The sequence below is a fragment of the Pseudomonas entomophila genome (genome assembly GCF_013523125.1).
GTDB lineage: Bacteria > Pseudomonadota > Gammaproteobacteria > Pseudomonadales > Pseudomonadaceae > Aquipseudomonas > Aquipseudomonas entomophila_B.
In genome coordinates this window covers 1-56,895 of record NZ_JAAMQJ010000022.1, presented here as the reverse complement: position 1 = coordinate 56,895, position 56,895 = coordinate 1, and the positions used below count along the sequence as shown (strand labels likewise).

Sequence of the window (56,895 nt, the reverse complement as noted above, 5' to 3'; positions counted from 1 at the left end):
CGGCCCATTCGATCTGGTCGCCCACCACGGGCGCGCCCCCGACCTTCTGTCGGATGAACTGCGCCAAGGGCATCTGTGGATCCTGGGCGTCGAGTTGGAGGCCGTACAGCGCCGCCACGGCGGCCAGCTCGGCATCGCCTTCGAGCACGAAGTCGCCGAAGAAGCGCAGGTCCTGCCCACGTTGAGGGGGCTTGCTGAACAGCTTGCCCAGTGCCGGCAGGTGATGTTCATGACCGATCACGCACAGCAGGTCGTCGACCTGCAGCACCGTGCTGCCCGAGGGGTGCAGCAATTGCTCGCCACGGAACAGCGCCGCGATGCGGGTACCCTCAGGCATCTTCAGTTCGCGCAACGCCGCACCGATGCACCATTTTTCGGCACCCAGCCGGTAGACGAACAGTTCCCACTCGCTGGTGATGTTCACTTCCAGCGCCGAGCGCGAGATCGGCGCCGGGTCCGGCGGTACGGTCACCTTGAGCAGCTTGGCCATCCACGGCAGGCTGGTGCCCTGCACCAGCAACGACACCAGCACGATGAAGAAGGCCAGGTTGAAGAACAGCTGGGCATCCGGCAACCCGGCCATCAACGGGAAGACCGCCAGGATGATCGGCACCGCGCCCCGCAGCCCGACCCAGGAGATGAACCCTTTCTCGCGGCCATGGAAGGCCTTGAACGGCAGCAGCGCGACCGCCACCGAGAGCGGGCGGGCGAAGAGGATCATCCACAACGCCAGGCCCAGTGCCGGCAGGGCGATGGGCAACAGGTCGTGAGGCGTGACCAGCAGGCCGAGGACCAGGAACATGCCGATCTGCGCCAGCCAGGCCATGCCGTCGAGCATGTGCAGGATACCGTGGCGGCTGCGGATGGGGCGGTTGCCCAGCACCAGCCCGCACAGGTAGACGGCCAGGAAGCCGCTGCCGTGCAGGGCATTGGTCAGCGCGAACACGACCAGGCCGCCGGCGATCACCAGGATCGGATACAGGGCGCTGCCCAGGTGAATGCGGTTGACCAGTTGCAGCATCAGCCAGCCACCGCCCAGACCCAGCAGGCCGCCGATCCCGAATTCGCGGATCAGGTGCGTCAGCAGGCTCCAGTGCAGGCCGGTCTGGTGGCTGGCGATCATCTCGATCAGGGTCACGGTCAGGAATACCGCCATCGGGTCGTTGCTGCCCGATTCGATCTCCAGGGTCGCCGTGACCCGTTCGTTGAGGCCCTTGCCGCCGAGCAGCGAAAAGACCGCAGCGGCATCGGTGGAGCCGACGATGGCGCCGATCAGCAGGCCCTGGATCAGGCTGAGGTCGAACAGCCAGGCCGCCGCCATGCCGGTCAGGCCGGTGGTGATGAGCACCCCGACCGTGGCCAGCGACAACGCCGGCCACAAGGCCACGCGAAAGCTCGCCACCCGAGTACGCAGGCCGCCGTCGAGCAGGATCACCGCCAGCGCCAGGTTGCCCACCAGGTAGGCGGTCGAATAGTTGTTGAAGATGATGCCGCCACCGTCCACGCCGGCGACCATGCCGACCGCCAGGATGATCACCAGGATCGGGATGCCCAGTCGCGACGACAGGGAGCTGACCAGGATACTTGCACTCACCAGCAAAGCGCCGATCAAGAACAGGCTGTTGATGGTGCTCGCATCCAAATGCAGGTACTCCGTGCAGGTGTTGACGGGAAAGACCTGATTGACAAGCAGGTCGTGTACCAATCGATTCTAACCTGATGAATTGATGAGGTGTAAGGGGCGGGGGCAACGAGCTGCAGGGGGCAAGCTGCAAGAAAGGCAGGCGTCATCGCGTGTTGGCGAAGGCCGGGGTTGGCCGATCGGCCGTTGTCGCTGGTAAGCCAGCCTACAAGACTTCATGCAGGCTGCCGAAGTCTTGTAGAGGGGTGCGGCATCTGGCCGGCAAGACGGATCGAGGCGCCTGCTAGCGCCCTCGATCCACAGGCGTGCTCAGCCCTGCGCGACCTCGCGCATCGCCTTGCCCTTCACCGGTGCGCCGTCGGCCACGTAGTACTTGGCCGTGCTGCGGGGCAGCGGTGCGCGGTTGCGAATGCGGTCGGCGATCTTCTCGGCGATCATGATGGTGGTCGCGTTGAGGTTGCCGGTGATGATGATCGGCATGATCGAGGCATCCACCACGCGCAGGCCCTGCATGCCATGCACGCGGCCCTGGCCGTCGACCACGGCCATGTCGTCGTCGGCATCGCCCATCTTGCACGAGCAGGACGGGTGATAGGCGGTTTCGGCATGTTCGCGGATGAACTTGTCCAGTTCTTCGTCCGTCTGCACGTGCTCACCCGGGCTGATCTCGCGACCGCGGTACTGGTCGAGCGCCGGCTGGGCCATGATCTCGCGGGTCAGACGAATACCGTCGCGGAATTCCTGCCAGTCCTGCTCGGTGGCCATGTAGTTGAACAGGATGCTCGGGTGCTGGCGCGGGTCTTTGGACTTGACGTGCACGCGACCGCGGCTCGGCGAGCGCATCGAGCCCATGTGCGCCTGGAAGCCATGCTCCTGGACGCCCTTGCTGCCGTTGTAGTTGATGGCCACGGGCAGGAAGTGGTACTGGATGTTCGGCCATTCGAATTCAGGACGGCTGCGAATGAACCCGCCTGCCTCGAACTGGTTGCTGGCGCCGATGCCGGTGCCGTTGAACAGCCATTCGGCGCCAATGGCCGGCTGGTTCCACCACAGCAGCGACGGGTACAGCGACACCGGCTGGGTGCAGGCGTACTGCAGGTACAGCTCGAGGTGGTCCTGCAGGTTCTCGCCCACACCCGGCAGGTCGTGCACGACCGGGATGTCGAGGCTTTCGAGCAGTGCACGTGGACCGACGCCGGAGCGTTGCAGCAACTGCGGCGAAGCGATGGCGCCGGAGCTGACGATCACTTCCTTGCGGGCGCGGGCCTCGATGCGTTCTTCGCTGTCGCCGACCAGGTAGGACACACCGATGGCACGCTTGCCGTCGAACAGGACGCGGTCGCTCAACGCGTGCGTGACGATGGTCAGGTTCGGACGCTTCTTGGCCTGGTCCAGGTAACCGCGCGCGGTGCTGGAGCGGCGGCCGTTCTTGGTCACCGAACGGTCCATCGGCCCGAAACCTTCCTGCTGGTAGCCGTTGAGGTCGTCGGTACGGGGGTAGCCCGCCTGCACACCGGCTTCGACCATGGCGTTGAACAACGGGTTGTTGCCGGCCTTGGGCGTGGTCACGCTGAGCGGACCGTCGCCACCGTGGTAGTCGTTCGGGCCGATGTCGCGGGTCTCGGCCTTGCGGAAGTACGGCAGGCAGTCGAGGTAGGTCCAGTCTTCCAGGCCTGGCAGCTTGGCCCAGCCGTCGAAGTCCATGGCGTTGCCGCGGATGTAGCACATGCCGTTGATCAGCGACGAGCCACCCAGGCCCTTGCCGCGACCACACTCCATGCGGCGGTTGTCCATGTGCGGCTCGGGATCGGTCTCGTAGGCCCAGTTGTAGCGGCGACCCTGCAGCGGGAAGGCCAGGGCGGCCGGCATCTGTGTGCGGAAGTCGAAGCGGTAGTCCGGGCCGCCTGCCTCGAGCAGCAGCACGGTGGTACCGGCGTCTTCGGTCAAGCGCGTGGCGAGGGTGTTACCGGCCGAGCCGGCACCGACGATGATGTAATCATATTCCATGACGTTTCTCCGAAAGGGAGCGGCAAGTGTCCAGCGTCGAGCTGCAAGCAAGGCAGCTGCGCGACACTCGCGAATGAATGGGGCCGTCAGGGTCGGCGAGAAGGCCGCCAACCCTGGCTTGCAGCTTGTAGCTAGCCGCAGGCAGCGATCGCTCAGAACACCGACGCGTAGTCGCCCAGCTCGACCTGCACCGACTTGATGCGGGTGTACTGGGCCAGGGAGCTGATGCCGTTCTCGCGGCCGACACCGGACTGCTTGTAGCCACCGACCGGCATTTCGGCCGGCGATTCGCCCCAGGCGTTGATCCAGCAGATGCCCGCTTCGAGCTTGTGGATGATGCGGTGGGCGCGGCTCAGATCCTGGGTGCAGACACCGGCGGCCAGGCCGTAGTCGGTGTCGTTGGCGCGGCGGATGACTTCGTCTTCGGTCTCGTAGCTGAGGATGCTCATGACCGGGCCGAAGATCTCTTCCTGGACGATGGTCATGTCGTCGCGGCAGTCGGTGAACACGGTCGGCGCCACGAACGCGCCCTTGGCCAGGTCGCCCTCTTGCAGACGCTCGCCGCCGCACAGCAGGCGGGCCCCTTGCTCCTTGCCCTTGGCGATGTAGCCCAGCACGCTTTCCATGTGGGCGAAGCTGACCAGCGGGCCGAAGTTGGTGTTCTCGTCCTCCGGGTTGCCGACGCGGATCCGCGCCACGCGTTCGAGGATCTTGGCCTCGAAGGCCTCCTTGAGCGACGCCGGTACGAACACGCGGGTGCCGTTGGTGCAGACCTGACCGGAGCTGTAGAAGTTGGCCATCATCGCGATGTCGGCGGCGCGATCCAGGTCGGCGTCTGCACAGACGATCAGCGGCGACTTGCCGCCCAGTTCCATGGTGACTTCCTTGAGCGAGGAGCTCGAGGCGCTGGCCATGACCTTCTTGCCGGTGGTGGTGCCGCCGGTGAAGGAGATCTTCTCGATGCGCGGGTGCTCGGTCAGCAGGCCGCCCACGTCGCGACCGCTACCGGTCAGGACGTTGAACACGCCAGCCGGCAGGCCGGCTTCGGTATAGATCTCGGCCAGCTTGAGGGTGGTCAGCGAGGTGACTTCGCTCGGCTTGAAGATCATCGCGTTGCCGGCGGCCAGGGCCGGTGCGGACTTCCACAGGGCGATCTGGATCGGGTAGTTCCAGGCACCAATGCCGGCGGTCACGCCCAGCGGCTCGCGGCGGGTGTAGACGAACGAGCTGTCACGCAGGGGGATCTGCTCGCCTTCGATGGCCGGCACCAGGCCTGCGTAGTACTCGAGCACATCGGCGCCGGTGACGATGTCGACGTAGCGGGTTTCCGAGTAGGACTTGCCGGTGTCGAGGGTTTCCAGCAGGGCCAGCTCGTCGTTGCGCTCGCGCAGGAGGTCGACGGCCCGGCGCAGGATGCGCGAACGCTGCATGGCGGTCATTGCCGCCCAGACCTTCTGGCCGCGCTCGGCGCTTTCGACCGCACGCTCGACGTCAGCTTCGTTGGCCCGCTGCACGTGGGCGAGCACTTCGCCCGTGGCCGGGTTGATGGCTTCGAAGGTGGCATCGGTGCTGGCGTCGACGTAACCGCCGTCGATGTAGAGTTTTTGCGTTCCGAAACGGGCCATAGTGTCCTCGCAAGTGCAATGGGGTGATGACTAGCCGCGTCGCGCGCACGCCCATGTGGCGTTCACGTCGCGCGGTGCTCCAGCCGCTAGGGTCGTTTGCCCCGAGTCCTGCTGGGTAGCCAGTTGTAGATCCATGTATTGATAAGCGATGCGTACTGCCTGATCGGTGTCGAACGAGTCGCCCGACAGCGCACCGCGCAGCCACAAGCCGTCGATCAGCGCTGCCAGGCCGCGGGCTGCGACACGTGCCTGATCCAGGGGCAGCACACGGCGGAACTGGCAGCACAGGTTCGAGTACAAGCGGTGGTCGTTGACGCGCTGCAGCCGATGCAAGGTCGGCTGGTGCATGCTCGAGGCCCAGAAGGCCAGCCAGGTCTTCATGGCCGGTCCGTTGACCTGGCTGGCGTCGAAGTTGCCTTCGATGATCACCTTCAGGTGCGCGCGCGGGCTGTCGTCCGTCAGGGCCCGACGCCGCTGCGCGACGCCCTCGTTGAGCATGCTCAGGATGTGGCGCATGGTCGCTTCGATCAGGCCGTTCTTGTCCCGAAAGTAGTGACTGATGATGCCGTTCGACACGCCGGCCAGGCGGGCGATCAACGCAATGCTGGCATCTCCCATGCCGACCTGATCCACCGCCATCAAGGTGGCGTCGATCAATTGCTGACGACGAATGGATTGCATACCGACCTTGGGCATCTCGTACTTCTCCTCAGGCCTGCGAGCGGGCGGCAAGCCGCTATCTCGACGAAGACCAGTCTATTTTGTTTTGATTGAACGTTCAATCAATAAAGAATAAGCTCTGCGACAATTTGTGCCATTGACAGATGTCAATGACGTCCAAGACGGCCCAGATGAGTGCGATGAAAATCGTGCAAGCCTTGTGATACGTGGCGTTGACAGGCCCGAGCAGCAAGCGGAACAGCGCGTCCAGACGGTCATCGACCGCACGACAAACGTTCCGAGCGTACCGGGAAGGGTCAAGGCATCACGCGATACAGCGCAGACACTCGATTTTCGGATCCTGTTTATAACACGTGAAGCTGTGGGGCTATTGCACCTATGGCTCGACCCTGACTGTTAGCCTTCCCTTGCGCCTGCCCGGAGCTTTCGTGCCATGAGTTCTGCCTCCCTTACCAAACCCCCCGCCGAGCGGGTACGGGTAAACAGCGTGGTGTTCTACACCTCCGCGCTGCTGATCCTGTCACTGACCGTGCTGTTGATTGCCGTACCTGACACCGCAGGCCGCCTGCTGGGCGTGGCCCAGTCCTGGCTGACCCGCTCGTTCGGCTGGTACTACATGCTGGTGATCTGCGGTTACCTGATGTTCGTCGTCGCCCTGGCGTTTTCCGACTTTGGCAAGCTCAAGCTCGGTGGCAAGGACGACCACCCGGACTTCAGCTATGGCGCCTGGGCCGGCATGCTGTTTTCGTCAGGCATCGGTATCTCGCTGCTGTACTTCGGCGCCTCCGAGCCGCTGGACCATTACCTGAACCCGCCGGAGGGCACGCCGGGAAGCCTGGAGGCCGCACGTCAAGGGCTGCAACTGACGTTCCTGCACTGGGGGCTGCACGGCTGGGCCATCTATGCCCTGGTCGGTCTGGCCGTAGGCTACTTCGCCTATCGTCACAACCAGCCCCTGGCCTTGCGCTCGGCCTTGTTCCCGCTGTTCGGTGAACGCTGGGTCAAGGGCGGGGCAGGGCATGCCGTGGACATCTTCGGCATGTTCGTGACCTTGCTGGGCCTGGTGACCAACCTGGGCATCGGCTCGATGCAGGTGGCTTCGGGGCTGGAGTACCTGTTCGGCATGGACCACAGCAAGACCAACCTGCTGGTGGTCATCCTGGTCATGAGCGGCGTGGCGACCATCGCCGCGGTCTCCGGCGTGGAAAACGGCATCCGCCGCCTGTCCAACCTGAACATCGTGCTGTTCAGTGGCCTGCTGCTGTTCGTGCTGATGAGCGGCCAGACCCTGCACCTGCTCAACGGCTTCGTGCAGAACATCGGCGACTACCTCAATGGTTTCGTACTCAAGACCTTCGATCTCTATGCCTACCAGCCCGACGGCGCCCAGTCCGAGCGCTGGCTGGGCCTGTGGACCGTGTTCTACTGGGCTTGGTGGATCTCCTGGGGCCCGTTCGTGGGCATGTTCATCGCGCGGATCTCCAAAGGCCGTACCGTGCGCGAACTGGTCGCGGGCGTGTTGCTGATCCCGCTGGGCTTCACCCTGGCCTGGCTGTCGATCTTCGGCAACACCGCGCTGGATTTGGTGATCAACCAGGGGGCCGTTGAGCTGGGCAAGACGGCGGTCGAGCAGCCGTCGATGTCGATCTACCACCTGCTGGAATACTTCCCGGCCGCGCGCATCGTCGTGGGCGTGGCGGTGTTCGTCGGCTTCGTGCTGTTCCTCACCCCGGCCGACTCCGGCGCGGTGATGATGGCCAACCTGTCCTGCAAGGGCGGTCATGTCGACGAGGACGCGCCCAACTGGCTGCGGATCTTCTGGTCGGCGGTCATCACCCTGGTCACCATCGGCCTGCTGTTCGCCGGCAACTTCGAGGCGATGCAGACTATGGTGGTCCTGGCCGGCCTGCCGTTCTCGGTGGTCCTGGTGCTGTTCATGTTCGGTCTGTACAAGGCCATGAAGCAGGACGTGCAGATCGAGCAGGAGCGTGCCGAGCTGGCAGCCCGTGGCCGTCGCGGCTTCAGCGAACGGCTCACGCAGCTGGACTTGCAGCCGACGCAGGCGGTGGTGCAGCGTTTCATGGACAAGCATGTCAGCCCAGCGCTGAAAGAGGCCGCCGCGCAGCTGGGTGCTCTTGGCTACACGGTCGAAAGCCGGTTGGGTCAGTCCCGTGCCTTGATGGGGCTGCGGGTGATGATGGACGAGGGGAACCCGTTCGTGTACGAGGTGAGCCTGGACGGTTACCAGGCCCCCGTCGGCGACGTGCCGTTCGACGCGGAGCCGGAGGTGCGCCAGCGCTTCTACCGCGCCGAGGTCTACTTGCACGATGGCAGTCAGGAATACGACCTGATGGGCTTCAACAGCGAGCAGATCGTGCGCGATGTGCTGGATCAGTTCGAAAGTCACCGCCAGGTGCTGGGACGCGTGTACAGCTGACGCGTCCTGAAAGCCCGCTCGTCAGGGCGGGCTTTTCACGGTGCTGGGCCTGCACCGGCCGCCGCGCGCAGACTGTCTTATGTACCGCCGGCCGCCTCGGGTCGCTTCGTAGCGTGTAGCGCTTCTATAGACGGAGCCCTGCACATGACCTACCCAACGGATGTCGTACCCGATTACCGAAGCGCCGTGGCCGCCGAATTCGCGGCGCGCCCCACCTTGCGTCAGTTGCTCGCGCAGCAGGCACTGGCCGTGCTCAGCGAAGCGCACCCCATGGTGGCTGCGGCTGGCCTGCCGGATGCAGAGCCGCTCGTATTGCTGATTCCCTCGCTGTCCCAGGAATCCCGAGCGTCGTTGGTAGAGACCTTGCTCAACGCGTTGTCGCAAGGGATGTCACTGGAGCACTTGGGCGGGAAGGACGGTGAGTTTCGAGTGGTTTCAAGCCCCGAGCACCCTTTCCGCGGTGCCCAGGGACAGGCGTTCGACGACGCGACGTCCGTCAGCGTGCAGGTGAACACCCTCGATGAGGTTGTGCAGACGCTCATCGACACCTTCTGCCAAGCCCAACTGAAGTATTGGGCTGCACCAGGCCGCCTGGGGGTCAGTCGCGACCTCTGGTTGCAATTGACGCTCAAGTCGGCCCTGCTGAAGAACCTGCCCTTGCAGGATCTGGATACACGACAGACGGAGTGCCTGCTTGCTGTACTCCGGGGTGGTGCCAAGCGTCCGGCGGTCTTTGCCGTCGAAGCCGAACTCCAGAGCGAAGGAGCGTCCCAGCGCGTGATGGCGCCCAACCTGTTGATCAGCGGCGAGTACGACGACCGCCGGGTGCTGCTGTGGTGCGCCCCTTCCAGCACGGTGCAGGCGTTCGATTCGTTCGAAGCCTTCGCCCAGCGACTGTGCGATGAGCTGGCCGAGCGCTACCGGTTCGAAACGCTGACCTGGCATCGTTACGAGCTGGAAGGCGATGTCTTCGCCCAGCAGACCGCCCTCATGCTCGACAGTCTGTTGCAGGCGGTGCGCAGCGTCGCCTACTGGCAAGGCACCGACCCCAGCGCCCTGGAGGCGCACTTCTCACAACTGACCGATCCAGCGTCGTTGTTCATCGAGGGCTATCGGATCGAGCCCTCGCACACCCTGGCCCTGCCGCCGGGTCTCCGAGCGGTGACGGCTGCGGACGGGTTCATGTGCCAGGATGCGTTGTTCGAACTGGCGCTGGCACAGGCCGAATCAAGGGGCTGCACGTCCCGCGATCAGCTCCAGAGCCTGCACGCATACGCTCGACAGGCACTGCGCGAGGCGTTGCTGGAGGACTACCCCGATGAGGCCAACTATTTCCCGGACGACCTGCTCCTGACCCTGAGCCTTGCGCGTGGCACGCCAGGCGGTGCTGCCGCAGGGCCTGGCGACAGCCACGTCGACACGTTCGAAATGACCCTGACCGAGTATGCCATCGGTGACCGTGGAGAGGCCCGGGGCGCCACGTTGAGCGCGGTCGCTCACCGCGAAGGTCAATTGATCATGCCATGGCTGACGCTCGACTACCTCGAGTCCCTGGTCAGCCGAGTGGACATCGGCAGGGTCTACCCGGCCTACGTGGCACGCACCATGGACGCGCCCGATGGCAGGTCCGAACGCATCGAGTGCTTCGCCAGGGAATGGCGCAGTGCGCTGCTGTTCAGTGCCTTGGAGGGCAAACTGAAGGGAACGCTCGATGCGGTAGCCCTGCAGTGCGTGACCGACTACTGCCGTGGCTGGGTCGACCCTGAGCTGCCAAGGGCTGCGCTGATGCCACTGGCGTTCAAGTCGGATGCCGAGACGGACGACGTCGATGTGGTGCGTGGCATGTATGTGCTGTTCTGCGTCGAGCCCACCCGAGTGCTGCTGTACCGGCCGTTCTACAAGCATGCCTCGCTCATGGTCTTCGAGACGTTCGACGCACTCGTGTCCGCGATCGCGCGCGAGGGTGCCTTGCAGGCCAGCGTACTGGACTGGCTTCCTGACCAGGCGCGGCGTGTCTACGACGAAGGGGGATTCCTCGAGCCGCACCGGCTGACACCGATCCTCGACGAGGCTGGTTTCCTGTTGCCGGTGAAGCCTGCCGTGCTGCACAAGCAGCTGTGGACAGACGAGGTGGATGCACGGCTCTACGAAGCCAACCGCGATGTGCTGGTGATGCTGGCTGACCGCCAGTCATGGTCCAATGCGGAGAAGCACTGGGCCTCGCTGATCGAAGGGGCGTGGCTGCTGTTCGACGTGGTCAGCCTGGTGGTGCGCGGTCCGGCTGCGACCGTGGCCTGGCTGGTGCAAGGTGTGGCAGCGCTGAGCCAAGACCTGCCGGCGCTGACACAAGGCACCGCCGCGCAGCGCTCGGCAGCCGTGGTCGACCTGATCGTCAACCTGAGCACGGCCGTGGCCCACCTGAGACTTCCCCCTGACATGCCCGCCCCTCTGCCGCCTGTGGCATCGCTGAAGGTCGGTGCGCTGGCCAGGCCTGAGGTCAGCGTTCCACGCAGCGAGCCCCTCGTGCAGGCAGGACGTGTCGAGGCTTCGCAAGCGCTAGCCGACAGGCCCGAGACGAACCTGGATTTCTCTTGGCGTGGCGCTCAAGGCTTCAACGGCCTCACACACGTCCAGCGCGTGCGGCTCAGGGGCATGCGTTCGTCCATCGATCTGCGCGACGCACCCGAGCAGGCGGGTGTGCACACGGTTGGCGATCGACGCTACATCTCGATGAGAGGTGATGTGTACGAGGTCCTGGTGTCTCAGGCAGGCGTGCGCATCGTCGACGCCAACGGGGAGACAGGCCCCTGGCTGCAGCGGACCGCCGACGCCTGGCGCGTCGACTCGACATTGGCGCTGCGCGGCGGCATGCCCAAGAGCCGGGTCGAGCTCAGGCGGGAGCAGAATCGGGCTCGCCTGACGGCGCTTAAAGAGCAGGAAAGCGCCTTGACCGGGCAGCGCAATGCACAGGCCAGGGTGTTCGAAGCGCACCGGCACCAGTTGCTGGAGAAGGGCAGACGCATCGACGAACTGGAAGCGGTGGCGCATCCAGACACATTGCAGGCACGTGAACTGGCGTTGCTCAGGGACCTGCACCAGCGGATCCAGGAAACCCTGGTGTACGACATGGAGACGCTGATCGACCTCGACGTGCAGATGGATCGGTTGGTGGGCGAGATCTTCGCCCTCAGGCATGTCGACGCCACCCTGGAGGAGGCCATCACCCTACACCGCAGGACGGTGCGCCAAGAGTTGATCCGGGACTACAAGCTGCTCTACAACGAATTGGTGGATCTCATCAACACGGCGAGTGCGCAGGCACTGGGCGATGCCGTGGCGATCCTGCCCGAAGGCGAGGCCGAAATCGAACAGTACAATCGCTTCCACGCGACGTTGGAAAAGGTCGTGAAATGGGAATCGACCATGGTCAGCACCTCCACGGCGTTCGACCGTCTACTGGAAGAGACGCTCAATGATGCATCCATCAGCTTCAAGGACGTCAACACCGGCGCCAAACTGGACAAGGTCGCCTACCTGAACCAGGTCATCGAGCTACGCAAGGCCAATGCCGTGGACCTGGAAGTGCGTTTGCTGCTGGACCTGGGAGAATTGTGCCTCGATCGCCTGGCGGCAAGCGATGAATCGACGCTGAAGGCATTCCACGCCTATCTGGCGGGCGAGGCACTGCAAAGTGCCGGCGCTGCCCATGGCGAGCTGGCCAGCAGTGAACTGAGCGTGGAGGAGCGTATCAGCGTGCTCAGCAGTGCGCTGGAGGCTTATGAGGAAACGGCCGCCTCGGCGGATTACCTGAGCAGTATCTCGACCCCCGTGGTCCGCCTGGACACGCTCAAGCATTACCGCGACGTGCTGGACCGGCTCAAGGACATGGCCGAGCGTGAACTGGCGCAAGCCGTGCGCGAGAAAGAGCTTGCCATGCCACGCACTCGCCAGCCCGTGGTCTATGCCCGCCGAGTCGGCAAGCGCCGGGTGGTCAAGACCCAGCGTGGGCGTAGCGTCGTCGGGACCGAAGTCGAAATCGACGGTGTGCCCGTGGTTCAGCAGCGTGACGCGCGTACCGATCATGTCATCAAGACGTTCCGGCGCCAGGGGTCGCAGTGGCTGGAGGAGGTAAAGCCGGGTGCGGAGCCGACGTCCGACCTGCCTGAACCCGCTCAGGAGCCTGACGTCCTGCGCCAGCGCGGTAGAGCGCTGCTCGGTGAAGTCGAGTCGGTCGTCCGCCTGGCTCGCCAGTACGTCAGGTCGGATGAGCCGCACGGGTTGTCCTCGATCGTCGACCTGCATGTCGACAAGTTGCAGGACATTCAGGCCAGGCTGCCCCGCACCGACCAGGACGCGACCCTGCATTCGGAACTGAGCGACGGTATCGAACGCTTGCAGGACACGCGCCGCGATCTATTGGTCGGTCTCTATCTGGCCACCAGTCACCCCTCGGCCAGCAGCTTGCGCTTCCTGCTCGAAAACGACGTCGTGGGCATCGAGCGCGCCGGGCCCCGTAAACGGCTATCGGAGCATGACTATCTGGACGTGTACGAGATCCGACGTAAACCGGCCGCCGCTCAGGCAAAGGGCAGTGGTTTGTGGGAGGCGCATTTCCATTATCCGGAGGCGACCACGCCCAGGCGTGCGTTCAGCAAAGGCCACCTGAAGCTCTGGTCTCAGCGCAAGCTGGGCCGTGAAGCCCAGTTGCGCGCGGCGGCCACCGGCAAGGACTTGCTGGCCGTCTACCGGGGCGATCTCCGGCCCAGCGAAGTCGAAGGGCTGATACCCTTCGATTGACACGGGCGCCTCTGCATCAGCGACCTGGATAAAGACCCTGTCGGCCATGGGCCGGCATGGCCAGGTTGCTGCGCTGCGCGATCATCTGATGAAGGTCGATCCACGTCACACCCTGGCGCTCGAGCAAGGGCAGCTCTCGTTCCAGCACCTCGAGGGTCTGGGGGTAGGGGTGCCCGATCAGCACGGCGGAGCCTTGTCGGCGTGCCAGTGCGATGCCTTGATGCAACTGCGCCGCGATGGCCTCCGGCGTGCGTACGTCATCCAGGAACACATCGCGCGAGACGTGTGCCAGGTCGACGGCCTGTGCCTTGGCCGCCGCCACCGTGGCCGCGCTGGTGCGGCTGTCGACGAAGAACAGGCCACGGCGTTGCAGCTCGCCCATCAACCGGGCCATCGGCTCGGGCTGCGAGGTCATGCGACTGCCCATGTGGTTGTTGAGCCCGGCGGCGTAGGGCACCTTCTCCAGGGCCCGTGCCAGGCGCTCGGACAGCGCATCGGTCGCCATCCCTGGGTGCCAGGCATAGGGTCCGGTCGCCGGGTCCATGGGCATGTGCAGGATCACGGTCTTGCCGGCCGCATGAGCCTGGCGGGCGAAATCGGAGGCGTGCGGGGTGTCCGGCATGATCGCCAGGGTCACCGGCCCCGGCAGCGCCAGCACCCGGGCGTCACGCGCGACGTTCTGCCCGAGGTCATCGATGATCAGTGTCAGGTACGCCTTGTCCGGCGCTGCCTGGACGGCGGCGACCAGCAGCCAGCCCAGGACGAACACGAGCATACGCATGGGCGCAGTCAGGCGCCCTTGGTGATGTTCAGGCCCTTGAGCAGGCTCAAGGCCTGGCTCAGCTGGAAGTCGTCGTCTTGCGGACGTTCCTTGCGCGCGGCCCCCGATGGGCGATCGGCGCCACCGTTGCCATTGCCCAGATGGCCTTGCAGGTCGGCTTCCTTGAAGTTCTCGGTGTCAGCCTCGGCAGTGAGCTTGGCCTGGCGCACTTCGATGTCCGGCACGATGCCCTGGGCCTGGATCGAGCGCCCATTGGGCGTGAAGTACAGGGCCGTGGTGAGTTTCAGGGCGCGGTCGTTGTTCAGTGGCAGCACGGTCTGCACCGAGCCCTTGCCGAAGCTGTCGGTGCCCATCAGCACGGCGCGCTTGTGATCCTGCAGGGCGCCGGCGACGATCTCCGAGGCCGAGGCACTGCCGCCGTTGATCAGCACCACCAGCGGCACGCGCTCGCTGGCGTCGGCCGGGTCGGCCGAGAAGCGCAGCTCGGAGTTGGCGATCCGGCCCTTGGTGTAGACGATCAAGCCCTTGGTCAGGAAGTGATCCGCCACTTCGACCGCCGATTGCAGGACGCCACCTGGGTTGTTGCGCAGGTCCAGCACGATGCCGCGCAGCTTCTTGCCATTGTCCTTGCGCAGCTTGGCCAGGGCCTTGCCGACCTCTTCGCCGGTCTTGACCTGGAACTGCGTGATGCGGAGGTAGCCGTAGTCGCTCTCCATGAGCTGGCTCTTGACGCTCTTGACCTGGATCACGGCGCGCGCCAAGGTCACGTCGAACGGGTTGCTGCCGTTGCGGATCAAGGTCAGGGTGATCTTGTCGCCGATCTTGCCGCGCATCTTGTCGACCGCTTCGGTCATGGACTGACCACGCGTGGGCTGGCCGTTGATCTTGACGATCAGGTCCCCGGCCTGGATGCCGGCGCGCGAGGCGGGCGTGTCGTCGATCGGCGAGACGACCTTGATGAAGTTGTCCTCCATCCCGACTTCGATGCCCAGCCCTCCGAATTCGCCGCTGGTGCTTTCCTGCAGCTCCTGGAAGTCTTCCGGGCCGAGGTAGGCCGAGTGGGGATCGAGGTTGCTGAGCATGCCCTTGATGGCGTTTTCCAGCAGGGTCTTGTCATCCACCGGCTCGACGTAGGCTGCCTTGATCCGGTCCATTACCTCGGCGAACGTCCGCAGCTCGTCCAGCGGCAGGGGCCCCTGGGGCGTGGCTTCGGTGGTCGGCGCGGCAACGCGAGCCGCAGGCTCGGCGGCCAGCAACGCAGGCGCGCCGACAGCCAAGGCGACGGTCAGGGCCAACTGGGAAAGGCGAGGCGAATGCAGCATGTCGAACGAACTCCTGATCCTGGTAGCGCCCCCCTGGGGAGCATCGGCGCCGTCAACCGACATTGCGCCGCACGATGAACGAACCGCCGTTAGCCTCGACACCACTGGGTCGGGTCCGTTGGACGGCCTTGCTGACGGATCGCGAAGTACAAGCCCGCGCTTTCCTGCCCACCGCTGTCGCCGACGGTGGAAATGGCTTCACCTGCCTTGACGATGTCACCGGCGCTCTTGAGCAGGCTCTGGTTGTGACCATACAGGCTCAGGTAGCCGTTGCCGTGGTCGAGAATGACCAACAGCCCCGCGCCACGCAACCATTCGGCGAACACCACCCGGCCTCCATGCACGGCGCGGACTCGCGTGCCGACCGGGGCGCCGATCATCACGCCGTCCCACTTGGCCCGGACGTCGCCGCCGCGTGCATCGCCGAAACGTGCCAGCAGTCGACCATCGACGGGCCATGGAAGTTTTCCACGGGCGGCAGAAAAAGCCCCGCCGTAACTGGCGCCGCCACTGCTCACCACAGGACCGCTGGGCGGACGCGGCGTAGCAGGCGTCGGTGCCGTGTCCGGGGTGTCGCGTTGGGCCTGGGCCTGGGCGCGGGCCTGTGCTTCGCGCTGACGGCGTTCGGCCTCTTGTTGGGCGAGCAAGGCACGCTGGCGCGCCTCTTCGGCTTCGCGGGCCTGGCGCGCCAGGGTTTCTTCGATGGTCTTGAGCACCTTGCCCAGCTCGGCCTGATCCTGCTGGCGCGCCTGAAGCTTCTGGTCGCGGTCCTTCATGTCGGCGTTGAGCTTGGCCAGCACCTGGCGCCGCTCGCTGCGCACGGCTTCGAGCTCCTGGCGTCGACTGTCGAGGTTGCCGCGTTCGGCCAGCAGTTGCGCCTGTTGCCGGGCGATGTCCTGTTCGACGCCGGCCAGTTGCTTCAACGTCTGGTTGAAGGCATGCAGCTGCGCCAGGCGGGCCTTGCTCAGGTAATCGTAGTAGGTCAGCGTGCGGGCGAAGCGCTCGGGGTTCTGCTGGTTGAGCAGCAGCTTGAGGTATTCCTCACGGCCGTTCTGATAGGCCGAGCGCGCCTGGATGGCGATCAGGCGTTGCTGTTCGAGGCGGGCGGACTGGAGTTTTTTTTTCTCGAGGTCAAGGCGCTCCAGTTCGCCCTCGGTCTTTTTTAGCGACTCCTGCAGGGCCTCCACCTGCTTTTCCAGCGTGCCGATGTCGGTTTCGGTGGCCTTGAGGTCTTTCTGCACCCCGGACTTTTCTGCTTCCAGCTTACGCAGGACCTTCTGCAACTCGACGATATCCTGGCGTGTGGCGTCCAGCTGCTGCTGGGTCTGCGCGCGTTCGTCGGCGAAGGCCGGGCTCAGCAGGCAGGTCAGGGCTAAGGGGATGAGGGCGCGACGCATGGGGTGAGCTTACCGGGGATGGAGATCGACCTAGTATGCCCGCCATGGCGCACAAAAAAAATGCTTGCCGGGCGTCATGACACGGGGAATGCCGTCACCCACCGGCATCGGCGGCCCAGGCCGCCTCTGCTGGCAGGCGAAAGCCGCGCTTCAAGCGTCGATCAGGATCGACGTGCCGGTCATCTCGGCCGGCTGTTCCAGGCCAAGCAGCTTGAGCATGGTCGGCGCCACGTCTGCCAGGACGCCGCCCTCGCGCACCTTGAGGGGGCGCTTGCCGACGTAGATGAACGGCACCGGCTCGGTGGTGTGCGCGGTATGCGCCTGGCCCGTACTTTCGTCTTCCATCTGTTCGACGTTGCCATGGTCGGCAGTCACCAGCGCTTCGCCGCCGACCTTGTCCAGTGCCTCGACGATGCGCCCCACGCAGGTGTCGAGCGCCTCGACCGCCTTGACCGCCGCCGCGAACACGCCGGTATGCCCGACCATGTCGCCGTTGGCGTAGTTGACGATGATCACGTCGAAGCGCTGCTGCTCGATGGCTTCGACGATACGGTCGGTGACTTGCGGGGCATTCATTTCCGGTTGCAGGTCATAGGTGGCGACCTTCGGCGACGGGATCAGGATGCGCTCTTCGCCTTCGAACGGTTCCTCGCGGCCTCCGGAGAAGAAGAAGGTCACGTGGGCGTACTTTTCGGTCTCGGCGATGCGCAGTTGGGTCTTGCCGTGCTTGGCCAGGTACTCGCCCAGGACGTTGTCCAGGCTGGCCGGTGCGAAGGCGGCCGGTGCCGCGATCTTGGCCGAGTACTGGGTCAGGCCGATGTAGACCGCGAGCCTGGGCAGGCGTGCCCGTGGGAATTCGTTGAAATCCGGCTCGACGAAGGCGCGCGACAGCTCACGGGCGCGGTCGGCGCGGAAGTTCATGAAGATCACCGCGTCGCCATCCTCGACCGTGACCGCTTCGCCGATCCGGGTGGCCTTGACGAACTCGTCGCTCTCGTCCCGTGCGTAGGCCGCTTGCAGGCCGGCCAGCGCGGTGTCGGCGCTGTAGTCGGCGGCGCTGTCGACGATCAGGTTGTAGGCCGCGCTGACGCGGTCCCAGCGGTTGTCGCGGTCCATCGCGAAGTAGCGACCGATCAGGCTGGCGATGCGGCCCTTGCCCAGGCGGGTGAAGGTGGCGTCCATCAGCTCGATGGACGCCTGCGCGCTGCGTGGCGCGGTGTCGCGACCGTCGAGGAAGGCATGCAGGTAGATCGTCTCGGCGCCGCGCTGGGCGGCCAGCTCGACCATGGCGACCAGGTGGTCCTGGTGGCTGTGGACGCCGCCGTCCGACAACAGACCAAGCACATGGACCGCCTTGCCGGCGCTGACGGCCTTGTCGACGGCGCCGGTCAGCACCGGGTTCTCGAAGAATTCGCCGTCGCGGATCGCCTTGGTGACGCGGGTGAAGTCCTGGTACACGACGCGCCCGGCGCCCAGGTTCATGTGTCCGACTTCGGAGTTGCCCATCTGCCCGTCCGGCAGGCCGACGTCCATCCCGGAGCCCGAGATCAGCCCATGGGGCAGGGTGGCACGCAGGCGATCGTAGACCGGCGTGTTCGCGGCATGGATGGCGTTGTACTCGGGGCTCTCGCTGTGCCCGAAGCCATCCAGGATGATCAGGACCAAGGGTTTGGGCGTACTCGTCATCGGATCCCACTCACAATTGTCAAAGAGGATAAGGACACGCATTTTAGGGCAAATTCACCAGGGCTGACGAACATTCGTCCCGTGAGCCGCCGATCAGGTCGATCCGCCAGAGCATGACAAGATCTTTCCAGGCGCCCATCGGGCTTTGGTGGGTCAGGAGCGATGTGTATACTGGCCGGCATTTTCACTCGCCTGGAACACCCTTCGATGGTTGCCAACCTGATTCAATTCGCTACCAATCACCTGCTCTTGGTGGCGATCTTCGTCGTTCTGCTGGTCCTGCTGCTGGTCAACGAAATGCGTCGCGGCGGTCAGAGCCTGAGCAACGGTCAGCTGACCGCGCTGGTCAATGCCGACAAGGCCGTGGTCATCGACATCCGGCCGGCCAAGGAATACGCCGCAGGCCACATCGTCGGTGCCCTGAACATCCCCCAGGACAAGCTCCTCGGCCGCGTGGGCGAGCTGGAAAAGCACAAGGCCAAGACGCTGATCCTGGTCGACAGCATGGGCCAGCACGCCGGTACGCACTGCCGCGAACTGCTCAAGTCCGGCTTCACCGCCGCCAAGCTCAGTGGCGGCGTGTCCAGCTGGAAAGCCGACAACCTGCCTTTGGTGAAGTGATATGAAGCCCGTCCTCATCTACTCCAGCGATTACTGCCCCTACTGCATCCGCGCCAAGCAGCTGCTCACGCACAAAGGCGTCGACTTCGAGGAGATCAGGGTCGACGGCAAGCCACAGCTGCGTGCCGAAATGAGCCAGAAGGCCGGCCGCACGTCGGTGCCCCAGATCTGGATCGGTGACACCCACGTCGGCGGTTGCGACGAACTCCACGCCCTCGAGCGCGCCGGTCGGCTCGACGCGCTGCTCGAGGCGTGATGCCTCCACTGTTCCACCTCTTTCAGGATAAGGATCTGCCATGACTGACCAACAGACCACCGGCGCGGCGGAAGACACTTCCCCGCAATTCTCCATGCAGCGCATCTATGTGCGCGACCTGTCGTTCGAAGCCCCGAAAAGCCCGGCGATCTTCCGCCAGCAGTGGGAGCCGAGCGTCGCGCTGGACCTGAACACCAAGCAGAAGGCGTTGGAAGGCGACTTCCATGAAGTGGTGCTGACCCTGTCGGTCACCGTCAAGAACGGTGAAGAAGTCGCGTTCATCGCCGAAGTTCAGCAGGCCGGCATCTTCCTGATCAAGAACCTCGATGCGTCCTCGATGAGCCACACCCTGGGCGCGTTCTGCCCGAACATCCTGTTCCCCTACGCGCGCGAAACCCTCGACAGCCTGGTGACCCGTGGTTCGTTCCCGGCCCTGATGCTGTCGCCGGTCAACTTCGACGCCCTGTACGCGCAGGAAATGCAGCGCATGCAGGAAGCCGGCGAGGCGCCGACGCAGCAGTAAGCCAAGACCGTCGGCCCGCTGGCAACGCCTTGGGCCGACACCCTGCCATCGTTCTCGCATGCATCCACCTGGCCTGCAACAGGCCTTGGCAGGCGCTGGTTTGCCAGTGATACGCCAGGGTCAAGGCATGCGGCAAAGCGGCTACCGCTATCGCGGGCAAGCCCCCCACAGGTCGGCATGAACGACCCCGCACTTCAGCAAACTGCATGAACGACTCCGCATCTTGGCGACCCCGCGCGCCCTTGTGGGAGCTGGCTTGCCAGCGATAGGGCCCGTGACGTCACCGCTTCGAACGCCCGTTGCCACGGCGCCATCGAGCCCCGCTGCGTCTACCTGAAACCCTGTTGCCGCCATGCCTCATAGACCGCCACCGCCACCGTGTTGGACAGGTTCAGACTCCTGCACCCAGGCTGCATCGGCAGTCGCACCCGTTGTTCGGCGGGCAGGCTGTCGAGCACGTCGGCCGGCAGACCACGGCTTTCTGGCCCGAACAGGAAGGCGTCCCCCGGCCCATAGGCCACCTCGTGATAGGGATGCGACGCCTTGGTCGTGAAGGCGAACACCCGCGGTTGGCCCAGGCTTTCCAGGCACTGCGCCAGGCTCTCGTGACGCTTGAGCGTGGCATACTCGTGGTAGTCCAGCCCGGCGCGGCGCAGACGCTTGTCGTCCAGCTCGAAGCCGATCGGTTCGATCAGGTGCAGCGCACAGCCACTGTTGGCGCACAGGCGAATGATGTTGCCGGTATTCGGCGGAATTTCAGGTTGAAAAAGGATCACGTGAAACATGCACGGCTCCAAGCACGAAGATGGCGAGCATTCTACCTCCGAACCGGATCCGCGCTATAAGGCGTGGAAGCGCATGCTGCTGTCCTTGGCGTTGTTCGGGGTGCTGGTCGGCCTGATGATCGGTCGCTTGACTGCACCCCAGACGCCTGTGCTGGAGCAGGTCCAGGTGCTTGAGGGTGGCCTGGACCTGTGGTTCGACGAAGCGCCGAAGCTGCATGGCGAGCTAGTCGACGGCACCGTGGCCGTGCTCTTCGAAGCCACGGGCGCGCCGGCGCGTGGCCAGGTGCACTGGCAGGGCAAGCCGGTGGCCTGGCAACTGCGGGCACGCAAGGAGGGGTTGTTCCTGATCCTGGTGGCCGCTCGCCCCCTGCGCGGTGACTGGCACGGCGCAGAGGAGGCGGGGCGCTGGCGGGTACGGGTGACACTGCGGGAATAAAAGAGGGGATGTCTCGGCCTGCCTGTACCAAGGTCCCCAAAACTGGAAGTACCTGGACTATTGCAGATGCCGTGCCAATTTCAGAAACCCCCGTAAAACCGCTGGATCTGACCGTCTTCTGGAAAAAACAGCCCCTGAAATGCCTTGAGACGGTGCGAAGGGCACAAGCACGGTGCACGACGCGCTTTGCCCACCGTGTCCTGGCCGTGGTTACTCGCCGTCATCCTCGTCCGAACCGCCGACGTTCATTTCCAGCTCCTTGATCTTGCGCGTCAGCGTGTTGCGGCCCCAGCCCAGCAGCAGGGCGGCATCGCGTCGACGTCCGGCCGTGTGCTTGAGCGCAGTCTCGATCATGATCCGCTCGAAGCTCGGCACGGCGCTGTCCAGCAGGTTGGTCTGGCCCCGTGCCAGGGCCTGGTCGGCCCACTGGCGCAAGGCCTGCTCCCAGTTGGAGACCGGCACCGCGTCCTGCGGCAGATTCAACAGTTCGGGCGGCAGGTCGCCGATCAGCACCTCGCGGCTCGACGCCATCACAGTGATCCAGCGGCAGGTGTTCTCCAGTTGCCGAACGTTGCCCGGCCAGGGCAGGTTGCGCATGAATGCCTCGGTTTCCGGCTTGAGCAGCTTCGGCTCGACCGCCAACTCCTGTGCAGCCCGGCCCAGGAAGTGCCGGGCCAGGGTCGGGATGTCCTCGCGGCGGTCGGCCAGGCGCGGGATATGGATACGGATCACGTTCAGCCGGTGGAAGAGGTCTTCACGGAATTTGCCCGCCTGCACCAAGGTTTCCAGGTTCTGGTGGGTCGCGGCGATGATGCGCACGTCCACCTTGACCGGGATGTGTCCGCCTACCCGGTAGAACTCGCCGTCGGCCAGCACCCGCAGCAACCGCGTCTGGGTATCGGCCGGCATGTCGCCGATCTCGTCGAGGAACAGCGTGCCGCCGTCGGCCTGTTCGAAGCGTCCACGGCGCAGGTTGGCGGCTCCGGTGAACGCACCTTTCTCGTGGCCGAACAGCTCGGACTCCATCAGGTCCTTGGGGATGGCGGCCATGTTCAGGGCGATGAACGGTGCGGCCGCACGCGGGCTGTGCCGGTGCAGGGCATGGGCTACCAATTCCTTGCCGGTGCCGGATTCGCCGTTGATCAGCACGGTGATGTTGGAGTGGCTCAATCGGCCGATGGCGCGGAACACCTCCTGCATCGCCGGCGCCTCGCCGATGATCTCGGGCGTGCGGGCCAGGGCTGCTGGGGCGCTGAGGCCCTGTTGCTCTTGCGCATGCTGATTGGCGCGCTTGACCAGCGCCACCGCCTCGTCGATGTCGAACGGCTTGGGCAGGTACTCGAAGGCCCCCCCCTGATAGGACGCCACGGCGCTGTCCAGATCGGAATGCGCGGTCATGATGATCACCGGCAGGCGCGGATGCTGCTCGCGGATCTGGGCCAGCAGGTCCAGGCCGCTGGCGCCGGGCATGCGGATGTCGGAAATGATCACGTCCGGCTGCTGGCGGGCCAGGCGACCCATGACCCCGTCGGCGCTGTCGAAACTCTGGGTGTTCATGCCCTCCTGCTGCAGGGCTTTTTCCAGCACCCAGCGGATCGAGCGGTCGTCGTCGACGATCCAGACGGTTTCACTTCGGCTCATGAGACGGTGGCTCCTTGTTCCAAGGGCAGGAAGATCGAGAACGTGGTGTGGCCAGGATGGCTGTCGCACTCGATCAGGCCCTGATGCTGGCTGATGATGTTCTGGGTGATGGCCAGGCCCAGCCCGGTACCGTCCGGGCGTCCGCTGACCATGGGGTAGAAGAGCGTGTCCTGCAGTTCGGCGGGAATGCCGGGGCCGTTGTCGATGATCTCGACACGGGCCACCAGGCGGTGCCGGGTGTGGCCGATGGTGAACTGGCGCATGGCACGGCTGCGCAAGGTGATGCGGCCCAGGCGCAGTTCGTTCTGCGCACCGATCGCCTGCATGGCATTGCGCACGATGTTCAGCACCGCCTGGATCATCTGTTCGCGGTCGATCAGCACGTCCGGCAGGCTCGGGTCGTAGTCGCGCACCAGGGTGATGACGCCTTGGCTTTCAGCCTCCACCAGGCTGCAGACCCGCTCCAGCACCTCGTGGATGTTGGTCATGGCCAGGGAAGGCAGCTTGTTCGAGCCCAGCATGCGGTCGACCAGGTTGCGCAAGCGGTCGGCCTCCTCGATGATCACGTTGGTGTAGTCGCGCAGGTCGTCCCCGGACAACTGCCGGGCCAGCAATTGGGCCGCGCCACGGATGCCACCCAGCGGGTTCTTGATCTCGTGGGCCAGGCCGCGCACCAGCATCTTGGTGGTTTCCTGCTTGGACAGCTGGGCCTCTTCCTTGGTGATGCGCAGCAGGCGATCACGCGGGTGCACTTCCAGCAGCAGCAGCGTCTGGCCCTGGTTGAGGATGGGCGTGACGGCATAGTCGACGGTCAGGCTCTGGCCATTGAGCGAGGTCAGCTGTGCCTCGCGCTTGGTGAACGGATGCGCCTGCTCGACGGCCTGGCGCAGCGAGTTGAGCGCCTCGGTCGACTCGGTGAACAGCTCGCTGATGAACTGCCCGTGGCTGCGCTGGCCGCTGACGGCCAGCAGCATCTCGGCCGCCGGGTTCATGTACTCCAGGCGCAGGGCGCTGTCGAGCAGCAGGGTGGCCGTGGTGAGGTTGTCCAGGAGCAGACGGTGCAGGGCATCACTGATGGTCATGGCGCGTCTTCGACCTCTTCTGGCGCAGGTGCCTCGATAAGGATCGCAGGCGGGCGAATGGATGGACTCGCAGGTGCCTTTGAAAATGCAAGAACCAAACCAAGGCTCCGAAAAGAAGCGGCGCTCTGGGGAAAAGACCTATATTCGGGCGAGCCTTGCCAAGGACGCGTGCTTCTTTCTCGACAAATGACCCGTAAAAGGATGCGCTTGACCTCGTCTCCCGGTAAAGCGCACCAAACCAGGGCGTCGCCGTTATCGAGCCTCCTCGCAAAGTGGCAGGGTGGCCACGCCGAGCGCTGCCTGTCGAAGCAGGTCGTTCGAGCGGGAGATTGTCGCGTGATAGAGCCACGGTCCACAGGTGGGCACACCGGCCTGCTCGAAGAGGGCGAGGTTGCGCAGCAATTCGTGCTGCAGGGCGTCAAGCCGAGGCCGCAGCTCGGCGCGCAAGTCCTGGCGCGGAGTATCGGGCGCCTGTCCGCTGGCCTTCCAGCGATCCAGCAGGCTCCGCTGGATCAGCTTCCCGGCGCTCATCTGGTCGATGAAGAACGCTTCTGCCCGATCCGGATCCAGCCCATGCTTCGGCGCTTCGCGACGCACGTTGGCGATGATCTGCCGCTCGCGCTCGTCGTCCTGGACGGGCTGTCCAAGGTCCCACTTGTGCAGGGCGACGGCTTCGGCAATGTCCAGCCTGCGCTCGATGAGGTCCAGCAAGGGGGCCAGTCTCGGTTCGACAGGCGCGGCAGAGGCGAAACTGGCGAAGGCCGTCAGGATCAGCGGCAGGAACAGGGTAGGGCGCATGGGCAGGTCTCCAGGGGGCGAAGCATCGAGTGTGCTCATCGTGCCCAGGCGCTCAAGTCGGACGTTTCCCAAATAGCGATCGGAAAATGAAAAACGGCCTCCAAGGGAGGCCGTTTCGAATGCGCGACGTCAGGACGTCAATGCATCACAGGCTGTAGTACAGGTCGTACTCCAGTGGGTGCACGAAGGTACGCACCTTGATCTCTTCCTCGGACTTCAGCTCGATGTAGGCATCGATGAAGTCGTCGGAGAAGACGCCGCCCTTGGTCAGGAAGGCGCGGCCCTTGTCCAGCTCTTCCAGGGCTTCCTTCAGGCTGCCGCAGACCTGCGGGATCTGCTTGGCCTCTTCGGGCGGCAGGTCGTACAGGTTCTTGTCGGCGGCGTCGCCTGGGTGGATCTTGTTCTGGATACCGTCCAGGCCGGCCATCAGCAGCGCGGCGAAGCACAGGTACGGGTTGGCTGCCGGGTCCGGGAAGCGCGCTTCGATACGACGGGCTTTCGGGCTGGACACGTACGGGATACGGATCGAGGCCGAACGGTTGCGCGCCGAGTAGGCCAGCATGACCGGCGCTTCGAAACCAGGCACCAGACGCTTGTAGGAGTTGGTGGCCGGGTTGGTGAAGCCGTTCAGGGCCTTGCCGTGCTTGATGATGCCGCCGATGAAGTACAGGGCGGTGTCGGACAGGCCGGCATAGCCTTCACCGGAGAAGGTGTTCTTGCCGTCCTTGGAGATCGACATGTGCACGTGCATGCCCGAACCGTTGTCGCCGTACAGGGGCTTGGGCATGAAGGTCGCGGTACGGCCATAGGCGTCGGCGACGTTGTGCACGCAGTACTTGAGGGTCTGGACTTCGTCGGCCTTGGCCACCAGCGTGTTGAACTTCACGCCGATTTCGTTCTGACCGGCGGTCGCCACTTCGTGGTGGTGCACTTCGACGACCTGGCCCATCTCTTCCAGGGCGTTGCACATGGCGGTGCGGATTTCGTGGTCGTGGTCGACCGGCGGCAGCGGGAAGTAGCCCCCTTTCACGCCTGGGCGGTGACCCTTGTTGCCGCCTTCGACGGCCTGGTCGGTCATCCAGGAACCCTGCTCGGAGTAGATCTTGAACATCGAGCCGGAGATATCGGACTTGAACTTCACTTCGTCGAAGATGAAGAACTCAGGCTCGGGACCGACGAACACGGTGTCGCCGATGCCGGTGGACTTGAGGTATTCCTCGGCGCGACGGGCGATGGCGCGTGGGTCGCGGTCGTAGCCCTGCATGGTGGACGGCTCGATCACGTCGCAGACCAGGATCAGGGTCGGCTCTTCGGTGAACGGGTCCAGCACGGCGGTGCTGTCATCCGGCAGGAGGATCATGTCGGAGGCTTCGATGCCTTTCCAGCCCTCGATGGAGGAGCCGTCGAACATCTTGCCAGCTTCGAAGAAGTCGTCTTCCAGCGCATCGCGAGCTGGCATGGTGACGTGTTGCTGCTTGCCTTTGGTGTCCGTGAAACGCAGATCAATCCACTTGACGTCATGATCTTTGATGAGTTGAACCGACTTCGACATGTTGTCCTCCGGATGGTCTAGGACGCGGTAGGCCGCTGCCCTGGAAAAGGGTGTCGCTGGGCCCGCATAGTCGGCCAAGCTTACCTGCCTCACAAGGGAGCAAATTGCATGCCAGTGCCCGAAAATGGCCAGCCAGCGCCACCTGCATGCCTGAGCGCGGCATCTCGTCCTCGGGTGCGCGCCTATGCGCACCCTTTAGAGGCAGGTTTTCAAGCTGACGCACCAATTTAGAGCATGGCAACCGTTTGTACAAAAGTTGCTCAAACCCTCAGGCATTTCCGCTATAATTCGCGCCCCTCATTTTCGGCAGGCATGCGCGCACCGCTTTCATGAAACTTATCGTCAAAGTCTTCCCAGAGATCACCATCAAGAGCCGGCCGGTGCGCAAGCGCTTCATCCGTCAGCTCGGCAAGAACATCCGTACCGTGCTCAAGGACCTGGATCCGGCGCTGTCGGTCGATGGTGTCTGGGACAATCTCGAGGTCAACACCCAGGTCGAGGACGAGAAGCTCCAGCGCGAGATGGTCGAGCGCATGAGCTGCATGCCGGGTATCGCGCATTTCCTGCAGGTCGAGGAATACCCGCTGGGCGACTTCGACGACATCGTCGACAAGTGCCGCGCGCATTTCGGCCCGCTGCTGGCCGGCAAACGCTTCTCGGTGCGCTGCAAGCGCGCCGGTCACCATGACTTCACCTCGATGGACGTCGACCGCTACGTCGGCAGCCAGCTGCGCCAGCAGTGCGGCGCCGCCGGCATCGACCTCAAGCACCCCGAGGTGGAGGTGCGCCTGGAGATTCGTCACCAGCGCCTGTTCATCGTGCACACCCGTCACCCCGGCATCGGCGGCTACCCGCTGGGCGCGCTGGAGCAGACCCTGGTGCTGATGTCCGGCGGCTTCGACTCCACGGTCGCCGCCTACCAGATGATGCGCCGCGGCCTGATGACCCACTTCTGCTTCTTCAACCTGGGTGGGCGCGCCCACGAGCTGGGCGTGATGGAAGTCGCCCACTACCTGTGGAAGAAGTTCGGCAGCAGCCAGCGCGTGCTGTTCGTCAGCGTGCCGTTCGAGGAAGTGGTCGGCGAGATCCTCGGCAAGGTCGACGACAGCTACATGGGCGTGACCCTCAAGCGCATGATGCTGCGTGCCTCGGCCACCATCGCCGAGCGGCTGCAGATCGACGCGCTGGTCACCGGCGAGGCGATCTCCCAGGTGTCGAGCCAGACCCTGCCGAACCTCGCGATCATCGACCAGGCCACCGACAAGCTGGTGCTGCGCCCGCTGCTGGCCAGCCACAAGCAAGACATCATCGACACCGCCTACCAGATCGGTACCGCCGAGTTCGCCAAGCACATGCCTGAGTACTGCGGCGTGATCTCGGTGAACCCGACCACCTGCGCCAAGCCGCACCGCGTCGTGCGCGAGGAGCAGGAGTTCGACATGGCGGTGCTCGAACGCGCCCTGGAACGTGCCCGCTTCATCTCGATCGACAACGTCATCGACGAACTGGGCAAGGACGTGGCGGTCGAGGAGGTCGGCGAGGCCCTGCCCGGCCAGATCGTCATCGACATCCGCCACCCCGATGCCCAGGAAGACGCGCCGCTGGTGCTCGACGGCATCGAGGTCCAGGCCCTGCCGTTCTACGCGATCAACAACCGGTTCAAGCAGCTCGATGCCAACCGGCAGTACCTGCTTTATTGCGACAGAGGCGTCATGAGCCGCCTGCATGCGCATCACCTGCTCAGTGAGGGACATGCCAATGTGCGTGTTTATCGTCCGACATAAGACGCCGGGGCTGTATGGCGGCAGTATCCGCCATCGCCCTCCCGACCAACGGGCCTGCTGAGCACTGTTTGTTCTTATTGGCCGCCTACACTGGGCGGCGACCGAATCCTCTGATCGAGATACAGTTGTGATCGAAAATCTGCGTAACATCGCCATCATCGCCCACGTCGACCATGGCAAGACCACCCTCGTCGACAAGCTGCTGCGCCAGTCCGGTACCCTGGAGCGCGGCGAGCTCAACGACGAGCGCGTGATGGACTCCAACGACCAGGAAAAAGAGCGCGGCATCACCATCCTGGCGAAGAACACCGCCATCAACTGGAACGGCTACCACATCAACATCGTCGACACCCCCGGCCACGCCGACTTCGGTGGCGAGGTGGAGCGTGTGATGTCGATGGTCGACTCCGTGCTGCTGCTGGTCGACGCACAAGACGGCCCCATGCCGCAAACCCGCTTCGTGACCAAGAAGGCCTTCGAAGCCGGCCTCAAGCCGATCGTCGTGATCAACAAGGTCGACCGTCCGGGCGCGCGTCCTGACTGGGTGCTGGACCAGATCTTCGACCTGTTCGACAACCTCGGCGCCACCGACGAGCAACTGGACTTCCAGGTCGTCTACGCCTCGGCCCTGAACGGCATCGCCGGTCTGGACCACACCGCCATGGCCGAAGACATGACCCCGCTGTACCAAGCGGTCGTCGATCACGTGCCTGCCCCAGCGGTCGACCGTGACGGCCCGTTCCAGATGCAGATCTCCGCGCTGGACTACAACAGCTTCCTCGGTGTCATCGGCGTCGGCCGCATCGCCCGTGGTCGCATCAAGCCGAACACCCCGGTCGTTGCCATCGATGCCGACGGCAAGAAGCGTAACGGCCGTATCCTCAAGCTGATGGGCCACCACGGTCTGCACCGTGTGGACGTCGAAGAAGCCCAGGCCGGCGACATCGTCTGCATCAGCGGTTTCGACGAGCTGTTCATCTCCGACACCCTGTGCGACCCGACTGCCGTCGAAGCGATGAAGCCGCTGACCGTCGACGAGCCGACCGTTTCCATGACCTTCCAGGTCAACGATTCGCCGTTCTGCGGCAAGGAAGGCAAGTTCGTCACCAGCCGCAACATCAAGGACCGTCTGGACAAGGAACTGCTCTACAACGTTGCCCTGCGCGTCGAAGAGACCGATTCCCCAGACAAGTTCAAGGTCTCGGGCCGCGGCGAGCTGCACCTGTCGGTCCTGATCGAAACCATGCGTCGCGAAGGCTTCGAGCTGGCCCTGGGCCGTCCGGAAGTGATCATTCGTGAAGTCGACGGCGTCAAACAGGAGCCGTTCGAAAACGTCACCATCGACATCCCTGAGGAATCCCAGGGCAAGGTCATGGAAGAGATGGGTCTGCGTAAAGGCGACCTGACCAACATGGTCCCGGATGGCAAGGGCCGTGTGCGCCTGGAATACAACATCCCGGCACGTGGTCTGATCGGTTTCCGTAACCAGTTCCTGACCCTGACCAACGGTGCAGGCATCCTGACCTCGATCTTCGATCGCTACGACAACGTGAAGTCCGGCCACATGTCCGGTCGCCTCAACGGCGTTCTGGTCTCGGTCGAGACCGGCAAGGCCCTGACCTACTCGCTGGAAACCCTGCAAGCGCGCGGCAAGCTGTTCGTCGAGCACGGCCAGGAAATCTACGGCGGCCAGATCATCGGTCAGAACAGCCGCGACAACGACCTGGGCGTCAACCCGACCAAGGGCAAGAAGCTCGACAACATGCGTGCTTCGGGTAAAGACGAAGTCATCGCCCTGGTTCCGCCGGTTCGCTTCACCCTGGAGCAGGCGCTGGAGTACATCCAGGAAGACGAACTGTGTGAAGTCACGCCGAAGTCGATCCGTCTGCGCAAGAAGATCCTGGACGAAGGCGAGCGTACCCGCGCTGCCAAGAAAGCCAAGAACTGAGTGAGCTCAGGCTGAACTGAAACGCCCCCGGTCGAAAGGCTGGGGGCGTTTTTTTTTGGCTTCAAGCTTCAAGCTTCAAGCTTCAAGCAAAAGCAGGCAGGAATTGGCAGGAAGGCGATGCTCTTGTTTGCCACTTGCCACTTGCCACTTGCCACTTGCCACTTGCCACTTGCCACTTGCCACTTGCCACTTCAGGCTTTCTTCGGCTTGTACGCACAATACCCAGGCCGCGGCCCTACCCGCGGATGGTTGCGGCAGGTGTCCGGGCGCTTGTCATAGATGGTGCACAGCCGGCTTTTGCGGTCCAGGTACAGGCAGTCGTCGTTGCTCATGCGGGTCAGGGTGAAGATGCCGGACTTCTGGTTGAAGCGCTCGACGATGCCGTCCTTCTGCAAGCGCTTGGCCACGTTCTTCGGTGGCTCGTCCTTCTCGAATTCATCCACCACGCCAATGCGGATCAGGTCGCGGATCTTCACTTCCACGGGCAGCGTGCAGCAGGTCGAGTGGCAGCCGCCACACATGTGGCTGGCGTAACGTTGCCAAGTGTCCAGGCGGTCCACTTCGGCGGCGGCGATCAGGGTCGGTTTCATCGGAATCGAAAAGGTCAGGCGGGGTGGGCGCGCGATCATACCGAAATCGCTCAATAAGTGAACAACCTTTCGCCGGTTATCCAGGGTGCAACAAACTCGAACCGAGCCTGCCATCCTGTGTCGAAGCGTCTAGGCTCACTCTTTCCATGGCATGTTGACCGACTGGCTCGAGGACGAAGTATGTCTCAGGATCTCACTACGCGTGACGCGGAGGTGGCGGCATTCCGCGCCGCTGTACTGGACAAGTTGACCTATGCGGTCGGCAAGGACCCGGAGCATGCCTTCGAGCATGACTGGTTCGAGGCGGTCGCCCTGGCGGCCCGCGATCATATGGTCGACCACTGGATGGACCATACCCGTCAGGCCTACCGACGCAGCCAGAAGCGCGTGTATTACCTCTCCCTGGAGTTCCTGATCGGCCGGCTGCTGTACGACAGCCTCAACAACCTCGGCCTGCTCGACATCGCCCGTGAGGCGATGGACGGGCTGGACGTGGATCTGGAGCGCATTCGCCTGCTCGAGCCTGATGCGGCACTGGGCAATGGCGGCCTCGGCCGCCTGGCGGCCTGCTTCATGGAGAGCATGTCGACGCTGGGCATCGCTGCCCATGGTTATGGCATCCGCTACGAGCATGGCCTGTTCCGTCAGGCGGTGGTCGATGGCTGGCAACAGGAGCAGACCGAGAACTGGCTGGACTTCGGCAACCCGTGGGAGTTCGAGCGCGCCGAGGTGATCTATCCGATCAGCTTCGGTGGCAGCGTCGAGACCGTCACCGATGCCGACGGCCAGCAGCGGCAGATCTGGACACCGGGCGAGACGGTGCGGGCCGTGGCCTACGACACCCCCGTGGTCGGCTGGCGCGGTGCCAGCGTCAACACCCTGCGCCTGTGGCGCGCACGTGCGCTGGAGGAGCTGCACCTGGAGCGCTTCAACGCCGGGGACCACCTGGGCGCGGTGGCCGAGGTCGCGCGTGCCGAGAGCATCTCGCGCGTGCTGTATCCGGCCGACAGCACCGAAGCCGGCCAGGAGCTGCGCCTGCGTCAGGAGTATTTCTTCGTCTCGGCCTCGCTGCAGGACCTGCTGCGTCGTCACCTGACCATGCACGACTCCCTGCTGAACCTGCCCGATGCGGCCGCCATCCAGCTCAACGACACGCACCCGTCGATCGCGGTGGCCGAGCTGATGCGCCAGCTGGTCGACCTGCACGAGATCCCGTGGGACACCGCCTGGGACCTGACCGTCAACACCCTGGCCTACACCAACCACACCCTGCTGCCCGAGGCGCTGGAGACCTGGCAGGTGTCGCTGATGGAGCGCATGTTGCCGCGGCACATGCAGATCATCTACCTGATCAACGCCTATCACATCGATGCCGTGCGCGCCAAAGGACTGCACGATTTCGAGCTGCTGCGCGCCGTCTCGCTGATCGAGGAGGACAACGGCCGCCGGGTGCGCATGGGCAACCTGGCGTTCCTGGGGTCGCACAGCGTCAATGGCGTGTCGGCGCTGCACACCAAGCTGATGCGCGACACGGTGTTCGCCGACCTGCACCGGCTCTACCCGGAACGCATCAACAACAAGACCAACGGCGTGACCTTCCGCCGCTGGTTGTACCAGTCCAATCCCCGGCTGACCGACATGCTCGTGGAGGCGCTGGGGCCGGACTTCAAGGATGACCCGCAAGGGCGCCTGGCCGACCTGGCACCGTTCGCCGAAAAAACCGCCTTCCGCCGGCAGTTCGCCGAGCAGCGACTGCACAGCAAGCGCGCCCTGGCCAGCATCATCCAGGAGCGCGTCGGCGTCACCGTCAACCCGGAGGCGCTGTTCGACGTTCAGGTCAAGCGGATCCACGAGTACAAGCGGCAACTGCTCAACCTGCTGCACACCGTGGCGCTGTACCAGGCCATGCGTGCCGAGCCGGAGACCCACTGGGCGCCGCGGGTGAAGATCTTCGCCGGCAAGGCGGCGGCCAGCTACCACCAGGCCAAGCTGATCATCAAGCTGACCAACGACATCGCCCGGGTGGTCAACAACGACCCGACCGTGCGTGGTCTGCTGAAAGTGGTGTTCCTGCCCAACTACAACGTCAGCCTGGCCGAGAGCATCATTCCGGCCGCCGACCTGTCCGAGCAGATTTCCACCGCCGGCTACGAGGCCTCGGGGACCAGCAACATGAAGTTCGGCCTCAACGGGGCCCTGACCATTGGCACGCTGGATGGCGCCAACGTCGAGATGAGCGAGCAGGTCGGCCTGGACAATCTGTTCATCTTCGGCCTGACGGCCCAACAGGTGGAAGCGCGGCGCCGCAGTGGCGACTTCGGTGCCAGCCAGGCGATCGCGTCCTCGCGCCGGCTCAGTGATGTGCTCGACGCGATTCGCAGTGGCGTGTTCTCCCCGGACGATCCGTCTCGCTATACCGGGCTGGTCGATTCGCTGGTGGCCTACGATCGGTTCCTGGTGTGTGCCGACTTCGATGCCTACTGGGACGCCCAGCGCCAGGTCGAGGCGCTCTGGCATCAGCCTCAGGCGTGGTGGCGCAAGGCGGTGCTCAACACCACCCACATGGGCTGGTTCTCGTCCGACCGGACCATCCGCGAGTATGCCACCGAGATCTGGCGCGCACTGGACTGAGCACGGCAGAGGGAAAGGGCAGGGGGCATGGACAGTTGCCCCCGCGAATGCTGAACTACCCGGGCGGCGCGTCGTCAGATGCGCCAGACCCTGTTCCGACCCCCACCTGCGCCTTCGCCTGGGCGAGCGGGGCGGCGACAGCTCGCTAGCCTTCGACACTCCCTGTAGACTGCATGGGTTTATCGACCCCATTCCCTTCCGGAGCCACACATGTCCCGCGTTACCCTGAGTCGCTATCTGATTGAGCAGACCCGTAGCAACAATACCCCTGCCGATCTGCGTTTCCTGATCGAAGTGGTGGCGCGTGCGTGCAAGGAAATCAGCCACAACGTGTCCAAGGGCGCCTTGGGCGGTGTGCTGGGCAGCATGGGCACCGAAAACGTGCAGGGCGAAGTGCAGAAGAAGCTCGACGTGATCTCCAACGAGATCCTGCTCGAAGCCAACGAATGGGGTGGCCACCTGGCCGGCATGGCGTCCGAGGAGATGGACAACGCCTACCAGATCCCGGGCCGTTACCCGAAAGGCGCCTACCTGCTGGTCTTCGACCCGCTCGACGGCTCGTCGAACATCGACGTCAACGTCTCGGTCGGTACCATCTTCTCCGTGCTGCGCTGCCCGAACGAGTACCTGAGCCAGAACGAAACCCTGAACGAGCAGGCCTTCCTGCAGCCGGGGACCCAGCAAGTGGCGGCCGGCTATGCCATCTATGGTCCGCAGACCATGCTGGTGCTGACCCTGGGCAATGGCGTGATCGGTTTCACCCTGGACCGCGAGCTGGGCAGCTTCGTGCTGACCCACGAGAACATCCAGGTTCCGGAGAGCACCGCCGAATTCGCCATCAACATGTCCAACCAGCGCCACTGGGAAGCACCGGTACAGCGCTACGTGGGTGAGCTGCTGGCTGGCGAGACGGGCCCTCTGAAGAAGAACTACAACATGCGCTGGATCGCCTCGATGGTGGCCGACGTGCACCGCATCCTCACCCGTGGCGGCCTGTTCATGTACCCGCGCGACTCCCGTGACCCGTCCAAGCCGGGCAAGCTGCGCCTGATGTACGAGGCCAACCCGATGTCGTTCATCATCGAGCAGGCGGGCGGTGCGTCCACCACCGGCCTCGAGCGTATCCTCGACATCCAGCCGGAAAGCCTGCACCAGCGCGTTTCGGTGATCCTGGGTTCGAAGCAGGAAGTCGAACGCGTCACGGCCTATCACAAGGAGTAAGCCATGCTCGCACCTTGGCAGCCGTTGCTCGAGTGGTGGTTCGGCTGGGGCACCAGTGCCCAGGCCGTGGCCGACGAGAAAAGCACGCTGTGGTTCGGCAAACATCACGACGTCGAGACGCACGAGCGTTTCGGCGAATGGGTCGAACAGGCGTTGGACGGTGGTCTGGACGAATGGCAGCAGAGCCCGCAGGGCTGGCTGGGGCTGATCCTGCTGCTCGACCAGTTGCCGCGCATGATCTACCGCGACACGCCGCGTGCGTTCGAGGGTGATCGTCGCGCCCAGGTGGTGGCCATGCAGGGTTTGCAGCAGAACTGGGATTACCAGCTGTTGCCGATCCAGCGGGCGTTCGTGCTGCTGGTGCTGGAACACTCCGAGGTGCTCGACTGGCAGCAGTTGAGCGTGGAGCGCCACCAGACGCTGCTGAGCGAACAGCCTGACAGCCAGCGCCGGTTGTTCGAAGGGTTTCTCGACTATGCCGAGCAGCACCAGCGCATCATCGAACGCTTCGGCCGGTTCCCGCACCGCAACCTGGTGCTGGGGCGACCGAGCACCAGCGAAGAGATGGACTTCCTGCTGGAGCCGGGTTCTCGGTTCTAGTGGCCCGAGCGTCGGTGAGCGCCCGCTGACCGACACTCGAGGCGGTGCCTGTCCTGGCGCTATCGCTGGCAAGCCAGCTCCCACAGAGGCCATGTAGCCTGCCAGGAAACAGGATGGCTCAGCCCCCTGTGGGAGCGGGCTTGCCCGCGATGAACGCGGCAAGCACCGTGTGCAGTGCCAGATAGCCAGTACCATGCAGTGCCACGGGCCGCTTCGTCACCCCAGGTCTCTCGCAAAAATCACCCTCCTCGGGAACCAATGAGTCCTCTTCGTATCCAAGGGCCCTGCAGGTCGACCGCCTGTGTCTTTCCCAGGAGCCGCGTGCATGCCTTCCTTGCGTTCTTTCACCGTCTTGTCGCTGTGTGTCGTCCTGGCCGCCTGCAGCAAGCTCACCCAGGAAAACTACGCCAAGCTGGAAACGGGCATGACCCGTGTCCAGGTCGAGCAACTGCTTGGCAAGCCAACCGAGTGCTCCGGTGCCTTGGGCATCAGCAGCTGCACGTGGGGCGATGAGACACGCTTCGTCAGTGTCCAGTTCGCTTCGGACCGTGTGGTGATGTACGCAGGGCAGGGGCTCCAGTGAGTCGCCTGCGTGCCAGTGCGATCGCAGGCCTGCTCCTGCTGCTCGGTGCCTGCACCTCTTCCGTGGACAGCCTGGCGCCCCGCACGGCAGGCGACATCGATCTCAAGCGCTATCAAGGCAAATGGTTCGAGCTCGCGCACCTGCCGCTGCAGCTCGAAGAAGGCTGCGCCCAGGCCGAAACCCATTACAACGTGCGCGCCGATGGCTCGCTGGGCGTGCTCAGTCGCTGCCGTACGTTGGACGATCAGTGGCGCGGCACCCAGGGCAGCGCCTGGCGCCAGGTTCCCGGGCGTGCCGACCGGTTCTGGATCGCGTTCGACAGGGGCCTTGCCCAGTTGATCCCCAGCCTGGCGAAGCGCGAATACTGGGTGCTGTATGTCGACGAGCGTTACCAGCAGGCGATCGTCGGCAGCCCTGATCGCAGGTCGCTGTGGATCCTCTCGCGCACGCCGGTGCTGGCGGTGGTCGAGCGTGAACGGCTGCTGGCCAGGGCCCGTCAGCAAGGCTACGACACCACCCGCCTGGTCTGGCGCGTGGCCGACCGCGATATCGCCCGGCTCGACTGAGCGCTTCGGTTCACCGGCCTGGCCGAGCCCGCCAGGTCACTTCGCCTGCACGGCGCGCATGCTCAACGCGTGATTCGGGTTTATGATGGCGATGGCCATCCAAATCCTCACACGGAGTGCGTAATGCAGACCTTGTATCCGCAGATCAAACCCTACGCCCGGCATGACCTGGCCGTGGAAGCGCCGCATGTGCTGTATGTCGATGAAAGTGGCTCGCCGGAAGGTCTGCCGGTGGTCTTCATCCATGGCGGGCCTGGCGCGGGGTGCGATGCGCAGAGTCGCTGCTACTTCGATCCCAACGTCTACCGTATCGTCACCTTCGACCAGCGAGGTTGCGGGCGCTCTACGCCGCACGCCAGTCTGGAGAACAACACCACCTGGCACCTGGTCGAGGACCTCGAGCGCATTCGCCAGCACCTGGGCATCGACAAGTGGGTGCTGTTCGGCGGCTCGTGGGGCTCGACCCTGGCGCTGGCCTATGCCCAGACCCATCCGGACCGCGTGCATGGCCTGATCCTGCGCGGCATCTTCCTGTGCCGACCCCAGGAGATCCAGTGGTTCTACCAGGAGGGCGCCAGCCGCCTGTTCCCCGATTACTGGCAGGACTACATCGCGCCCATTCCGCCGGAGGAGCGTGGCGACCTGGTCGGCGCCTTCCACCGGCGCCTGACCGGCAACGATCAGATCGCCCAGATGCACGCGGCCAAGGCCTGGTCGATCTGGGAAGGGCGCACCGCTACCTTGCGGCCCAATCCGCTGGTGGTCGATCGCTTCTCCGAGCCGCAGCGCGCGCTGTCGATCGCCCGCATCGAAAGCCACTACTTCATGCATAACGCGTTCCTCGAGGACAACCAACTGATCCGCGACGTCCACAAGATCGCCCACCTGCCGGCGGTGATCGTGCATGGGCGCTATGACGTGATCTGTCCGCTGGATAATGCCTGGGAGCTGCACCAGGCCTGGCCCAACAGCGAGTTGAAGGTCATCCGTGACGCAGGTCACGCCGCCTCCGAACCCGGCATCACCGATGCCCTGGTCCGGGCCGCCGAACAGATGGCGCGTCGCCTGCTCGACCTGCCGCTGGACGAAGCATGAAGGCGCTGATCCAGCGGGTGCGTCAGGCCAGGGTCGAAGTGGCCGGGGAGGTAATCGGCGCGATCGATCAGGGGCTCCTGGCCCTGGTCGCGGTCGAGCCGGGCGATACGCGCGAGCATGCCGACAAGCTGTTGCACAAGCTGCTCAATTACCGCGTGTTCAGCGATGCCCAGGGCAAGATGAACCTGTCGCTCAAGGACTGTGCCGGCGGGCTGCTGCTGGTCTCGCAATTCACCCTTGCAGCGGACACCCGCAGCGGCATGCGTCCGAGCTTTTCCACCGCCGCGCCTCCGGCCCTGGGGGCCGAGTTGTTCGAGTACCTGCTGGCGCAGGCCAAGGCGGTGCACGAGCCGGTCGGCAGTGGTCGTTTCGGGGCCGACATGCAGGTTCACCTGGTCAACGACGGCCCCGTCACCTTCCTGTTACAAATATGAAGTCGATACATACCGCTGAGGCTTGGAAAACGCCTCTTTAGGCGTTAAATAGTTCGTCGCGCCTGATGCGTTGTCACTCGGGCTGCTGGATAATCGCGCGCTGCGTGGACCTGCGTTCGCAGGTCCGTTTCATTCTGACTCGGGTACCGTCCGCGACCGTATGGGGAATCATTCAGCCCTTTCGGGGTCGGAACAGTGCTCGCCAACCCGGCATTGATCGCTGGCAGTTGGTTTCATGATCCGTTTTCGGCGAGGGTTGCTCGTGATTGTAAGTCCCTGTAACGCACCAAGAACCCCTGGCAATCGTCTGCGCAAGGCCCTGATGGCGAGTATCGCCCTGGCAGGTCTGTTGGGCAGTACCCCGCTGTGGGCGTTCAATCTTGATGATGTCGCAGCCAAGGCCAAGGATCTGGCTGGTCAGAAGTTCGAGGCGCCCAAGAGCAATCTGCCCGCCGTGTTCCGCGACATGAAGTTCGCGGACTACCAGAAGATCCATTTCCGTCGCGAAAAAGCCGAATGGGCCGACGCCAAGACCCCGTTCAAGCTGTCCTTCTATCACCAGGGCATGCATTTCGACACGCCAGTGAAGATCAACGAAGTCACCGCGAGCAAGGTCGAGGAAATCAAGTACGACCCGAGTCGTTTCGACTTCGGCGACCTGCAGTTCGACGCCAAGGCCACCGATCAGCTGGGTTATGCGGGTTTCCGCGTGTTGTACCCGATCAACAAGGCCGACAAGCAAGACGAAATCATGACCTTGCTCGGTGCCAGCTACTTCCGCGTGGTCGGCAAAGGGCAGACCTATGGCCTGTCGGCGCGTGGTCTGGCCCTCGACACCGCCTTGCCGTCCGGCGAGGAATTCCCACGGTTCCGCGAGTTCTGGATCGAGCGCCCGAACCCGGGCGACAAGCACCTGATGATCTATGCACTGCTCGATTCGCCGCGCTCCACCGGTGCCTACAAGATGATCCTGCGGCCGGGTGACGACACCATCGTCGACGTCAAGTCGCGTGTCTACCTGCGTGACAAGGTCACCCGCCTGGGCGTCGCGCCGCTGACCAGCATGTTCCTGTTCGGCAGTAACCAGCCTTCCAAGGTGCTGAACTACCGCCCGGCCCTGCACGACTCCGAAGGCCTGTCGATCCAGGCCGGCAACGGCGAGTGGCTGTGGCGCCCGCTGAACAACCCCAAGCACCTGGCCGTGAGCAACTTCACCGTGGAGAACCCGCGCGGGTTCGGTCTGCTGCAGCGTCAGCGTGACTTCAGCCACTTCGAAGACCTCGACGACAACTACCAGACCCGTCCGAGCGCCTGGATCGAACCACGCGGCGACTGGGGCAAGGGCACCGTCGACCTGGTCGAGATCCCGACCGCCGACGAAACCAACGACAACATCGTGGCGTTCTGGAGCCCGCAGACCCTGCCGGAGCCAGGCCAGCCGATCGAGCATGACTACCGCCTGCACTGGACCCTCGACGAGGCCCAGTTCCACGCGCCCGAACTGGCCTGGGTCAAGCAGACCCTGCGCTCGACCGGCGACGTGAAGCAGTCCAATCTGATCCGCCAGCCCGATGGCAGCATCGCCTTCCTGGTCGACTTCGAAGGCCCGGTCCTGGCAGCGCTGCCGGAAGACGCGGCCCTGCGCAGCCAGGTCAGCGTCGGCGACAACGCCGAAGTGGTCGAGAACAACCTGCGTCACAATCCGCAGACCAAAGGCTGGCGCCTGACGCTGCGCCTGAAGATCAAGGACCCGACCAAGGCCACCGAGATGCGTGCGGCACTGCTGCGCGACGTGCCGGTCGAGGCCGCCAAGGACGTCCAGCCGGCCAAGGATGCCAAGCATGACAAGGCTGCGGCCAAGCATGCCAAGGCGGCCAAGCCTGCCGAGCAACCGGCCGCTGAAGCGGCGCCCACCGACGGGAAACCGGCCACCACCGAAACGGTGCTGACCGAGACCTGGAGCTACCAGTTGCCTGCCGATGAGTAATGTGAGCGCGACATCCCAATCCCTGGGCGAGTACCTCGCCCACCTGCCGCTGAGCGATGCGCAACGCGCCGAACTGGCCGAGTGCGCCTCGTTCGACGAACTGCACCAGCGCCTGGCGGGCATCACGCCGGGCCAAGCGGACGATGCTGCCCAGGGTTCGGTGGCGAGCCGTCTGACCCTGGGCACCGCGGCCGAGCTGGAGGACGCCGAGCTGCTGGGCGTCGACAGCCAAGGCCGTGTGAGCCTGAAGGTGGCGCCGCCGATCAAGCGCACCCACGTGTTGCCCGAGCAGTGGCGCACCAATGTGCTGGTGCGCATCTGGCGCCGGCTCACCGGCAAGTCGGTGGAGGCGAAACCGCCCAAGCGTGACCCGGAGCTGCCGGCCGCGCGCTGGCGCTGGGTCGGCTCGGTGCGCCGCTACATCCTGCTGGCGCTGATGATCGGTCAGACGCTGGTGGCCGGCTGGTACATGAAGGGCATCCTGCCTTACCAGGGCTGGTCGTTCGTCGACCTCGACGAGGTGGTCAACCAGCCGCTGTGGGACACCGTGGTCCAGGTCTGGCCGTACGCCTTGCAGACCAGCATCCTGATCCTGTTCGGGATCCTGTTCTGCTGGGTGTCGGCCGGCTTCTGGACGGCGCTGATGGGCTTCCTGGAATTGCTCACCGGGCGTGACAAGTACCGCATTTCGGGCAGCAGCGCCGGCAACGAGCCGATCGCCCCGACGGCGCGCACTGCGCTGGTGATGCCGATCTGCAACGAAGACGTGCCGCGCGTGTTCGCCGGTCTGCGGGCGACCTTCGAATCGGTGGCGCGTACGGGCGACCTGGACCGCTTCGACTTCTTCGTGCTCAGCGACACCAACGACCCTGACATCGCCGTGGCCGAACAGCAGGCCTGGCTCGACCTGTGCCGCGAGACCAAAGGCTTCGGGCGCATCTTCTATCGTCGCCGTCGGCGCCGGGTCAAGCGCAAGAGTGGCAACCTCGACGACTTCTGCCGTCGCTGGGGCGGCGAATACACGTACATGGTCGTGCTCGACGCCGACAGCGTCATGAGCGGCGACTGCCTGACCAGCCTGGTGCGCCTGATGGAGGCCAACCCGGACGCCGGCATCATCCAGACCGCCCCGAAAGCCTCGGGCATGGACACCCTCTACGCCCGTCTGCAGCAGTTCGCCACGCGGGTCTACGGCCCGCTGTTCACGGCCGGCCTGCACTTCTGGCAGTTGGGTGAATCGCACTACTGGGGGCACAACGCGATCATTCGCATGAAGCCCTTCATCGAGCACTGCGCACTGGCACCGCTGCCGGGCAAGGGCGCGTTCGCCGGGGCCATCCTGTCCCACGACTTCGTCGAAGCGGCGCTGATGCGTCGGGCCGGCTGGGGCGTGTGGATCGCCTACGACCTGCCAGGCAGTTACGAAGAGCTGCCGCCGAACCTGCTCGACGAGCTCAAGCGCGACCGTCGCTGGTGCCACGGCAACCTGATGAACTTCCGCCTGTTCCTGGTCAAGGGCATGCACCCGGTGCACCGCGCGGTGTTCCTGACCGGCGTGATGTCCTACCTGTCGGCGCCGTTGTGGTTCTTCTTCCTGGTGCTGTCGACGGCCTTGCTGGCGACCAACACCTTGATGGAGCCGCAGTACTTCCTCGAGCCGTTCCAGCTGTACCCGCTGTGGCCGCAATGGCATCCGGAAAAGGCCATCGCCCTGTTCTCCACCACGGTCGTGCTGCTGTTCCTGCCCAAGCTGCTCAGCGTGGTGCTGATCTGGGTCAAGGGCGCTACCGAGTTCGGTGGGCGGATCAAGGTCACCCTGTCGATGCTGATCGAGATGCTGTTCTCGATGCTGCTGGCCCCGGTGCGCATGATCTTCCACACCCGCTTCGTCCTGGCCGCCTTCCTGGGCTGGGCCGCGACCTGGAACTCGCCGCAGCGTGATGACGACTCCACCCCGTGGAGCGAGGCGATCAAGCGCCACGGGCCGCAGACCCTGCTCGGTTTCGCCTGGGCCGCGCTGGTGGCCTGGCTGAACCCAAGCTTCCTGTGGTGGCTGGCGCCCATCGTCGGTTCGCTGGTGCTGTCGATCCCGGTGTCGGTGATCTCCAGTCGCACGGGCCTGGGCCTGCGCGCGCGCGACGAGAAGCTGTTCCTGATCCCGGAAGAGTACGCACCGCCCCAGGAGCTGGTGGCGACCGACCAGTACACCCACGAGAACCGTTGGCATGCCCTGCGTGACGGCTTCGTGCGTGCGGTGGTCGATCCGGTACAGAACGCCCTGGCCTGCGCCATGGCCACCGCCCGTCATGGTCAGGCCGAGCCGATCGAAGCGCAGCGCCGACGTCATGTGGACAAAGCGCTGGAAGCCGGCCCTGAGCGTCTGGACGGAGCGACCCGCCTGGCCCTGCTCAGTGACCCGGTGGCACTCTCGCGACTGCACGCCGGTGTGTGGAACGCCTACCCCTCGACCTGGATCGAGCGCTGGCGGTCGATCACCACCGATGCCCATTCGCCGAGCCTGCCGCTGCACCCTGAAGGCGAACCGACCTCGACGCTGGCCAACGCGTAACGTACGCACTGCCGTACCCAAGCCCGGAACCGTCAGCGGTCCCGGGCTTTTTCATGTCCCTGGTTCACTTGCCATCGCCTTTCGGCGCACAAAGGCTCGCCTGCCTCTAGGTGACGGGCCACGCATGCGTTAGCATCGCTTCCCGACAAAGCGGATCGACCCGACAGCCCGTGGGCCGGCCAACAAAAAACGTTCGTCTTTCCTGTCTAGGGGATCTGGTCATGTTCAAGAAATACCTGTCGCGGCTTCTGCTGGGCGTCACGGCCCTGGCTGCAGTCTCGGCCGCCCATGCGGGCGCCATCGATGACGCGGTCAAGCGCGGCACGCTGCGCGTTGGCATGGATCCGACCTACATGCCCTTCGAGATGACCAACAAGCGTGGCGAGATCATCGGCTTCGAAGTGGACATCCTCAAGGCCATGGCCAAGTCCATGGGCGTCAAGCTCGAGACGGTCTCGACCGCCTACGACGGCATCATCCCGGCCCTGCTGACCGACAAGTTCGACATGATCGGCAGCGGCATGACCCTGACCCAGGAACGCAACCTGCGCCTGAACTTCAGCGAACCCTTCATCGTGGTCGGCCAGACGCTGCTGATCCGCAAGGAGCTGGCAGGCGAGATCAAGTCGTACAAGGACCTGAACGACGAGAAGTACCGCATCACCTCCAAGCTCGGCACCACGGGCGAGCTGATCGCCAAGAAGCTGATCGCCAAGGCCAAGTACCATGGCTACGACAACGAACCCGAGGCGGTCATGGACGTGGTCAATGGCAAGGCCGATGCCTTCGTCTACGACGCGCCCTACAACGTCGTGGCGGTGGACAAGGTCGGCGGCGGCAAGCTGGTGTACCTCGATGAGCCGTTCACCTTCGAGCCTTTGGCCTTCGGCCTGAAGAAGGGCGACTACGACAGCCTCAACTTCATCAACAACTTCCTGCACCAGATCAAGCACGACGGGACCTACGATCGTATCCACGACAAGTGGTTCAAGAACAAGGACTGGCTGAAGGACATGGAATGAGTCTGGCGTGCTGACCAGTCTTTGACCCCAACGCGCAGGCCGGTCCTGCGCGTTCGCTTTTATGGAATGACCCAAACGTGATCAAACACAAGCAAGCCCGCTGGCCCTGGCATGGGTTGACGGCGCTGATCCTGGTGGGCCTGGCCGCGAGCCTGTACCTGGCCACCTCGATGATCTCCTACGAGTGGCGCTGGAACCGTGTGCCGCAGTATTTCGCCTACCAGGCCGAGGAGGCGCAGCGCGCCGCCGAGTACGGCACTGTGCAGGACATCGTCGACCACGGCGACATGGCGCAGGTGACGCTCAAGGAGGAGGGCGGCGGCCAGCAGGTGCTGCAAGTGGCCCGCGACAGCCTGCAGGTGAGCCGGGGCGACGACGTGGCCGAGGGCGACGCGATTGGCGTCACCCGCAGCTGGAGCGCCGGGCCGCTGGTCTGGGGCCTGTGGACGACGGTCTGGCTGTCGGCGGTGTCCGGCGTGCTGGGGCTGCTGATCGGGCTGCTGGCAGGGCTGTGCCGGTTGTCCAGCAACCCGACGCTGCATGGCCTGTCCTCGATCTACGTCGAACTGGTGCGCGGCACGCCGCTGCTGGTGCAGATCTTCATCTTCTACTTCTTCATCGGCACCGTGCTCGACCTGTCCCGGGAGTTCGCCGGCGTGGCCACGCTGGCATTGTTCACGGGGGCCTACGTGGCCGAGATCGTGCGCGCCGGGGTGCAATCGGTGGCCAAGGGGCAGAGCGAAGCCGCCCGTTCGCTGGGCCTCAATGCCGGGCAGTCGATGCGTCACGTCATCCTGCCCCAGGCCTTCAAGCGCGTCCTGCCGCCCTTGGCCGGGCAGTTCATCAGCCTGGTCAAGGACAGCTCCCTGGTGTCGGTCATCGCCATCACCGAGCTGACCAAAAGCGGGCGCGAGGTCATCACCACGTCGTTCTCGACCTTCGAGATCTGGTTCTGCGTGGCCGGCCTGTACCTGTTGATCAACCTGCCGCTGTCGCGACTGGCCAGCTGGCTCGAGCGGAGGCTTGCGCAAAGTGATTGACGTTCAGAACCTGTTGAAGGTCTTCGATGCCCGTGGCCAGGTGGTGCGGGCGGTGGATCAGGTCAGCACCCAGGTGGCCAAGGGTGAAGTGGTCGTGGTGCTGGGGCCGTCGGGCTCGGGCAAGTCGACCTTCCTGCGCTGCCTGAACGGCCTGGAGGATTTCGACGCCGGGCACGTGGCGATCGCCGGTATTGCCCTGGATGATCCCAAGACCGACATCAACGCCTACCGCCGCGAAGTCGGTATGGTCTTCCAGCATTTCAACCTGTTCCCGCACATGACCGTGCTGGAGAACCTGTGCCTGGCACAAAAGGTGGTGCGCAAGCGCGGCAAGGCCGAGCGCGAGGCCAAGGCCAAGGCGTTGCTGGAGAAGGTCGGGATCGCTGCCAAGGCCGACGAATACCCCTCCAGGCTGTCCGGCGGGCAGCAGCAGCGCGTGGCCATCGCCCGTGCCCTGGCGATGGACCCGAAGGTGATGCTGTTCGACGAGCCGACCTCGGCCCTCGACCCGGAAATGGTCGGCGAAGTGCTGGATGTGATGAAGACCCTGGCCCAGGAAGGCATGACCATGGTCTGCGTGACCCACGAGATGGGCTTCGCCCGCGAAGTGGCCGACCGCGTGCTGTTCTTCGACCATGGCAAGCTGCTGGAAGACTCGGCGCCACGCGAGTTCTTCGCTTCGCCGAAGGACCCGCGGGCGCAGGCGTTCTTGCGGCAGGTGCTCTGAGAGCGGGAAGTGACAAGCTTCAAGCTTCAAGCAGGCTGTGGCGACGAGACAACGTCTTGGGCTGCACAGGTCCTGTGGGAGCTTACTTGTCAGATCTACCAGACCAGCTCATCCCTCTGTGGGAGCGGGCTTGCCCGCGATGAGGGCGGTGGCGGACCGGATGAGTGCGCCCCGCCCCTAGAACAACCGCGACACCAACGCCGTCACCGCCGTCTCGACCCGCAGGATACGATCGCCCAACTGCACCGGCGCCAACCCGGCCTTGGCCAGCAGGTCCACCTCGTAGGGAATCCATCCGCCCTCCGGCCCGATGGCCAGCGTCACCGGGCCCTCGACCCCGCGCGGGCAGGCGGGGTAGGGACCTGGGTGGCCTACCAGGCCCTGGGTGCCTTCCACCAGCGCAGGCAACCGGTCTTCGACGAAGGGCTTGAAGCGCTTCTCGATGATCACCTCCGGCAGCACCGTGTCTCGCGCCTGCTCCAGGCCCAGCACCAAGTTTTCGTGGATCGCCTCGGGCGTCAGGAACGGGGTCTGCCAGAAGCTTTTCTCGACCCGATAGCTGTTCACCAGCACCAGACGTGCTACCCCCAGGGTCGCGACCGTCTGGAAGATCCGGCGCAGCATCTTCGGGCGCGGTACGGCCAGCACCAGGGTCAGCGGCAGCTTGGGCGGCGGCGGTTGGGTGAGGTCCACCACCAGCTCGGCCTCATGGGGCGCGAGCCGCGTCACGGTCGCGCTGCCCATGCCCCCGGCCAGCACGCCGACGCGCAGGCTGTCGCCCACCGCCACGCGGTGGATGTCCTGCATGTGGGTCAAGCGACGGCCACCCAGCACCACACGATCGGCCGCGACGAAGTCGGCGGCCTCGAGCAACAGCAGGTTCATGGTTGGGCCGCAGGCGGTTGATCGTCAGGGTGTTCGGCCGCGTCACGCTCGGCGCTGCGCTTGCGCACCAGGCCGCCGAACAACACGCCGATTTCGAACAGTAGCCACATGGGCACCGCCAGCAAGGTCTGCGAGAAGATGTCGGGCGGTGTGAGCACCATGCCGACCACGAAGCAGCCGATGATCACGTAGGGCCGGATCTTGCGCAGATAGCCCACGTCGACCACCCCGATCCACACCAGCAGCACCACGGCCACCGGGATCTCGAACGCCACGCCGAAGGCGAAGAACAGCGTCATGACGAAGTCCAGGTAGCTGGCGATGTCGGTCATCATCGACACGCCTTCCGGGGTCGCTGCGGCGAAGAAGCCGAAGATCAGCGGGAATACCAGGAAGTAGGCGAAGGCCATGCCGGCATAGAACAGCACGATGCTCGACAGCAGCAGCGGGATCGCGACACGTTTCTCGTGACGGTACAGGCCCGGCGCGACGAACCCCCAGACCTGCTGCAGAATGAACGGGATCGCCAGGAACAGCGACACCGTCATGGTCAGCTTGAAGGGCGTCAGGAACGGCGACGCCACGTCGGTGGCGATCATCGTCGCGTTGGGCGGCAGGTGCGCGCGCAAGGGCGCGGACACCAGGGTGTAGATCTGTTGGGCAAAGGAGAACAGCCCCGCGAAGATCAGGAAGATGGCGGCGACGCAGCGCAGCAGGCGTGTGCGCAGTTCGGTCAAGTGCGACACCAGCGGCATCGGCTGGTCGTGTTCGGGTGTTTCACTCATGGGGCTTTGGGCGTCTGGGGCGTTGAGGTCGGCTCGGGCGGCGAACCGGCGGAAGGCGCGGTGTCGGCGGGCCGCTCGACGGTCGGCGTGGCCAGGGGCATGCTGGGTGGCACTCCCTGTTCACCGGCTCGACTGGCTGCAGGCGGTGTCGACCCAGGCCCTTTCGGGTCGAGAATACGGCGGGCTTCCTGCTCCAGGGACACGATATGCTCGTTGTGCAACTGCCGACGGATCTCGTCGGCGCCGATTTCCCGCTCCACTTCTTGGCGGATGCTGTTGAAGCTGCGCTTGAGCCGACCGATCCACAGCCCCGCGGTGCGGGCCGCGCCCGGCAGGCGTTCGGGGCCCAGCACCAGCAGGGCGACCAGGCTGACGAGCAGAAGCTCGCTGAAACTGATGCCGAACATCGGTCAGTCGTTCCGCGGAGACGGTTGCACGGGGCGTGCCTGGCCGTCGATCGTGGTCGGCGGCGGGGTCACCGGTGTGGTCTCGTGCGAAGGCATCGGCTGAGCAGGGGCCACGGGCGGCGGCGTCGGCTCGACCGGCTTGGTCTCCTCGTCGCTCATGGCCTTGCGAAAGCCCTTGATGGACTCGCCCAGGTCACCGCCGAAGTTCTTCAGCTTCTTGGTGCCGAACACCAGGACCACGACGATCAGCAGGACGATCCAGTGTTTCCAGTCGAAAATACCCATGACGGTTTACCTCGAGTTCGTGAGTCAGACGGAAGGCTGGCGGGCCGCTTTTTCGACGTGCCCGGACAAGCCGAAACGGCGCTCCAGTTCGTCCAGCACGGCCTGGGGATGCTGACCGAGCGCGCTGAGCATGATCAGGCTGTGGAACCACAGGTCGGCGGTTTCATAGATGACGTCGCTGCAGTCGTGGCTGATGGCGGCGTCCTTGGCGGCGAGGATGGTCTCGACCGACTCTTCGCCGACCTTTTCCAGGATCTTGTTCAGGCCCTTGTGGTACAGGCTGGCTACGTAGGAGCTGTCGGGCGCGGCATGCTTGCGCGCTTCGAGCACCTCGGCGAGGCGCGTGAGGGTATCGCTCATGTCAGTGTCCTGCGTGGTAGATGGCATCCGGGTCCTTCAGGACCGGATCGACGGTGACCCACTGGCCGTGCTCGAACACCCGGTAGAAGCAGCTTTCGCGTCCGGTGTGGCAGGCGATGTGGCCGACCTGCTCGACCCGCAGGATGATCACGTCGGCATCGCAATCCAGGCGCAGCTCGTGCAGCTTCTGCACATGCCCGGAGTCCTCGCCCTTGCGCCACAGCTTGCCACGCGAGCGCGACCAGTAGATGGCGCGCTGCTCGGCGGCGGTCAGCGCCAGCGCTTCGCGGTTCATCCAGGCCATCATCAGCACGCGCCCGGTCTGGTGGTCCTGGGCGATGGCCGGCACTAGGCCATCGGCGTTCCACTTGATCTCGTCCAGCCAGTCTTTCATCGTTCACTCCAGCATCGGGCCCGCTCCTGTACCGAGCCCTGGCGCTAGTGTGCCAGCCAGCGCCGGGCCTGGCTATCGGCGCACGATCAGATAGAGCCCGCTGCAGAGCATCAGCCAGGCAGGCCAGGTGGCCGGGTCGCTGAAACTGGCCGCGCCCAGCATCAGTGTGACGCCGCTCCCCAGCAGCCCTGCACCCAGCAGGCGCAGGGCCCAGCGGTCCTCGTCACGCCGTTGACGGGGCAGCTTCGGGTCCTTCAGGTGCGGCTGCGACAGGCGCTCGAGCAGGTCGCGGGTCATGTCGGCCAGGTGCGGCAACTGCTCGGCCTGGCTCTGCAGGTTGCCCAGCACGGCCCGGGGGCTGTAGCGCTCGCGCATCCAGCGTTCCAGATAGGGCTTGGCGGTGCTCCACAGGTCCAGTTCCGGGTACAGCTGGCGTCCCAGGCCCTCGATGTTGAGCAGCGTCTTCTGCAGCAGCACCAGCTGCGGCTGGACTTCCATGTTGAAGCGGCGCGCGGTCTGGAACAGACGCATCAGCACCTGGCCGAACGAGATGTCCTTGAGCGGCTTTTCGAAGATCGGCTCGCAGACGGTACGGATCGCCGCCTCGAACTCGTTGAGTTTGGTCTGCGCCGGCACCCAGCCGGAGTCGATGTGCAGCTGGGCGACGCGGCGATAATCGCGCTTGAAGAAGGCGAACAGGTTGCGCGCCAGGTAGTCCTGGTCTTCCGGGGTCAGGCTGCCGACGATCCCGCAGTCGATGGCGATGTACTTGGGCGCCCAGGGCTTGACCGTGCTGACGAAGATGTTGCCCGGGTGCATGTCGGCATGGAAGAAGCTGTCGCGGAACACCTGGGCGAAGAAGATCTCGACACCCCGCTCGGCCAGCAGCTTCATGTCGGTGCGCTGGTCGGCCAGGGTCGCCAGGTCGGTGACCGGCACGCCGTAGATGCGCTCCATCACCAGCACTTTCGGCCGACAGAAGTCCCAGTACACCTGGGGCACGTACATCAGGTCGGACCCTTCGAAGTTGCGCCGCAGCTGGCTGGCGTTGGCCGCTTCGCGCAGCAGGTCGAGCTCGTCGTAGATGGTCTTCTCGTAGTCGCCCACCACCTCGACCGGGTGCAGGCGCCGGGCATCGACCGAGACGCGTTCGGCGCCCTTGGCGATCAGCAACAGCCAGGCCAGGTCCTGGGCGATGATCGGGCGCAGGCCCGGACGCACCACCTTGACCACCACCTCTTCGCCGCTCTTGAGCCGCGCCCCGTGCACCTGGGCGACCGAGGCCGAGGCCAGCGGCTCGACGTCGAAACGGCTGAACACCTCGCCGACCGTGGCGCCCAGTTGCGCCTCGATCAACGCCACGGCCTTCTGCGGGTCGAACGGCGGCACGCGGTCCTGCAGCAGCATCAGCTCGTCGGCGACGTCGGCCGGCAGCAGGTCGCGTCGAGTGGACAGCAACTGGCCGAACTTGATGAAGATCGGCCCAAGGTCTTGCAGGGCCATACGCAGCCGGGCGCCACGGCTGATCGGCGAAGGCTTGCGCGGCCACCAGCGCCACGGCATGAACAGCCGAAGGCTGCGCAGCCACCAGGGCAGCGGCAGGTCGAACAGCACGTCATCGAGGCGGTAGCGGATCACTACGCGCTGGATGCGGAACAGGCGGCGGACGGCAAGCAGCTTCATGCGTTATCGCTGGCATCAAGGGATCGGGCAAGGCGCGCCAGGCGCGCCTCGAGGCGTTCGAGGTCGACTTTCAGGTGATCGAGTTCGCGGAAGGCCGCTTCCGCTTCGCGCTGGCCGACCAGCGTGCGCGACTCCTCGGCCAGGTACTCGGCGAGGTTCTGGCCGAACCGCGCCAGGCCGTCCTGGGTCCAACGCGCGTGTTGGCGCACGTGTCCGGCCAACAGTGCGGTCGGCACCGGCCCCAGCCAGCGGGCCAGTTCATGCTCCCAGTCCAGCTCCAGGTCCTGCAGCACGCCGAACAGCTCGAGCAGCGGGCCGGTGTCGCCCAGCAGCTCGACCTCGGGGCTGTGCAGGACACGGGTCTTGTCCCTGGACAGGGCCAGCCGTGCCAGGCTGCTGGCCGGTGCACGCAGGGTGCAGTCCACCGACCCTTCCCACTGGCCGGCCAGCATCAGGCCGTCCTCGTCGGGCAGCAGGAACAGCTGCAAGGCCGGCTGACGGCAGTCGATGGCGATCACCTTGCCCTCGAGGCTGGCCAGGCGCGGCAAGGCCGTGCTGTCCAGGCGCAGGACGCGGTTCAGGCCATGCTCGACGCTGGCGAGGAGGCCGGCCAGCAGCATCAGGGCTTGATCCCGCGGTGCAGGGCGACGATGCCGCTGGTCATGTTGTGGTAGGTGACGCGGTCGAAGCCTGCGCTGACCATCATCGACTTCAGGGTTTCCTGGTCCGGGTGCATGCGGATCGATTCGGCCAGGTAGCGGTAGCTTTCCGAATCGTTGGTGATCAGCTTGCCCGCCAGCGGCATGAAGGCGAAGGAGTAGGCGTCGTAGGCCTTGGACATCAGGGCGTTGGTCGGCTTGGAGAACTCCAGCACCAGCAGGCGGCCACCGGGCTTGAGCACACGCAGCATCGAGCGCAGGGCGTCTTCCTTGTGGGTCACGTTGCGCAGGCCGAAGGCGATGGTCACGCAGTCGAAGTGGTTGTCCGGGAAGGGCAGCTTCTCGGCGTCGGCCTGAACGAACTCGATGTTGCCCGCCACGCCGCGGTCGAGCAGGCGATCGCGGCCCACCTTGAGCATCGAGGCATTGATGTCGGCTAGCACCACCTGGCCGGTCGGGCCGACCAGGCGCGAGAACTTGGCGGCCAGATCGCCCGTGCCACCGGCGATGTCCAGCACGCGGTTACCCGTCCGCACACCCGACAGCTCGATGGTGAACCGCTTCCACAGCCGGTGCATGCCGCCGGAGAGCACGTCGTTCATCAGGTCGTACTTGGCTGCGACCGAATGGAAGACCTCGGCGACCTTGGCCGCCTTCTGGCTCTCGGGGACGTTCTTGTAGCCGAAATGCGTGGTGGGTTCGGCGTGGCCGTCTTTGCGCTGGTCGTTCATATCGCTTCACCGGAAAAAATTACCGCCATTCTAGGGCGAACGGCCGGATTTGTCTTGACGGGGTGTGCTGCCCGATGGGCACGGGCATAATATCGATACTGTCTTACACCCAGGATTCAATGAATGACCCAGATCAGCGTGGAACGTCCCCATCACCTCGGCCGCGAAGCCGCACGCGCCAAGGCCGAGGCCCTGGTCGACAAGCTGTCCGGCAAGTACGACCTCAAGGCCGACTGGCAGGGCGACCGCGTCGACATTTCGCGCAGCGGCGCCAACGGCAGCGTGTTCATCGGTGACGACAGCATCCGCATCGACCTCAAGCTCGGCATGATGCTGTCGATGATGAGCGGTACCATCCAGGGCGAGATCGAGCGGGCGCTGGACAAGGCGCTGGCCTGACACCCCGGCTGCTGCCTGTCCCCCGATCGCCGGCGAGCCGGCTCCCACACCCGTAGCCGTGCCAAAGGGGTACAGCTTGTCGCAGCCACCTGTGGGGCTTGCCCGCGATGCAGGCGCTGCCGATCGGCCCTGTCGCGGCTGAGCCAGCCCTCTAGACCGGCCTGGGATGCACCACCGCCGGCTGACGCTCCTGCTGCAGGAACGCCATGACGATCGGCGCGACGGTCTCGGGCCGGGTGATGAGAAACAGATGCCCATCGTCGATGACATGCAGGCGCGCATGGGGAATGCGCCAAGCCAGCACCCGCATGTTGATCAGGGGGATCAGCGGATCGTCATCCCCCGCCAGCACCAGTGTCGGCTGACGCAAGCGGTGCAACCAGTGCAGGCTGGTCCACCCCAGCGCCGCGAACAACTGCCAGTAGTACCCCGTCCGGTCGCCGGCCCGGACCTTCGCGGCGTGCTCGAGCGCCAGGGCCGGGTCGTGGCGCAGGCTGCCGCCGTAGATCAGTCCCGCCAGTCGCACCGTTTCGGCAGGGTCCGTGTAGCGCCGTGGGCTGGCCATCGCCCAGAGCACGCGAGGTTCGGCCGGCACCATGGGGGCACCGGCTGCGGTCGCGGCCAGAATCAGCTTGCGGCAGCGTTGCGGGTAGTCGCGGGCGAACTGCTGGGCCAGGCCACCTCCCCAAGACACGCCGATCACGTTGACCTGGGCGTACCCCAGGGTATCGAGCAGGTGCGCGCTCAATCGCGCCAGGCCGCTGAAACGGTAGGGGCGAGGGGGCGTCGACGAGCCACCGACGCCCGGCGCATCGAAGGCGATGACTTCGAGCGCAGGGTCCAGGGCTTCGATGAACGGGAAGACCAGTTCCAGGTTGGCGCCGATGCCGTTGAAGATCAGCAGCGGGGTCAGGTGCGGCTGTCCTGGGCGCACGACCGTGCGCAAGGATTGACCGTCCACATGCACGGTCTTGAAGACATACGGCTGCGACATGGCGCTTTCCTGTAGGGGTGATGGGCGCTGAGGCGATGAGCAAGGCGTCGGCTCAGCGGTCATGGACATAGGTCCCGGGTGCAGCGGCGTCCGGCGCGTGGTATGCATCGCCCAACTGCGCGGGCGCGGCTTTCAAGGGGCCTGAACGCCCTTCTAGCCACGCGTGCCAATGGGGCCACCAGGAGCCGGCATGGCGTGTTGCCTCACCCTCCCAGGCCTGCGGATCGTCGACCCTGGCCGGGCCGGCCTGGAAACGTGTCTTGGGGTTGCCAGGCGGGTTGAGAATGCTCTGCACGTGCCCACTGTTGGACAGCACGAACTCGACCTGGCCACCGAACAGGCGCGCTGAGCGGTAACAGGCCTGCCACGGCGTGATGTGGTCGGTGGTGGCGCCCAGGCAATAGACGTCCGCGCGCACCTGGGCGAGGTCGATCGCCGTGCCGCAGACCTCCAGGGCGTGGGCGCGGGTCAGTGGGTTGTGTCGGTACAGGTCGATCAGGTCGCCGTGAAACGCGGCCGGCAGCCGTGTGGTGTCGTTGTTCCAGAACAGGATGTCGAACGGAGGTGGCGCCAGGCCCAGCAGGTAGTTGTTGACCCAGTAGTGCCAGACCAGGTCATTGGGGCGCATCCAGGCGAACAGGCGGGCCAGGTCCTTGCCCTCCAGCACGCCGGCCTGGTAGGAGCGCTGGCGCGCTTCGTCCAGCGTCCGGTCGTTGGTGAACAGCGCCAGTGGGCTGTCCAGCGAAGCATCGAGCACGCTGACCAGCAGCGTCAGGCTATGCAGCGCAGGCTGCCCCAGCGCCGCATAGTGGCCGGCCAGGGCGGCACAGGTGATCCCGCCGGAGCAGGCGCCCAGCACGTTCACGTCCGGGCTGCCCGTGATGACCCGCAGGGCGTCGATCGCCTCCTTGAGCGCTTCGACGTAGGTCGACAGCCCCCATTCACGCTGGTCCGCGGTCGGGTTGCGCCAGCTGATCATGAAGGTCTGCTGGGCGATCGACAGGCCGTAGCGCACCAGGCTCTTGTCCGGAGTCAGGTCGAAGACGTAGAACCGGTTGATCTGGGGCGGCACGATCAGCAAGGGGCGCTCGTGCACCTGGTCCGTGAGGGGGCGGTACTGGATCAGCTCGAGCACGTCGTTGCGATAGACCACCGCGCCGTCGGTGGTGGCCACGTCTCGGCCCACGACGAACGCATTCGGGTCGATCTGGCGAGGCATGCCGCCATTGTCCAGCCAGTCCCTGGCCAGGTTGGCCAGGCCCGCGAAGGCGCTTTGACCACCCGTCTCGAGCAGGCGCTTGAGCGCGGCCGGGTTGGCGGGCGAATTGGTCGGTGCCACAGCGTCGGTGAGCTGGTGGATGAGGAAATGGCCACGACGGATGTCGTCGGGCGCCAGGGCGCTGTGCTCGACCCAGTCATGCAGCTCGTCGCGCCACGCCAGGTAAGCCTGCAGACCGCGGCGGTAGAACGGGTTCTGGGCCCAGGTCGGGTCGGCGAAGCGGCGATCGCCACGCGCCGGCTCCAGCAGGGAAGTGCCTGCCAGCACCTCCTTGAGCCGCTCACCCAGTCGGTAGGCATGCTGGGCACTGTGCAGCGGATGACGCAAGGCATGCCATGCGAGGGTATGCGCACTCGCCAGCAGGTCCTTGCCTTGCAGGCCCGTGAGGGGGTTCAAACCGTCGGCGTTGCGGGTCGGCCGCTCGCTGGAAGGGGTGCGACGCATCGATGAGGCTTCCTTGTGCTCAGGCGAAGGGTCGTGACGCATCAGGCTGCGCCGGAGTGCAGGGAGGACTGTCGCGGCCCTGCACCTCATTCAAGCACAACTCACAGCATCAGTTTGACCACGGATTCGGACGGGTCGCGAGAGCGCCCGGCCTGGCGCAGCGCTTCGAGGTAGTCCGTCCACAGCGCCTCCTGCCGCAGGCACAGCTGCTCCAGGTAGTCCCAGGTGAACAGGCCGCTGTCGTGCCCATCGTCGAAGGTCAGCTTGAGCGCATACTGGCCGGCCGGCTCGACGCCAACCAGCCCTACGCCCAACTTGCCGACTTGCAGGATCGGCTTGCCATGGCCCTGTACCTCGGCGGACGGAGAATGAACCCGCAGGAACTCGGCCGGCAGGTGATACACCTCGTCAGACCCATAGGTCAGGATCAAGGTCCTGGTGGCCTTGTTCAGGTTGATCGCGCTGGGCAATCTGGGCATGGCGGCGGTCTCGATGGTGGTGGGGGTACAACGCTACAAGTCACAAGCGGCAAGCGGCAAGCGGCAAGTGGTGCGTAGTGACGATACGTGAGGCGTTTGTCTCGGCGCAAAAGTAGTGTGCAAGGCCACTGAGGGCGCGAGTGAACAAAAAAGCTCCAAGCCGACCCAATCAGCTTGGAGCTTGGAGCTTGGAGCTTGGAGCTCGAGGCCTCAGAGAATGTAGCGAGACAGGTCTTCGTTCTGCGCCAGTTCACCGAGGTGACCGTTCACGTAGTCGGCATCGATACGCAGCGGGGTTTCGTCATGGCCGCTGGCCATGTCGCCGGCGCTGAAGGAGACTTCTTCCAGCAGGCGCTCCAGCAGGGTGTGCAGGCGACGGGCACCGATGTTCTCGGTCTTCTCGTTGACCTGGTAGGCGATTTCAGCCAGGCGCTTGATGCCCTCGGGCGCGAACTCGATGTTCAGGCCTTCGGTCTTGAGCAGCTCGCGGTACTGTTCGGTCAGCGAGGCGTGCGGCTCTTGCAGGATGCGCTCGAAGTCCTCGGGGGTCAGGGCCTTGAGCTCGACGCGGATCGGCAGACGGCCCTGCAGTTCCGGCACCAGGTCGCTCGGCTTGCTCAGGTGGAACGCGCCGGAAGCGATGAACAGGATGTGGTCGGTCTTGACCATGCCCAGCTTGGTGTTGACGGTGCAGCCCTCGATCAGCGGCAGCAGGTCGCGCTGCACACCTTCACGGGAGACGTCGGCACCGCCGACGTTGCCGCGCTTGGCGACCTTGTCGATCTCGTCGATGAACACGATGCCATGCTGTTCGACCGCTTCCAGGGCATTGGCCTTGAGTTCTTCCTCGTTGACCAGGCGGCCGGCTTCTTCGTCGCGCACCATCTTCAACGCTTCCTTGACCTTGAGCTTGCGCGATTTGCGCTTGCCCTTGCCCATGTTGGCGAACAGGCTCTGCAGCTGGTTGGTCATCTCTTCCATGCCGGGCGGCGCGGCGATCTCGACGCCCGCGTTCTCGGCGACTTCGATCTCGATCTCCTTGTCGTCCAGCTGACCCTCGCGCAGGCGCTTGCGGAACAGCTGGCGGGTGTTGGAGTCGCTGCTGCTCGGTGCGGCTTCCTCGGCGAAGCTGCTGGCGGTGCGTGCCTGCGGCAGCAGGGCATCGAGGATGCGCTCCTCGGCGGCATCTTCGGCGCGGTGGCGCACGCGGATGATCTCCTGCTCGCGCAGCAGCTTCAGCGCGGCATCGGCCAGGTCGCGGATGATCGATTCGACGTCACGGCCGACGTAGCCGACTTCGGTGAACTTGGTCGCTTCGACCTTGATGAACGGCGCATTGGCCAGCTTGGCCAGGCGACGGGCGATCTCGGTCTTGCCGACGCCGGTCGGACCGATCATGAGGATGTTCTTCGGGGTCACCTCGGCGCGCAGCTCGGCCGGCAGCTGCATGCGCCGCCAGCGGTTGCGCAGCGCGATGGCCACGGCGCGCTTGGCGTCGTCCTGGCCGATGATGTGACGGTTGAGTTCGTGGACGATCTCGCGGGGGGTCATGGACATGGTGATGTGGGTCCTCGGACGACGTGGTTCAGCGTGGAAAAGCCCGGCCACCGGGGCCGGGCGCCAGAACAGCTGATCACTCGGCCAGGTCCTGCTCCTCGATGGTCAGGTTGTGGTTGGTGAACACACAGATGTCACCGGCGATGTTCAGGGCTGTCTCGGCGATCTCGCGTGCCGACAGCTCGGTCTTGTTCAGCAGGGCGCGCGCGGCGGCCTGGGCGAAGGCGCCGCCGGAGCCCATGGCGATCAGGCCATCTTCCGGCTCGACCACGTCACCGTTGCCGGTGATGATCAGCGAGGCATCCTTGTTGGCCACGGCCAGCATGGCTTCCAGACGGCTCAGGGAACGGTCGGTCCGCCATTCCTTGGCCAGCTCGACGGCCGCACGGACCAGATGGCCCTGGTGCTTTTCCAGCTGCCCTTCGAAGCGTTCGAACAGGGTGAAGGCATCGGCGGTCGCGCCCGCGAAACCAGCGATGACCTGGCCGTGGTAGAGACGGCGGACTTTCTTCGCGTTGCCCTTCATGACGGTATTGCCGAGGGAAACCTGGCCGTCGCCAGCCATGACGACTTTGCCGTGGCGGCGGACTGAAACGATGGTAGTCAAGGGAGAGTCTCCACGCAGCGGGGCGAAAATGCCTGTTGCAGACTCATATGGGGGAAGGGGGGAGGGATTTCAACCCGAGGG

49 protein-coding genes (1 of these 49 only partly in view) are annotated in these 56,895 nt (G+C 64.8%); 21 read left to right on the top strand and 28 right to left on the bottom strand.

Annotated elements, in window-relative coordinates:
- From G7007_RS13135 to betI, 4 genes are all read right to left on the bottom strand, one after another.
- Positions 1-1,642 carry the 5' portion of a potassium/proton antiporter gene (locus G7007_RS13135; RefSeq protein ID WP_181102366.1) on the bottom strand. The gene continues 101 nt to the left of window position 1, outside the view, so only the first 1,642 of its 1,743 coding nucleotides appear in the window; its start codon is at positions 1,640-1,642; the stop codon falls past the left edge of the window.
- Between the two features lie 309 nt (positions 1,643-1,951).
- On the bottom strand, positions 1,952-3,649 hold the full coding sequence (betA, locus tag G7007_RS13130; protein WP_181102364.1) for a choline dehydrogenase: 1,698 nt from the start codon (positions 3,647-3,649) through the stop codon (positions 1,952-1,954).
- A gap of 152 nt (positions 3,650-3,801) precedes the next feature.
- Positions 3,802-5,274: a betaine-aldehyde dehydrogenase gene (betB, locus tag G7007_RS13125; RefSeq protein ID WP_181102362.1), complete on the bottom strand. Its 1,473-nt coding sequence runs from the start codon at positions 5,272-5,274 to the stop codon at positions 3,802-3,804.
- A gap of 30 nt (positions 5,275-5,304) precedes the next feature.
- Positions 5,305-5,970, bottom strand: coding sequence for a transcriptional regulator BetI (gene betI, locus G7007_RS13120; protein ID WP_258198569.1), 666 nt, complete (start codon positions 5,968-5,970; stop codon positions 5,305-5,307).
- A 418-nt stretch (positions 5,971-6,388) separates the two neighbouring features.
- Here betI and betT point away from each other — a divergent pair, with 418 nt between their 5' ends.
- Positions 6,389-8,392, top strand: coding sequence for a choline BCCT transporter BetT (gene betT, locus G7007_RS13115; protein WP_181102360.1), 2,004 nt, complete (start codon positions 6,389-6,391; stop codon positions 8,390-8,392).
- A gap of 144 nt (positions 8,393-8,536) precedes the next feature.
- Positions 8,537-13,189, top strand: coding sequence for a DUF6543 domain-containing protein (locus G7007_RS13110; protein WP_181102358.1), 4,653 nt, complete (start codon positions 8,537-8,539; stop codon positions 13,187-13,189).
- Positions 13,190-13,205: 16 nt separating this feature from the next.
- Here the strand turns inward: G7007_RS13110 and G7007_RS13105 are convergent, their stop codons facing one another.
- From G7007_RS13105 to gpmI, 4 genes are all read right to left on the bottom strand, one after another.
- Positions 13,206-13,970 carry a divergent polysaccharide deacetylase family protein gene (locus G7007_RS13105; protein ID WP_181102356.1) on the bottom strand — a complete coding sequence of 255 codons (765 nt, stop codon included), beginning with the start codon at positions 13,968-13,970 and terminating at the stop codon, positions 13,206-13,208.
- An 8-nt stretch (positions 13,971-13,978) separates the two neighbouring features.
- A complete protein-coding gene (locus tag G7007_RS13100) occupies positions 13,979-15,292 on the bottom strand; it encodes a S41 family peptidase (RefSeq protein ID WP_181102354.1) in 1,314 nt (437 codons plus the stop codon).
- An 89-nt stretch (positions 15,293-15,381) separates the two neighbouring features.
- Complete coding sequence (locus tag G7007_RS13095; protein ID WP_181102352.1) at positions 15,382-16,689, bottom strand: murein hydrolase activator EnvC family protein; 1,308 nt, start codon at positions 16,687-16,689, stop codon at positions 15,382-15,384.
- Between the two features lie 150 nt (positions 16,690-16,839).
- Complete coding sequence (gene gpmI / locus G7007_RS13090) at positions 16,840-18,375, bottom strand: 2,3-bisphosphoglycerate-independent phosphoglycerate mutase (RefSeq protein ID WP_181102350.1); 1,536 nt, start codon at positions 18,373-18,375, stop codon at positions 16,840-16,842.
- 207 nt (positions 18,376-18,582) lie between these two features.
- Here gpmI and G7007_RS13085 point away from each other — a divergent pair, with 207 nt between their 5' ends.
- The 3 genes from G7007_RS13085 to secB are packed head-to-tail and all read left to right on the top strand — an operon-like array spanning position 18,583 to position 19,775.
- Complete coding sequence (locus G7007_RS13085) at positions 18,583-18,996, top strand: rhodanese-like domain-containing protein (protein ID WP_181102348.1); 414 nt, start codon at positions 18,583-18,585, stop codon at positions 18,994-18,996.
- A 1-nt stretch (position 18,997) separates the two neighbouring features.
- Positions 18,998-19,252, top strand: a complete 255-nt coding sequence (gene grxC, locus G7007_RS13080) for a glutaredoxin 3 (RefSeq protein ID WP_181102346.1) — start codon at positions 18,998-19,000, stop codon at positions 19,250-19,252.
- A 40-nt stretch (positions 19,253-19,292) separates the two neighbouring features.
- Positions 19,293-19,775 carry a protein-export chaperone SecB gene (gene secB / locus G7007_RS13075; RefSeq protein WP_060395261.1) on the top strand — a complete coding sequence of 161 codons (483 nt, stop codon included), beginning with the start codon at positions 19,293-19,295 and terminating at the stop codon, positions 19,773-19,775.
- A 329-nt stretch (positions 19,776-20,104) separates the two neighbouring features.
- On the opposite strand, the gene trmL is transcribed toward secB, so the two are convergent.
- Complete coding sequence (gene trmL, locus G7007_RS13070) at positions 20,105-20,560, bottom strand: tRNA (uridine(34)/cytosine(34)/5-carboxymethylaminomethyluridine(34)-2'-O)-methyltransferase TrmL (protein WP_181102345.1); 456 nt, start codon at positions 20,558-20,560, stop codon at positions 20,105-20,107.
- Between trmL and G7007_RS13065 the strand changes: the two genes are divergently transcribed.
- Complete coding sequence (locus G7007_RS13065; RefSeq protein ID WP_181102343.1) at positions 20,559-20,996, top strand: hypothetical protein; 438 nt, start codon at positions 20,559-20,561, stop codon at positions 20,994-20,996. The two genes, trmL and G7007_RS13065, sit on opposite strands and share 2 nt — an antisense overlap.
- 210 nt (positions 20,997-21,206) lie before the next feature.
- Here G7007_RS13065 and ntrC read toward each other — a convergent pair whose 3' ends face one another.
- From ntrC to glnA, 4 genes are all read right to left on the bottom strand, one after another.
- A complete protein-coding gene (gene ntrC / locus G7007_RS13060) occupies positions 21,207-22,637 on the bottom strand; it encodes a nitrogen regulation protein NR(I) (RefSeq protein WP_181102341.1) in 1,431 nt (476 codons plus the stop codon).
- Positions 22,634-23,719, bottom strand: coding sequence for a nitrogen regulation protein NR(II) (gene glnL, locus G7007_RS13055; protein ID WP_181102339.1), 1,086 nt, complete (start codon positions 23,717-23,719; stop codon positions 22,634-22,636). Before glnL ends, ntrC begins: the two co-directional genes overlap by 4 nt.
- A 252-nt stretch (positions 23,720-23,971) precedes the next feature.
- Positions 23,972-24,517 carry a chorismate mutase gene (locus G7007_RS13050; protein ID WP_181102337.1) on the bottom strand — a complete coding sequence of 182 codons (546 nt, stop codon included), beginning with the start codon at positions 24,515-24,517 and terminating at the stop codon, positions 23,972-23,974.
- A 145-nt stretch (positions 24,518-24,662) separates the two neighbouring features.
- A complete protein-coding gene (glnA, locus tag G7007_RS13045) occupies positions 24,663-26,069 on the bottom strand; it encodes a glutamate--ammonia ligase (RefSeq protein ID WP_060395256.1) in 1,407 nt (468 codons plus the stop codon).
- 329 nt (positions 26,070-26,398) lie between these two features.
- Here glnA and thiI point away from each other — a divergent pair, with 329 nt between their 5' ends.
- On the top strand, positions 26,399-27,853 hold the full coding sequence (gene thiI, locus G7007_RS13040) for a tRNA uracil 4-sulfurtransferase ThiI (protein ID WP_181102335.1): 1,455 nt from the start codon (positions 26,399-26,401) through the stop codon (positions 27,851-27,853).
- Positions 27,854-27,980: 127 nt separating this feature from the next.
- Positions 27,981-29,801, top strand: a complete 1,821-nt coding sequence (gene typA / locus G7007_RS13035; protein ID WP_181102333.1) for a translational GTPase TypA — start codon at positions 27,981-27,983, stop codon at positions 29,799-29,801.
- A gap of 191 nt (positions 29,802-29,992) precedes the next feature.
- On the opposite strand, the gene G7007_RS13030 is transcribed toward typA, so the two are convergent.
- The gene (locus G7007_RS13030; protein ID WP_181102331.1) at positions 29,993-30,391 is read right to left on the bottom strand and encodes a YkgJ family cysteine cluster protein; all 399 of its coding nucleotides are present in this window, start codon (positions 30,389-30,391) and stop codon (positions 29,993-29,995) included.
- A 180-nt stretch (positions 30,392-30,571) separates the two neighbouring features.
- On the opposite strand from G7007_RS13030, the gene G7007_RS13025 reads away from it, so the two are divergent.
- From G7007_RS13025 to G7007_RS12970, 12 genes are all read left to right on the top strand, one after another.
- On the top strand, positions 30,572-33,022 hold the full coding sequence (locus G7007_RS13025) for a glycogen/starch/alpha-glucan phosphorylase (protein WP_181102330.1): 2,451 nt from the start codon (positions 30,572-30,574) through the stop codon (positions 33,020-33,022).
- A gap of 210 nt (positions 33,023-33,232) precedes the next feature.
- Positions 33,233-34,243, top strand: coding sequence for a class 1 fructose-bisphosphatase (locus G7007_RS13020; protein ID WP_181102328.1), 1,011 nt, complete (start codon positions 33,233-33,235; stop codon positions 34,241-34,243).
- Between the two features lie 3 nt (positions 34,244-34,246).
- Positions 34,247-34,843 carry a DUF924 family protein gene (locus G7007_RS13015; RefSeq protein WP_181102326.1) on the top strand — a complete coding sequence of 199 codons (597 nt, stop codon included), beginning with the start codon at positions 34,247-34,249 and terminating at the stop codon, positions 34,841-34,843.
- 325 nt (positions 34,844-35,168) lie between these two features.
- Complete coding sequence (bamE, locus tag G7007_RS13010; protein WP_181102324.1) at positions 35,169-35,426, top strand: outer membrane protein assembly factor BamE domain-containing protein; 258 nt, start codon at positions 35,169-35,171, stop codon at positions 35,424-35,426.
- Complete coding sequence (locus G7007_RS13005; protein ID WP_308852297.1) at positions 35,423-35,992, top strand: lipocalin family protein; 570 nt, start codon at positions 35,423-35,425, stop codon at positions 35,990-35,992. Before bamE ends, G7007_RS13005 begins: the two co-directional genes overlap by 4 nt.
- 123 nt (positions 35,993-36,115) lie before the next feature.
- The gene (gene pip, locus G7007_RS13000) at positions 36,116-37,087 is read left to right on the top strand and encodes a prolyl aminopeptidase (protein WP_181102322.1); all 972 of its coding nucleotides are present in this window, start codon (positions 36,116-36,118) and stop codon (positions 37,085-37,087) included.
- Positions 37,084-37,521, top strand: a complete 438-nt coding sequence (gene dtd, locus G7007_RS12995) for a D-aminoacyl-tRNA deacylase (RefSeq protein WP_181102320.1) — start codon at positions 37,084-37,086, stop codon at positions 37,519-37,521. The genes pip and dtd overlap by 4 nt, the downstream gene beginning before the upstream one ends.
- 262 nt (positions 37,522-37,783) lie before the next feature.
- Positions 37,784-39,508, top strand: a complete 1,725-nt coding sequence (locus G7007_RS12990; RefSeq protein ID WP_308852296.1) for a glucan biosynthesis protein G — start codon at positions 37,784-37,786, stop codon at positions 39,506-39,508.
- Positions 39,501-42,077 carry a glucans biosynthesis glucosyltransferase MdoH gene (gene mdoH, locus G7007_RS12985; RefSeq protein WP_181102317.1) on the top strand — a complete coding sequence of 859 codons (2,577 nt, stop codon included), beginning with the start codon at positions 39,501-39,503 and terminating at the stop codon, positions 42,075-42,077. The genes G7007_RS12990 and mdoH overlap by 8 nt, the downstream gene beginning before the upstream one ends.
- Positions 42,078-42,298: 221 nt before the next feature.
- Positions 42,299-43,099, top strand: coding sequence for a transporter substrate-binding domain-containing protein (locus tag G7007_RS12980; protein ID WP_181102315.1), 801 nt, complete (start codon positions 42,299-42,301; stop codon positions 43,097-43,099).
- Positions 43,100-43,176: 77 nt separating this feature from the next.
- A complete protein-coding gene (locus tag G7007_RS12975) occupies positions 43,177-44,139 on the top strand; it encodes an amino acid ABC transporter permease (protein ID WP_181102314.1) in 963 nt (320 codons plus the stop codon).
- Positions 44,132-44,866 carry an amino acid ABC transporter ATP-binding protein gene (locus tag G7007_RS12970; protein WP_181102383.1) on the top strand — a complete coding sequence of 245 codons (735 nt, stop codon included), beginning with the start codon at positions 44,132-44,134 and terminating at the stop codon, positions 44,864-44,866. The genes G7007_RS12975 and G7007_RS12970 overlap by 8 nt, the downstream gene beginning before the upstream one ends.
- Before the next feature lie 177 nt (positions 44,867-45,043).
- Here the strand turns inward: G7007_RS12970 and G7007_RS12965 are convergent, their stop codons facing one another.
- From G7007_RS12965 to ubiE, 9 genes are all read right to left on the bottom strand, one after another.
- Positions 45,044-45,751, bottom strand: a complete 708-nt coding sequence (locus G7007_RS12965) for a 16S rRNA (uracil(1498)-N(3))-methyltransferase (protein ID WP_181102312.1) — start codon at positions 45,749-45,751, stop codon at positions 45,044-45,046.
- Entirely contained in the window at positions 45,748-46,536 is a 789-nt protein-coding gene (gene tatC, locus G7007_RS12960) for a twin-arginine translocase subunit TatC (RefSeq protein WP_181102311.1), read from the bottom strand. The genes G7007_RS12965 and tatC overlap by 4 nt, the downstream gene beginning before the upstream one ends.
- On the bottom strand, positions 46,533-46,943 hold the full coding sequence (gene tatB, locus G7007_RS12955) for a Sec-independent protein translocase protein TatB (protein ID WP_181102309.1): 411 nt from the start codon (positions 46,941-46,943) through the stop codon (positions 46,533-46,535). Before tatB ends, tatC begins: the two co-directional genes overlap by 4 nt.
- A gap of 3 nt (positions 46,944-46,946) precedes the next feature.
- Complete coding sequence (locus G7007_RS12950; protein WP_181102307.1) at positions 46,947-47,228, bottom strand: twin-arginine translocase TatA/TatE family subunit; 282 nt, start codon at positions 47,226-47,228, stop codon at positions 46,947-46,949.
- A gap of 24 nt (positions 47,229-47,252) precedes the next feature.
- Positions 47,253-47,588: a phosphoribosyl-ATP diphosphatase gene (locus G7007_RS12945; protein WP_181102305.1), complete on the bottom strand. Its 336-nt coding sequence runs from the start codon at positions 47,586-47,588 to the stop codon at positions 47,253-47,255.
- A gap of 1 nt (position 47,589) precedes the next feature.
- Positions 47,590-47,982 carry a phosphoribosyl-AMP cyclohydrolase gene (gene hisI, locus G7007_RS12940; RefSeq protein WP_181102303.1) on the bottom strand — a complete coding sequence of 131 codons (393 nt, stop codon included), beginning with the start codon at positions 47,980-47,982 and terminating at the stop codon, positions 47,590-47,592.
- A gap of 72 nt (positions 47,983-48,054) precedes the next feature.
- Positions 48,055-49,665 carry a ubiquinone biosynthesis regulatory protein kinase UbiB gene (ubiB, locus tag G7007_RS12935; protein WP_181102301.1) on the bottom strand — a complete coding sequence of 537 codons (1,611 nt, stop codon included), beginning with the start codon at positions 49,663-49,665 and terminating at the stop codon, positions 48,055-48,057.
- A complete protein-coding gene (locus G7007_RS12930) occupies positions 49,662-50,285 on the bottom strand; it encodes a ubiquinone biosynthesis accessory factor UbiJ (protein ID WP_181102299.1) in 624 nt (207 codons plus the stop codon). Before G7007_RS12930 ends, ubiB begins: the two co-directional genes overlap by 4 nt.
- Entirely contained in the window at positions 50,285-51,055 is a 771-nt protein-coding gene (ubiE, locus tag G7007_RS12925; protein WP_181102297.1) for a bifunctional demethylmenaquinone methyltransferase/2-methoxy-6-polyprenyl-1,4-benzoquinol methylase UbiE, read from the bottom strand. Before ubiE ends, G7007_RS12930 begins: the two co-directional genes overlap by 1 nt.
- 123 nt (positions 51,056-51,178) lie before the next feature.
- Here ubiE and G7007_RS12920 point away from each other — a divergent pair, with 123 nt between their 5' ends.
- Positions 51,179-51,454 carry a polyhydroxyalkanoic acid system family protein gene (locus tag G7007_RS12920; protein WP_181092493.1) on the top strand — a complete coding sequence of 92 codons (276 nt, stop codon included), beginning with the start codon at positions 51,179-51,181 and terminating at the stop codon, positions 51,452-51,454.
- A gap of 151 nt (positions 51,455-51,605) precedes the next feature.
- Here G7007_RS12920 and phaZ read toward each other — a convergent pair whose 3' ends face one another.
- The 5 genes from phaZ to hslV all read right to left on the bottom strand — a co-directional run bounded on the left by phaZ (position 51,606) and on the right by hslV (position 56,814).
- Positions 51,606-52,448: a poly(3-hydroxyalkanoate) depolymerase gene (phaZ, locus tag G7007_RS12915; RefSeq protein ID WP_181102295.1), complete on the bottom strand. Its 843-nt coding sequence runs from the start codon at positions 52,446-52,448 to the stop codon at positions 51,606-51,608.
- A gap of 52 nt (positions 52,449-52,500) precedes the next feature.
- A complete protein-coding gene (gene phaC, locus G7007_RS12910; protein WP_181102293.1) occupies positions 52,501-54,171 on the bottom strand; it encodes a class II poly(R)-hydroxyalkanoic acid synthase in 1,671 nt (556 codons plus the stop codon).
- Positions 54,172-54,272: 101 nt separating this feature from the next.
- Positions 54,273-54,650: a gamma-butyrobetaine hydroxylase-like domain-containing protein gene (locus G7007_RS12905; protein WP_181102291.1), complete on the bottom strand. Its 378-nt coding sequence runs from the start codon at positions 54,648-54,650 to the stop codon at positions 54,273-54,275.
- A gap of 210 nt (positions 54,651-54,860) precedes the next feature.
- The gene (gene hslU / locus G7007_RS12900; protein ID WP_181102289.1) at positions 54,861-56,207 is read right to left on the bottom strand and encodes an ATP-dependent protease ATPase subunit HslU; all 1,347 of its coding nucleotides are present in this window, start codon (positions 56,205-56,207) and stop codon (positions 54,861-54,863) included.
- A 76-nt stretch (positions 56,208-56,283) separates the two neighbouring features.
- Positions 56,284-56,814, bottom strand: a complete 531-nt coding sequence (hslV, locus tag G7007_RS12895; protein ID WP_060395222.1) for an ATP-dependent protease subunit HslV — start codon at positions 56,812-56,814, stop codon at positions 56,284-56,286.
- Positions 56,815-56,895 lie beyond the last annotated feature (81 nt).

What these genes read in the sequence shown, in the direction of transcription:
- G7007_RS12945 (WP_181102305.1), bottom strand. Translation starts at nt 47,588, where the DNA reads ATGAGCGATACCCTCACGCGCCTCGCCGAGGTGCTCGAAGCGCGCAAG.
- mdoH (WP_181102317.1), top strand. Translation starts at nt 39,501, where the DNA reads ATGAGTAATGTGAGCGCGACATCCCAATCCCTGGGCGAGTACCTCGCC.
- G7007_RS13050 (WP_181102337.1), bottom strand. Translation starts at nt 24,517, where the DNA reads ATGCGCCCTACCCTGTTCCTGCCGCTGATCCTGACGGCCTTCGCCAGT.
- ntrC (WP_181102341.1), bottom strand. Translation starts at nt 22,637, where the DNA reads ATGAGCCGAAGTGAAACCGTCTGGATCGTCGACGACGACCGCTCGATC.
- ubiB (WP_181102301.1), bottom strand. Translation starts at nt 49,665, where the DNA reads ATGAAGCTGCTTGCCGTCCGCCGCCTGTTCCGCATCCAGCGCGTAGTG.
- tatB (WP_181102309.1), bottom strand. Translation starts at nt 46,943, where the DNA reads ATGTTCGGCATCAGTTTCAGCGAGCTTCTGCTCGTCAGCCTGGTCGCC.
- G7007_RS13015 (WP_181102326.1), top strand. Translation starts at nt 34,247, where the DNA reads ATGCTCGCACCTTGGCAGCCGTTGCTCGAGTGGTGGTTCGGCTGGGGC.
- G7007_RS12965 (WP_181102312.1), bottom strand. Translation starts at nt 45,751, where the DNA reads ATGAACCTGCTGTTGCTCGAGGCCGCCGACTTCGTCGCGGCCGATCGT.
- G7007_RS12905 (WP_181102291.1), bottom strand. Translation starts at nt 54,650, where the DNA reads ATGCCCAGATTGCCCAGCGCGATCAACCTGAACAAGGCCACCAGGACC.
- pip (WP_181102322.1), top strand. Translation starts at nt 36,116, where the DNA reads ATGCAGACCTTGTATCCGCAGATCAAACCCTACGCCCGGCATGACCTG.
- phaC (WP_181102293.1), bottom strand. Translation starts at nt 54,171, where the DNA reads ATGCGTCGCACCCCTTCCAGCGAGCGGCCGACCCGCAACGCCGACGGT.
- G7007_RS13085 (WP_181102348.1), top strand. Translation starts at nt 18,583, where the DNA reads ATGGTTGCCAACCTGATTCAATTCGCTACCAATCACCTGCTCTTGGTG.
- G7007_RS13020 (WP_181102328.1), top strand. Translation starts at nt 33,233, where the DNA reads ATGTCCCGCGTTACCCTGAGTCGCTATCTGATTGAGCAGACCCGTAGC.
- G7007_RS12980 (WP_181102315.1), top strand. Translation starts at nt 42,299, where the DNA reads ATGTTCAAGAAATACCTGTCGCGGCTTCTGCTGGGCGTCACGGCCCTG.
- gpmI (WP_181102350.1), bottom strand. Translation starts at nt 18,375, where the DNA reads ATGACGAGTACGCCCAAACCCTTGGTCCTGATCATCCTGGATGGCTTC.
- G7007_RS12950 (WP_181102307.1), bottom strand. Translation starts at nt 47,228, where the DNA reads ATGGGTATTTTCGACTGGAAACACTGGATCGTCCTGCTGATCGTCGTG.
- phaZ (WP_181102295.1), bottom strand. Translation starts at nt 52,448, where the DNA reads ATGTCGCAGCCGTATGTCTTCAAGACCGTGCATGTGGACGGTCAATCC.
- hslU (WP_181102289.1), bottom strand. Translation starts at nt 56,207, where the DNA reads ATGTCCATGACCCCCCGCGAGATCGTCCACGAACTCAACCGTCACATC.
- ubiE (WP_181102297.1), bottom strand. Translation starts at nt 51,055, where the DNA reads ATGAACGACCAGCGCAAAGACGGCCACGCCGAACCCACCACGCATTTC.
- betT (WP_181102360.1), top strand. Translation starts at nt 6,389, where the DNA reads ATGAGTTCTGCCTCCCTTACCAAACCCCCCGCCGAGCGGGTACGGGTA.
- bamE (WP_181102324.1), top strand. Translation starts at nt 35,169, where the DNA reads ATGCCTTCCTTGCGTTCTTTCACCGTCTTGTCGCTGTGTGTCGTCCTG.
- G7007_RS13065 (WP_181102343.1), top strand. Translation starts at nt 20,559, where the DNA reads ATGCACGGCTCCAAGCACGAAGATGGCGAGCATTCTACCTCCGAACCG.
- G7007_RS13105 (WP_181102356.1), bottom strand. Translation starts at nt 13,970, where the DNA reads ATGCGTATGCTCGTGTTCGTCCTGGGCTGGCTGCTGGTCGCCGCCGTC.
- G7007_RS12930 (WP_181102299.1), bottom strand. Translation starts at nt 50,285, where the DNA reads ATGCTGCTGGCCGGCCTCCTCGCCAGCGTCGAGCATGGCCTGAACCGC.
- G7007_RS13095 (WP_181102352.1), bottom strand. Translation starts at nt 16,689, where the DNA reads ATGCGTCGCGCCCTCATCCCCTTAGCCCTGACCTGCCTGCTGAGCCCG.
- G7007_RS13030 (WP_181102331.1), bottom strand. Translation starts at nt 30,391, where the DNA reads ATGAAACCGACCCTGATCGCCGCCGCCGAAGTGGACCGCCTGGACACT.
- secB (WP_060395261.1), top strand. Translation starts at nt 19,293, where the DNA reads ATGACTGACCAACAGACCACCGGCGCGGCGGAAGACACTTCCCCGCAA.
- trmL (WP_181102345.1), bottom strand. Translation starts at nt 20,560, where the DNA reads ATGTTTCACGTGATCCTTTTTCAACCTGAAATTCCGCCGAATACCGGC.
- betB (WP_181102362.1), bottom strand. Translation starts at nt 5,274, where the DNA reads ATGGCCCGTTTCGGAACGCAAAAACTCTACATCGACGGCGGTTACGTC.
- G7007_RS13110 (WP_181102358.1), top strand. Translation starts at nt 8,537, where the DNA reads ATGACCTACCCAACGGATGTCGTACCCGATTACCGAAGCGCCGTGGCC.
- G7007_RS12920 (WP_181092493.1), top strand. Translation starts at nt 51,179, where the DNA reads ATGACCCAGATCAGCGTGGAACGTCCCCATCACCTCGGCCGCGAAGCC.
- tatC (WP_181102311.1), bottom strand. Translation starts at nt 46,536, where the DNA reads ATGAGTGAAACACCCGAACACGACCAGCCGATGCCGCTGGTGTCGCAC.
- G7007_RS13025 (WP_181102330.1), top strand. Translation starts at nt 30,572, where the DNA reads ATGTCTCAGGATCTCACTACGCGTGACGCGGAGGTGGCGGCATTCCGC.
- grxC (WP_181102346.1), top strand. Translation starts at nt 18,998, where the DNA reads ATGAAGCCCGTCCTCATCTACTCCAGCGATTACTGCCCCTACTGCATC.
- hisI (WP_181102303.1), bottom strand. Translation starts at nt 47,982, where the DNA reads ATGAAAGACTGGCTGGACGAGATCAAGTGGAACGCCGATGGCCTAGTG.
- betI (WP_258198569.1), bottom strand. Translation starts at nt 5,970, where the DNA reads ATGCCCAAGGTCGGTATGCAATCCATTCGTCGTCAGCAATTGATCGAC.
- glnL (WP_181102339.1), bottom strand. Translation starts at nt 23,719, where the DNA reads ATGACCATCAGTGATGCCCTGCACCGTCTGCTCCTGGACAACCTCACC.
- betA (WP_181102364.1), bottom strand. Translation starts at nt 3,649, where the DNA reads ATGGAATATGATTACATCATCGTCGGTGCCGGCTCGGCCGGTAACACC.
- dtd (WP_181102320.1), top strand. Translation starts at nt 37,084, where the DNA reads ATGAAGGCGCTGATCCAGCGGGTGCGTCAGGCCAGGGTCGAAGTGGCC.
- G7007_RS13100 (WP_181102354.1), bottom strand. Translation starts at nt 15,292, where the DNA reads ATGCTGCATTCGCCTCGCCTTTCCCAGTTGGCCCTGACCGTCGCCTTG.
- thiI (WP_181102335.1), top strand. Translation starts at nt 26,399, where the DNA reads ATGAAACTTATCGTCAAAGTCTTCCCAGAGATCACCATCAAGAGCCGG.
- glnA (WP_060395256.1), bottom strand. Translation starts at nt 26,069, where the DNA reads ATGTCGAAGTCGGTTCAACTCATCAAAGATCATGACGTCAAGTGGATT.